At 69.9% G+C, this 55,553-nt stretch carries 56 protein-coding genes, 1 tRNA gene and 1 pseudogene (1 of these 58 only partly in view); 24 read left to right on the plus strand and 34 right to left on the minus strand.

What is annotated here, in order from left to right; genetic code table 11:
- Nucleotides 1–42 precede the first annotated feature (42 nt).
- From AC1Q49_RS02570 to AC1Q49_RS02580, 3 genes are all read right to left on the minus strand, one after another.
- Nucleotides 43–115, minus strand: a tRNA-Arg gene (locus AC1Q49_RS02570).
- Between the two features lie 39 nt (nt 116–154).
- Entirely contained in the window at nt 155–835 is a 681-nt protein-coding gene (locus AC1Q49_RS02575; protein ID WP_223848835.1) for an asparagine synthase, read from the minus strand.
- 71 nt (nt 836–906) lie between these two features.
- The gene (locus AC1Q49_RS02580; RefSeq protein ID WP_060959037.1) at nt 907–1,287 is read right to left on the minus strand and encodes a DUF5684 domain-containing protein; all 381 of its coding nucleotides are present in this window, start codon (nt 1,285–1,287) and stop codon (nt 907–909) included.
- Between the two features lie 122 nt (nt 1,288–1,409).
- Between AC1Q49_RS02580 and AC1Q49_RS02585 the strand changes: the two genes are divergently transcribed.
- From AC1Q49_RS02585 to AC1Q49_RS02595, 3 genes are read left to right on the plus strand one after another with little or no spacing between them, the layout of a single operon-like run.
- Nucleotides 1,410–2,021, plus strand: coding sequence for a DUF4956 domain-containing protein (locus AC1Q49_RS02585; protein ID WP_492490844.1), 612 nt, complete (start codon nt 1,410–1,412; stop codon nt 2,019–2,021).
- Nucleotides 2,018–2,842, plus strand: coding sequence for a polyphosphate polymerase domain-containing protein (locus AC1Q49_RS02590; RefSeq protein WP_492490845.1), 825 nt, complete (start codon nt 2,018–2,020; stop codon nt 2,840–2,842). Before AC1Q49_RS02585 ends, AC1Q49_RS02590 begins: the two co-directional genes overlap by 4 nt.
- A 38-nt stretch (nt 2,843–2,880) precedes the next feature.
- Nucleotides 2,881–4,713, plus strand: coding sequence for a carbohydrate-binding domain-containing protein (locus tag AC1Q49_RS02595; RefSeq protein ID WP_492490846.1), 1,833 nt, complete (start codon nt 2,881–2,883; stop codon nt 4,711–4,713).
- 319 nt (nt 4,714–5,032) lie between these two features.
- Here the strand turns inward: AC1Q49_RS02595 and AC1Q49_RS02600 are convergent.
- From AC1Q49_RS02600 to AC1Q49_RS02610, 3 genes and pseudogenes are all read right to left on the minus strand, one after another.
- Nucleotides 5,033–5,959: pseudogene (locus AC1Q49_RS02600) on the minus strand (aldose 1-epimerase family protein); the annotation flags it as partial.
- A 16-nt stretch (nt 5,960–5,975) separates the two neighbouring features.
- The gene (locus AC1Q49_RS02605) at nt 5,976–6,809 is read right to left on the minus strand and encodes a sulfurtransferase (RefSeq protein WP_191007862.1); all 834 of its coding nucleotides are present in this window, start codon (nt 6,807–6,809) and stop codon (nt 5,976–5,978) included.
- Between the two features lie 83 nt (nt 6,810–6,892).
- The gene (locus AC1Q49_RS02610) at nt 6,893–9,535 is read right to left on the minus strand and encodes a family 43 glycosylhydrolase (protein ID WP_492490847.1); all 2,643 of its coding nucleotides are present in this window, start codon (nt 9,533–9,535) and stop codon (nt 6,893–6,895) included.
- Between the two features lie 422 nt (nt 9,536–9,957).
- Here AC1Q49_RS02610 and AC1Q49_RS02615 point away from each other — a divergent pair, with 422 nt between their 5' ends.
- Together AC1Q49_RS02615 and AC1Q49_RS02620 are read left to right on the plus strand one after the other, a co-directional pair.
- Nucleotides 9,958–11,577, plus strand: a complete 1,620-nt coding sequence (locus tag AC1Q49_RS02615) for an MFS transporter (protein WP_492490848.1) — start codon at nt 9,958–9,960, stop codon at nt 11,575–11,577.
- A 10-nt stretch (nt 11,578–11,587) separates the two neighbouring features.
- Nucleotides 11,588–12,433, plus strand: a complete 846-nt coding sequence (locus AC1Q49_RS02620; protein ID WP_492490849.1) for an NAD-dependent epimerase/dehydratase family protein — start codon at nt 11,588–11,590, stop codon at nt 12,431–12,433.
- A 10-nt stretch (nt 12,434–12,443) separates the two neighbouring features.
- Here the strand turns inward: AC1Q49_RS02620 and AC1Q49_RS02625 are convergent, their stop codons facing one another.
- Nucleotides 12,444–13,040, minus strand: a complete 597-nt coding sequence (locus AC1Q49_RS02625) for a PadR family transcriptional regulator (RefSeq protein WP_492490850.1) — start codon at nt 13,038–13,040, stop codon at nt 12,444–12,446.
- A 79-nt stretch (nt 13,041–13,119) separates the two neighbouring features.
- Nucleotides 13,120–14,202 (minus strand): FUSC family protein, encoded by a 1,083-nt coding sequence (locus AC1Q49_RS02630; protein WP_492490851.1) that lies wholly within the window; start codon nt 14,200–14,202, stop codon nt 13,120–13,122.
- Nucleotides 14,203–14,284: 82 nt separating this feature from the next.
- Here AC1Q49_RS02630 and AC1Q49_RS02635 point away from each other — a divergent pair, with 82 nt between their 5' ends.
- Nucleotides 14,285–14,986: a GTP pyrophosphokinase gene (locus AC1Q49_RS02635; protein ID WP_060959027.1), complete on the plus strand. Its 702-nt coding sequence runs from the start codon at nt 14,285–14,287 to the stop codon at nt 14,984–14,986.
- 93 nt (nt 14,987–15,079) lie between these two features.
- On the opposite strand, the gene AC1Q49_RS02640 is transcribed toward AC1Q49_RS02635, so the two are convergent.
- Genes AC1Q49_RS02640 through AC1Q49_RS02650 form a run of 3 tightly spaced genes read right to left on the minus strand, consistent with a single transcriptional unit; the run spans nt 15,080 to nt 18,211 of the window.
- Nucleotides 15,080–16,057 (minus strand): Gfo/Idh/MocA family protein, encoded by a 978-nt coding sequence (locus tag AC1Q49_RS02640; protein WP_492490852.1) that lies wholly within the window; start codon nt 16,055–16,057, stop codon nt 15,080–15,082.
- 7 nt (nt 16,058–16,064) lie between these two features.
- Complete coding sequence (locus tag AC1Q49_RS02645; protein ID WP_492490853.1) at nt 16,065–17,231, minus strand: cystathionine gamma-synthase; 1,167 nt, start codon at nt 17,229–17,231, stop codon at nt 16,065–16,067.
- Nucleotides 17,228–18,211, minus strand: a complete 984-nt coding sequence (locus tag AC1Q49_RS02650; protein ID WP_060959024.1) for a PLP-dependent cysteine synthase family protein — start codon at nt 18,209–18,211, stop codon at nt 17,228–17,230. Before AC1Q49_RS02650 ends, AC1Q49_RS02645 begins: the two co-directional genes overlap by 4 nt.
- Before the next feature lie 204 nt (nt 18,212–18,415).
- On the opposite strand from AC1Q49_RS02650, the gene AC1Q49_RS02655 reads away from it, so the two are divergent.
- Together AC1Q49_RS02655 and AC1Q49_RS02660 are read left to right on the plus strand one after the other, a co-directional pair.
- The gene (locus AC1Q49_RS02655; RefSeq protein ID WP_492490854.1) at nt 18,416–19,717 is read left to right on the plus strand and encodes an O-acetylhomoserine aminocarboxypropyltransferase/cysteine synthase family protein; all 1,302 of its coding nucleotides are present in this window, start codon (nt 18,416–18,418) and stop codon (nt 19,715–19,717) included.
- A gap of 80 nt (nt 19,718–19,797) precedes the next feature.
- Nucleotides 19,798–20,415, plus strand: a complete 618-nt coding sequence (locus AC1Q49_RS02660) for a flavin reductase family protein (protein WP_060959022.1) — start codon at nt 19,798–19,800, stop codon at nt 20,413–20,415.
- A gap of 28 nt (nt 20,416–20,443) precedes the next feature.
- Here AC1Q49_RS02660 and AC1Q49_RS02665 read toward each other — a convergent pair whose 3' ends face one another.
- The 6 genes from AC1Q49_RS02665 to AC1Q49_RS02690 all read right to left on the minus strand — a co-directional run bounded on the left by AC1Q49_RS02665 (nt 20,444) and on the right by AC1Q49_RS02690 (nt 26,794).
- The gene (locus tag AC1Q49_RS02665; RefSeq protein WP_492490855.1) at nt 20,444–21,439 is read right to left on the minus strand and encodes a class I mannose-6-phosphate isomerase; all 996 of its coding nucleotides are present in this window, start codon (nt 21,437–21,439) and stop codon (nt 20,444–20,446) included.
- Between the two features lie 11 nt (nt 21,440–21,450).
- Complete coding sequence (locus AC1Q49_RS02670; protein ID WP_492490856.1) at nt 21,451–22,656, minus strand: ADP-dependent glucokinase/phosphofructokinase; 1,206 nt, start codon at nt 22,654–22,656, stop codon at nt 21,451–21,453.
- Nucleotides 22,657–22,684: 28 nt separating this feature from the next.
- Complete coding sequence (locus AC1Q49_RS02675) at nt 22,685–23,551, minus strand: ketose-bisphosphate aldolase (protein ID WP_060959019.1); 867 nt, start codon at nt 23,549–23,551, stop codon at nt 22,685–22,687.
- A 55-nt stretch (nt 23,552–23,606) separates the two neighbouring features.
- Nucleotides 23,607–24,446, minus strand: coding sequence for a carbohydrate ABC transporter permease (locus AC1Q49_RS02680; RefSeq protein WP_223848829.1), 840 nt, complete (start codon nt 24,444–24,446; stop codon nt 23,607–23,609).
- Nucleotides 24,447–24,453: 7 nt separating this feature from the next.
- Complete coding sequence (locus tag AC1Q49_RS02685) at nt 24,454–25,359, minus strand: carbohydrate ABC transporter permease (RefSeq protein WP_223848828.1); 906 nt, start codon at nt 25,357–25,359, stop codon at nt 24,454–24,456.
- Between the two features lie 133 nt (nt 25,360–25,492).
- Nucleotides 25,493–26,794 (minus strand): ABC transporter substrate-binding protein, encoded by a 1,302-nt coding sequence (locus AC1Q49_RS02690; protein WP_101305539.1) that lies wholly within the window; start codon nt 26,792–26,794, stop codon nt 25,493–25,495.
- A 179-nt stretch (nt 26,795–26,973) separates the two neighbouring features.
- Between AC1Q49_RS02690 and AC1Q49_RS02695 the strand changes: the two genes are divergently transcribed.
- Nucleotides 26,974–27,777, plus strand: coding sequence for a DeoR/GlpR family DNA-binding transcription regulator (locus tag AC1Q49_RS02695; protein WP_061782002.1), 804 nt, complete (start codon nt 26,974–26,976; stop codon nt 27,775–27,777).
- A gap of 24 nt (nt 27,778–27,801) precedes the next feature.
- Nucleotides 27,802–28,164: a DUF7882 family protein gene (locus AC1Q49_RS02700; RefSeq protein WP_060959014.1), complete on the plus strand. Its 363-nt coding sequence runs from the start codon at nt 27,802–27,804 to the stop codon at nt 28,162–28,164.
- A 6-nt stretch (nt 28,165–28,170) separates the two neighbouring features.
- Here AC1Q49_RS02700 and AC1Q49_RS02705 read toward each other — a convergent pair whose 3' ends face one another.
- From AC1Q49_RS02705 to AC1Q49_RS02720, 4 genes are all read right to left on the minus strand, one after another.
- Nucleotides 28,171–28,467, minus strand: a complete 297-nt coding sequence (locus AC1Q49_RS02705; protein ID WP_223849505.1) for a hypothetical protein — start codon at nt 28,465–28,467, stop codon at nt 28,171–28,173.
- 92 nt (nt 28,468–28,559) lie between these two features.
- Nucleotides 28,560–28,886 (minus strand): DUF7882 family protein, encoded by a 327-nt coding sequence (locus AC1Q49_RS02710; RefSeq protein ID WP_060959013.1) that lies wholly within the window; start codon nt 28,884–28,886, stop codon nt 28,560–28,562.
- A 40-nt stretch (nt 28,887–28,926) separates the two neighbouring features.
- Nucleotides 28,927–29,202 (minus strand): hypothetical protein, encoded by a 276-nt coding sequence (locus tag AC1Q49_RS02715; protein ID WP_060959012.1) that lies wholly within the window; start codon nt 29,200–29,202, stop codon nt 28,927–28,929.
- 138 nt (nt 29,203–29,340) lie between these two features.
- Nucleotides 29,341–30,447 (minus strand): fatty acid desaturase family protein, encoded by a 1,107-nt coding sequence (locus AC1Q49_RS02720; protein WP_060959011.1) that lies wholly within the window; start codon nt 30,445–30,447, stop codon nt 29,341–29,343.
- A gap of 161 nt (nt 30,448–30,608) precedes the next feature.
- Here AC1Q49_RS02720 and AC1Q49_RS02725 point away from each other — a divergent pair, with 161 nt between their 5' ends.
- The 4 genes from AC1Q49_RS02725 to AC1Q49_RS02740 all read left to right on the plus strand — a co-directional run bounded on the left by AC1Q49_RS02725 (nt 30,609) and on the right by AC1Q49_RS02740 (nt 33,399).
- Nucleotides 30,609–31,526, plus strand: coding sequence for an ROK family protein (locus AC1Q49_RS02725; protein WP_492490857.1), 918 nt, complete (start codon nt 30,609–30,611; stop codon nt 31,524–31,526).
- A 61-nt stretch (nt 31,527–31,587) separates the two neighbouring features.
- Nucleotides 31,588–32,370, plus strand: coding sequence for an alpha/beta fold hydrolase (locus tag AC1Q49_RS02730; protein WP_061782004.1), 783 nt, complete (start codon nt 31,588–31,590; stop codon nt 32,368–32,370).
- 85 nt (nt 32,371–32,455) lie between these two features.
- A complete protein-coding gene (locus AC1Q49_RS02735; protein WP_060959008.1) occupies nt 32,456–32,863 on the plus strand; it encodes a DUF4383 domain-containing protein in 408 nt (135 codons plus the stop codon).
- Entirely contained in the window at nt 32,860–33,399 is a 540-nt protein-coding gene (locus AC1Q49_RS02740; RefSeq protein ID WP_061782005.1) for a hypothetical protein, read from the plus strand. The genes AC1Q49_RS02735 and AC1Q49_RS02740 overlap by 4 nt, the downstream gene beginning before the upstream one ends.
- 21 nt (nt 33,400–33,420) lie before the next feature.
- Here the strand turns inward: AC1Q49_RS02740 and AC1Q49_RS02745 are convergent, their stop codons facing one another.
- Together AC1Q49_RS02745 and AC1Q49_RS02750 are read right to left on the minus strand one after the other, a co-directional pair.
- Nucleotides 33,421–34,548, minus strand: coding sequence for a Gfo/Idh/MocA family protein (locus tag AC1Q49_RS02745; RefSeq protein WP_492490858.1), 1,128 nt, complete (start codon nt 34,546–34,548; stop codon nt 33,421–33,423).
- Nucleotides 34,545–35,369: a sugar phosphate isomerase/epimerase family protein gene (locus tag AC1Q49_RS02750; RefSeq protein WP_492490859.1), complete on the minus strand. Its 825-nt coding sequence runs from the start codon at nt 35,367–35,369 to the stop codon at nt 34,545–34,547. Before AC1Q49_RS02750 ends, AC1Q49_RS02745 begins: the two co-directional genes overlap by 4 nt.
- Nucleotides 35,370–35,504: 135 nt before the next feature.
- On the opposite strand from AC1Q49_RS02750, the gene AC1Q49_RS02755 reads away from it, so the two are divergent.
- Both AC1Q49_RS02755 and AC1Q49_RS02760 read left to right on the plus strand, forming a co-directional pair.
- Nucleotides 35,505–36,110: a TetR/AcrR family transcriptional regulator gene (locus AC1Q49_RS02755; RefSeq protein ID WP_492490860.1), complete on the plus strand. Its 606-nt coding sequence runs from the start codon at nt 35,505–35,507 to the stop codon at nt 36,108–36,110.
- A 23-nt stretch (nt 36,111–36,133) separates the two neighbouring features.
- Entirely contained in the window at nt 36,134–36,994 is an 861-nt protein-coding gene (locus tag AC1Q49_RS02760) for a PhzF family phenazine biosynthesis protein (protein WP_492490861.1), read from the plus strand.
- Nucleotides 36,995–37,053: 59 nt separating this feature from the next.
- Here the strand turns inward: AC1Q49_RS02760 and AC1Q49_RS02765 are convergent, their stop codons facing one another.
- Nucleotides 37,054–37,533, minus strand: coding sequence for a GNAT family N-acetyltransferase (locus tag AC1Q49_RS02765; RefSeq protein WP_101307153.1), 480 nt, complete (start codon nt 37,531–37,533; stop codon nt 37,054–37,056).
- 253 nt (nt 37,534–37,786) lie between these two features.
- On the opposite strand from AC1Q49_RS02765, the gene arr reads away from it, so the two are divergent.
- Nucleotides 37,787–38,209, plus strand: a complete 423-nt coding sequence (gene arr / locus AC1Q49_RS02770) for an NAD(+)--rifampin ADP-ribosyltransferase (RefSeq protein ID WP_101305531.1) — start codon at nt 37,787–37,789, stop codon at nt 38,207–38,209.
- Nucleotides 38,210–38,537: 328 nt separating this feature from the next.
- On the opposite strand, the gene AC1Q49_RS02775 is transcribed toward arr, so the two are convergent.
- Nucleotides 38,538–39,476 (minus strand): hypothetical protein, encoded by a 939-nt coding sequence (locus AC1Q49_RS02775; protein WP_492490862.1) that lies wholly within the window; start codon nt 39,474–39,476, stop codon nt 38,538–38,540.
- Between the two features lie 67 nt (nt 39,477–39,543).
- Nucleotides 39,544–40,293 carry an ABC transporter permease gene (locus AC1Q49_RS02780; RefSeq protein WP_492490863.1) on the minus strand — a complete coding sequence of 250 codons (750 nt, stop codon included), beginning with the start codon at nt 40,291–40,293 and terminating at the stop codon, nt 39,544–39,546.
- 79 nt (nt 40,294–40,372) lie between these two features.
- Between AC1Q49_RS02780 and AC1Q49_RS02785 the strand changes: the two genes are divergently transcribed.
- Nucleotides 40,373–41,620 (plus strand): COG4705 family protein, encoded by a 1,248-nt coding sequence (locus tag AC1Q49_RS02785; protein WP_492490864.1) that lies wholly within the window; start codon nt 40,373–40,375, stop codon nt 41,618–41,620.
- Nucleotides 41,621–41,941: 321 nt separating this feature from the next.
- Nucleotides 41,942–42,697, plus strand: coding sequence for an alpha/beta hydrolase fold domain-containing protein (locus AC1Q49_RS02790; RefSeq protein ID WP_492490865.1), 756 nt, complete (start codon nt 41,942–41,944; stop codon nt 42,695–42,697).
- A 6-nt stretch (nt 42,698–42,703) separates the two neighbouring features.
- Here AC1Q49_RS02790 and AC1Q49_RS02795 read toward each other — a convergent pair whose 3' ends face one another.
- Both AC1Q49_RS02795 and AC1Q49_RS02800 read right to left on the minus strand, forming a co-directional pair.
- Complete coding sequence (locus AC1Q49_RS02795; RefSeq protein ID WP_492490866.1) at nt 42,704–42,856, minus strand: hypothetical protein; 153 nt, start codon at nt 42,854–42,856, stop codon at nt 42,704–42,706.
- Between the two features lie 137 nt (nt 42,857–42,993).
- A complete protein-coding gene (locus tag AC1Q49_RS02800; RefSeq protein ID WP_492490867.1) occupies nt 42,994–43,320 on the minus strand; it encodes a hypothetical protein in 327 nt (108 codons plus the stop codon).
- Nucleotides 43,321–43,453: 133 nt separating this feature from the next.
- Between AC1Q49_RS02800 and AC1Q49_RS02805 the strand changes: the two genes are divergently transcribed.
- The 3 genes from AC1Q49_RS02805 to AC1Q49_RS02815 are packed head-to-tail and all read left to right on the plus strand — an operon-like array spanning nt 43,454 to nt 45,805.
- The gene (locus AC1Q49_RS02805; RefSeq protein WP_492490868.1) at nt 43,454–44,143 is read left to right on the plus strand and encodes a phosphatase PAP2 family protein; all 690 of its coding nucleotides are present in this window, start codon (nt 43,454–43,456) and stop codon (nt 44,141–44,143) included.
- Nucleotide 44,144: 1 nt separating this feature from the next.
- Entirely contained in the window at nt 44,145–44,810 is a 666-nt protein-coding gene (locus AC1Q49_RS02810; RefSeq protein WP_492490869.1) for a response regulator transcription factor, read from the plus strand.
- A 17-nt stretch (nt 44,811–44,827) separates the two neighbouring features.
- A complete protein-coding gene (locus tag AC1Q49_RS02815) occupies nt 44,828–45,805 on the plus strand; it encodes a sensor histidine kinase (protein ID WP_492490870.1) in 978 nt (325 codons plus the stop codon).
- A 9-nt stretch (nt 45,806–45,814) separates the two neighbouring features.
- Here AC1Q49_RS02815 and AC1Q49_RS02820 read toward each other — a convergent pair whose 3' ends face one another.
- From AC1Q49_RS02820 to AC1Q49_RS02845, 6 genes are all read right to left on the minus strand, one after another.
- On the minus strand, nt 45,815–47,353 hold the full coding sequence (locus AC1Q49_RS02820; RefSeq protein WP_492490871.1) for a hypothetical protein: 1,539 nt from the start codon (nt 47,351–47,353) through the stop codon (nt 45,815–45,817).
- An 11-nt stretch (nt 47,354–47,364) separates the two neighbouring features.
- Nucleotides 47,365–47,988 carry a VTT domain-containing protein gene (locus tag AC1Q49_RS02825; protein WP_492490872.1) on the minus strand — a complete coding sequence of 208 codons (624 nt, stop codon included), beginning with the start codon at nt 47,986–47,988 and terminating at the stop codon, nt 47,365–47,367.
- A 1,084-nt stretch (nt 47,989–49,072) separates the two neighbouring features.
- Nucleotides 49,073–50,455: a family 43 glycosylhydrolase gene (locus tag AC1Q49_RS02830; protein WP_492490873.1), complete on the minus strand. Its 1,383-nt coding sequence runs from the start codon at nt 50,453–50,455 to the stop codon at nt 49,073–49,075.
- A 42-nt stretch (nt 50,456–50,497) separates the two neighbouring features.
- Nucleotides 50,498–51,352 carry a carbohydrate ABC transporter permease gene (locus AC1Q49_RS02835; protein WP_492490874.1) on the minus strand — a complete coding sequence of 285 codons (855 nt, stop codon included), beginning with the start codon at nt 51,350–51,352 and terminating at the stop codon, nt 50,498–50,500.
- Nucleotides 51,349–52,287, minus strand: coding sequence for a carbohydrate ABC transporter permease (locus AC1Q49_RS02840; RefSeq protein WP_492490875.1), 939 nt, complete (start codon nt 52,285–52,287; stop codon nt 51,349–51,351). The genes AC1Q49_RS02835 and AC1Q49_RS02840 overlap by 4 nt, the downstream gene beginning before the upstream one ends.
- Nucleotides 52,288–52,350: 63 nt before the next feature.
- On the minus strand, nt 52,351–53,592 hold the full coding sequence (locus tag AC1Q49_RS02845; RefSeq protein WP_492490876.1) for an ABC transporter substrate-binding protein: 1,242 nt from the start codon (nt 53,590–53,592) through the stop codon (nt 52,351–52,353).
- A gap of 129 nt (nt 53,593–53,721) precedes the next feature.
- On the opposite strand from AC1Q49_RS02845, the gene AC1Q49_RS02850 reads away from it, so the two are divergent.
- Both AC1Q49_RS02850 and AC1Q49_RS02855 read left to right on the plus strand, forming a co-directional pair.
- Nucleotides 53,722–54,723: a LacI family DNA-binding transcriptional regulator gene (locus AC1Q49_RS02850; protein ID WP_492490877.1), complete on the plus strand. Its 1,002-nt coding sequence runs from the start codon at nt 53,722–53,724 to the stop codon at nt 54,721–54,723.
- A 47-nt stretch (nt 54,724–54,770) separates the two neighbouring features.
- Nucleotides 54,771–55,553, plus strand: partial view of a carbohydrate kinase family protein gene (locus AC1Q49_RS02855; protein WP_492490878.1) — the 5' portion only. Its footprint extends 147 nt past the window's final position; the window shows 783 of its 930 coding nt (coding positions 1–783); its start codon is at nt 54,771–54,773; its stop codon lies beyond the right edge, outside the window.

Consider the following 55,553-nt stretch of genomic DNA (forward strand, 5'->3'; position numbering starts at 1 on the left):
CGGCATGCCGCGGGCCCTCTTCGTTACTGTCTCAACACAGTGTGCGCCCGAAGGGACTCGAACCCCTAACCTTCTGATCCGTAGTCAGATGCTCTATCCATTGAGCTACGGGCGCAGTTTCGGCACCTCGTCGAGGGCCGAGGACCAGCTTAGCCTACGCGCCGGGATGTGACGAATCGAGGCCGACGTCGAGCTCGTCCAGGCCGGGCGTCCCCGCGCCCGAGCGCTCCGCGATCTCCGCCGGCTCCACGCCCGCGGCGCGCTGCTTCTGCTGCGCGGCGACGCTGCGGCGGTGGGCGCGCAGTTTCGGCAGGTCGACGAGCCGCAGCGCCTGCATGCGGGCGTTGCGCATGCGGTCGTAGTCGGGGTCGAGGTCGGGGCGGGCGGCCTCGATGCGCAGCGTCCGGTCGATGTTGCTCGCGACCTCCGCCCATGCGGCATCCCGCGCGTCGATCACGAGCTTGCGCAGCTCCTCCTCGTCGTCGGCGCGCACCCGCAGCTCGTGCGCGACGTGCAGCGACTGCTTCTGCCGCCGGCGCAGGTTGCGCACGTCGCGACTGCGATAGTCGTGCGTGCCGTCGGAGTCGGTGTGGCGCCCGCGCGCCGCGCGGCGCTCGCGCTCCGTGCGTGCCGCGTCGTCCTCGGCCTCCGCGGCGAGGGCCTCCAGCGCCGCCTTCGCCTCCGGGAGGTAACGGTCGAGGTCGAAGTCCTCACCGTCGGCGAGGATGTGCACGAGGATGGTGTTCTTCAGGCTCAGACGCGTCGCGGCGGACGCGATGTACAGCCCCTCCGCGACGACGTCACGGGTGCGTACGCGCTTGCTGCTGGCTGCCACGGCACCCCCTCACCCTCGATCCTACGGAACCGGCTCCGCGGGGGTCGAGGCGGGCGCCGTGGGTTCCCGCCTCACGCCGGACGGGAGTAGCGGTCGCCGCTGAAACCGATGACGAAGTAGCCGATCGGCGCGATCACCCACAGCAGCACGAACGAGAAGAAGCCGCCGTGCCCGAAGCCGCGTCCGATGCGCAGCGCGACGATGATCGAGAACACGATGTTGACGAGCGGGACGATCGCGAGCAGTCCCCACCACGCGGAGAAGCCCGCGATCTTGACCTGGATGAACCAGTTCACGATGGGGATCAGGGCGAGGATGCCGGGATACCCGGCCTTGCTGAACACCTTCCACATCGCCACCGCGAGCAGCACGTAGTAGGTGAGGAAGAGCGCGAGCCCCGTCCCCTGCCCGAAGAAGGACTGCCACTGGTCGAGGGTGCCTGCGCTGGTCATCACGGCGCCATGCTAGGGCATCGCCCGCCGACGCATTCGTAAGCGCGACCGACGCGCCGCATAGAAAGCGCATAGCGAGCCCGTCTGTCATGGGAATCCGGACACACACGTCAGGAGTTCCCATGGCCCCCTTCGCCGCCGTCGCCCTCGATCTCGTCGCGATCGCCCTGCTCGCGTTCGCCGTCTACTACCCGCGCCATCGGCGCCGCGACCTCGCGGTCGCCTTCGTGGGGGTGAACGTCGGGGTGCTCGCCGTCTCGATGGTCCTCACCGACACGGCCGTGGGGGCGGGGCTCGGGCTCGGCCTGTTCGGCGTGCTCTCGATCATCCGCCTGCGCTCGCGCGAGATCGAGCAGAGCGAGATGTCGTACTACCTCGCGGCGCTCGCGATCGGCCTCATCGCCGGTCTGAGCTCGTCGGTGACGTGGCTGAGCGTCGGCCTGATCGCGCTCGTGGTGGGCGTCATCGCGGTCGTCGACAGCCCCGCGCTGCTGCGCCGCTCGCGCGAGCAGCAGCTCGTGCTCGACCGCGCCTACATCGACGAGGCCGAGCTGCACCGGGCCGTCGCCCAGCTGCTGGGCACCCCCGCGCACCGCATCACCACCCGCAGCATCGACCTCGTCGCCGACACCACCGTCGTGGACGTGCGGTACTCGGCTCCGCGACCGGGCAGCGCACCGTCGCGGCATCCCGAGACGCTGGAGACCATCGGCACGCCGGGGCTGGGACGATGAGCCCGCTCACCGCCCTGCAGCCGCTGCAGCACCTCGACACCGTCGATCTGACCGCGCTGAACGCGGAGGCCGCGCTGCAGACCCGCGTGGACAGGAAGTACCTCCTCCCCCTCCGCGCACTCCCGGAGGTGCTCGCCGCGCTCCCCGCGGGCGCCCAGGTGCTGGAGGTGGCGGGCGAGCGGTCGCTGCGCTACGCCTCCCAGTACTTCGACACCCCGGCGCTGGACAGCTACTACGGCGCCGTCCACGGCCGCCGCCGCCGTTTCAAGGTGCGCTCGCGCACCTACCTCGACTCGGGCGGATCGTTCCTCGAGGTGAAGACCCGGGGAGCGCGCGCCGCCACCGTGAAGGATCGTGTCCCCGTCGCGGTCCACGCCGCCGACGACGTCCTCGACGACGACGCCGTCTCGTACGCGACCGACCTGCTCGCCGACGCGGGCATCCCCGACGCCGAACGGCTGGCGACGGCGCTCGTGCCGGTGCTCGTCACCCGCTACCGACGCACGACGATCCTCCTGCCCGGCACCGACCGCCACGACCCGTCGCGGGCGACCATCGACACCGACCTCGCCTGGCTGACGCGGCTCGACGGCGACGGACGGATGCTGCGGCTGCCGGCATCCGTGGTCGTCGAGACCAAGTCGGGCCAGCGCGCGGGGGCCCTGGACCGCGCGCTGTGGCGCCACGGACACCGCCCCGCGACGGTGTCGAAGTACGGCACCGGCATGGCCGCGCTGTACCGCGACCTGCCCGCCCATCGCTGGAACCGCGTTCTCACGCGGCACTTCTCCGCGGCGACGGTCACCACCGTCGCCGCGTGAGCCCCGCTCCTCCACTCCCCCGTCGAAAGGACGACATCATGAACGACACACCCACCGCCCGCACGCCCCGCACCCCTCGCGGCCGGCTCTGGCTGCTCGCCGCCCCCGCACTGGCGGTCAGCCTCGTGCTGGCAGGATGCGCCGCCACGGCGACGTCCTCGCCGACGCCCAGCGCCACCGCGTCCGCCTCCACCGTGGAGACGGCGTCCACGCTCTCCAGCGCGATCACCGGCGCCACCGATGCCACCCAGACGGCCGCCGACGTGCTCGCCGGCAACCAGGAGACCCACGACAAGGCCGACGACGACGCGTACGACGCGGCGACGGCGACCACGATCACCCTGTCCGGATCATCCGCGACCGTCTCCGGGGAGGGCGCCGCCGTCAGCGGGGCGACCGTGCAGATCACCGCTCCCGGGACGTACGTGCTCTCCGGCTCGTACAGCGGCCAGATCGTCGTCGACTCGACCGTCGACGGACAGGTGCGTCTCGTGCTCGACGGGGCCCAGATCGCCACGACGGCGGGCGCCGCGATCGACGTGCAGGCGGCCGACGAGGCGGTCGTGATCCTCGCGGACGGCACGACGAACAGCCTCTCCGACGCGTCGAGCTACGCCGACGGGGCCCACAACGCGGCCCTGTACAGCGCCGCCGACCTCACGATCACGGGCACCGGCTCACTGACGGTGACCGGCAACGGCAACGACGGCATCGCCTCGACGGACGGCCTGGTGATCCAGTCGGGCACCGTCGCGGTGACGGCCGTCGACGACGGCATCCGCGGCAAGGACTACGTCGTCGTCCGCGGCGGCGCCATCACGGTGTCCGCCGGCGGCGACGGCCTGAAGAGCGACAACACGGAGGATGCCGCACGCGGCTACGTCTACCTCGCCGACGGCACCACGACGATCACGAGCGGCGACGACGGCATCGACGCCGCCACCGACGTCGTCACCACCGGCGGCACCCTGTCGATCACGGCGGGCGGCGGCTCCGGCGGCGACGCCGACGGCGGCGCGAAGGGCATCTCCGCGGGCGTCATCGCCGTGCTCGAGGGCGGGACGGTGCAGGTGGATGCCGCCGACGACGCGGTCAACACGAACGCGTACGCGCACCTGGGCGGCGCGGCCGTCACCCTCTCCTCGGGCGACGACGGCGTGCACGCCGACCTGCAGCTCGTCGTCTCGGCGGGAACGACCACGGTCGCCCGGGCCTACGAGGGATTCGAGGCGGCGCAGATCACGGTCTCGGGCGGCGACACGTCCGTGACCTCGAGCGACGACGGCCTCAACGTCTCCGAGCCGGATGCCGGCGGAGGGGCGCAGACCCTCGTGATCACCGACGGGACGCTCCTGGTGGACGCGCAGGGCGACGGCCTGGACGTCAACTCCGGCACGCTGACGATGTCGGGCGGCACGGTCGTGGTGAACGGCCCGACCGCGAACGACAACGGCGCGCTCGACGTCGACAACGGCATGACGATCTCGGGCGGCGTCTTCCTCGCCGCCGGCTCGTCGGGCATGGCGATGGCACCGTCCGCCGACTCGGCGCAGGCCTCCGTGCAGTTCACGACGAGCGGGACCATCGCGGCCGGCACGGTCCTGTCGGTGGTGGACTCGTCGGGAACGGTGCTCGCGACCTTCACGACCACGAAGCAGACGCAGAGCCTCGTCTACTCCGACGCCGCCCTCGTCAACGGCCAGACCTACACCCTCACCTCCGGCGGCACCGCGGGCACCGCGCTGCTGGGCGGGCTCACCAGCGGCGGCAGCTCCGGCGGCACGACGGTGGGCTCGGCGATGGCCGGCGAGCAGACGTCCTCGGAGATGGGCCCCGGCGGCGGCATGGGCGGCGGCGGCCAGCGTCCGTGACCTGACCGATAGCACGTGTCGGAGGGCCGGACAAGCCCCTCGTGGCGGCCCCGCCGGGGCGCCTACCGTGGAACGGACACTGTACGAGCTGGACGAGGGGAGTCACATCATGGGATTCATCGACGACGCGAAGAGCGCCGCGGAGACGGCCGGCCGCAAGCTCAAGGAAGGCTTCGAGGACACCGTCGACCGCGTCGAGGACAAGATCGACGAGGTCAAGGCGGATGCCGAGGTCAAGAAGGCCGAGGCCGAGCGCGACTCGGTGCACAAGCGCAACGAAGTGAAGGAAGAGCTCCGCGGAGACGCGTGAGACCCGCCGCACGACGAGTCCGGCGTCGTAGTCGTAGCGCTCGGCGTTGAAGGCATCCGGCGCGCACGTCATGGGCTCGACCGCGAGTCCGGCCCGGTGCCCCGCCGGCGCGCTGCCGTCGGCGAGCGGCGGGAGATCGGCGGTGTGGATCTGCACCCACGGGCACGCGGCATCCCAGACCATCTCGACCCCGGTGCCCGACGGGTCGGTCAGGCGCACGACCGCGGCGCCGTCGGTGCGCTGCAGACCGGTGAAGGCGTGGTCGATCTCCACGTCGCCGAGCGTGCGCTCCGCACGCCAGTCGAACCGCGGCGACCCCGTGACGTCGGCCAGCCCGATCGGCGCGAGCTGCGCGTCGGTGACCTCCAGCACCTGGCCGGCGGGCAGGTCGAGCGTCCACTCGTCGAGCCGTGCGGGGCCCGCGACGAGGTAGGGGTGCGGGCCGGTGCCGAACGGCGCGGCATCCGCGCTCCGGTTCGTCGCGGCGACGGTCTGCGTGAGGCCGTCGGCGGAGAGGCGGTAGGTGGTCTCGACGTGCAACCGCCACGGGTAGCCGGCCTGCGGCACGATCTCGGTGGCGAGCGTCACCTCGTCCTCGCTCTGCGCCACGACGTCGAAGTCGAGCCACACCGCGAGGCCGTGCAGGGCGTTGGGGCGGCCGGGATCGCTCAGCGCGAGCCGGTGCGTGTGCCCCGCGAAGGTGTACACCCCGTCGACCACGCGGTTGGGCCACGGAGCGAGGGTGGCGCCGCGGTAGGCCGGACGCACCTCGTCGGCGGCGAAGGGGACGACGAGGTCACGCCCGTCCAGGGTGAGGGCGCGCAGCGACGCGCCGACACTGGCGATGTGCGCTTCGTACGATCCGGAACGGAGGGTGACGTCGGTGCCCGAGGCGGGGACGGACGTCGCAGACAGGTGTACAGGTGACAGTGGCATCGTCAACATCGTAGTGTCAGGGCCGGTCGCCGATCGCGACCGGCCGGCCGGGGGTATTCGACCACTGGCTCCACGACCCGGGATACAGCGCCGCGTCGTGGCCGGCGACCCGCAGCGCCAGCACGGCGTGCGCCGCGGTCACCCCCGAGCCGCAGTAGACCCCCACCGGCAGGCCGTCGAGATCGGCGTATGCCGCGCGCAGCGCCTCGGCCGGACGGAAGCGTCCGTCGGGGTCGAGGTTCGCGGTCGTCGGCGCGTTGCGCGCCCCCGGGATGTGCCCGGCGGCGGGATCGAGGGGCTCGATGTCGCCGCGATACCGTTCGGGGGCGCGCGCGTCGAGCAGCACGCCGTCGCGGGCGAGGGCGGCCGCGTCGTCGATGTCGAGCCGTCGGCGTCGCCCCGGTCGCACGGTCGCGGTGCCGGCCGGGCGCGTCACGACGCCGGTCTGGAGGGCGCCGCCGGACCGCGTCCAGGCGCCGAGGCCGCCGTCGAGCACACGCGCGGCGATCCCGGCGTCGGTCAGCATCCACCAGGCGCGCGCCGCGGCGAAGGAGTTCCAGTCGTCGTAGACGACGACCTCGTCGCCGTCATCGATGCCCCACCGTCGCACGGCGCGCTGGAACGCGGCCGCGGACGGGAGCGGATGGCGCCCCTCCCCCGGATCGCCGTGGGCGGCGAGCTCGTCGTCGAGGCTGACGTACACGGCTCCCGGGAGGTGGCCGGCCGCGTAGGCGGCGCTGCCGTCGGGAGCATCGAGCCGATAGCGGATGTCGAGGAGCACGGGCGGCGTCGGCGAGGACAGCTCGACGGCGAGGGCGCTCGCGTCGACGAGGGGCGTCGGGGATGTCATGGCTCCGACGTTACGCCCGACACGCACACGGGCGGATGCCGGAGGCCCGGCATCCGCCCGCGATCGAGCGATCCGACCGTCGATCAGTTCAGGCGACGCCTCCGCAGCACGACCGCACCACCAGCGGCCATGAGCAGCAGCCCCACGAGCACGCCCGCGACGAGACCGTCGGGGGTGCCGCCCGTCGCGGGCAGGGTGGACCCGCCCGCCGTCGTCGCCGTCGGTGTCGGCGTGCCCGACCCGGTGCCGGGGTCGGTCCCCGCCGCGGCGAGCACGGTGATGGCGGCCGAGGCCACGACCTCGCCGTCGACCCGCACCTGGATGGTGTGGGATCCCGGCTCGAGGTCGGACGGAACGGTGACCTGTGCCGAGAAGGCGCCGTCGACGACATCCGCCTGCGCCAGCGCGCGATAGGTGCTGGCGATGCCGACCTCGACGCGGTCCACCGCGAAGTCGCTGCCGGTCACGGTGAGCGCCTCACCGGCGCGCACCTCGGTCGCGCTCAGCGCGATCGAGGGGTCCGTCTGCCCGGGCTCGTCGGACACGGGGGCGAACTCCCAGCTGTCGACCTCGAACAGGCCGTCCTCGACCTCGGCGCCCTCGGGCTGCGCGAACACGAAGAACACGTCGTGCGTGCCCTCGGCGCCGGTGACGGCGGCCGACACGGTCGTCCACTCGCCGGCGGCGCCCGTCACGGGGATCTCCGCGACGACCGGTCCGTCGACGTTGTCGAGGCGCACCTGGATCGACGCACCCTCCACGAGCGGCTTCACCCGCGCGGAGACCGACTTCGCACCGTCGCCGAAGGCGACCTGCGACAGCGCCGCGAAGTCACCGTCGTCGAGGCTCGACAGCGCCATGTTGCCGCTGCCGTTGTGCTCGGGGAACTCCACCGATGCCTCCGTCGTCGGCACCGTCTTCACACCGAGCTGCCACGCGAGCGTCTCGGCCTCGAACGCGCGGTACGGGTCGAAGTCCTCGATCTGCGCGACACCCTGACGCGTGCCGACGATCGGCTTGATCGTCCCGTCGGCGTTGAAGTCGAGCTTGTCGATGTGCACCGAACGGTAGCCCTGCGTCTGGCCGGGGGTGCCGAGCGCCTGCGCCCACGCCGCCCCGCGCGTCTGCGCGTGGTAGGTGAAGTAGGTCTCGCCCTTGTAGGTGAACATGTCGGAGTGGTTGTTGCCGCCGTTGCCCGCCCCGAAGAACGCGCTCTGGTTCTGGAAGGCCACGCCCGCGTACTTCGCGGACGGCAGGTCCATCGGGTCGTCGGTCATCATGTAGGCGATGCCGCCGCGTGACGGGTACTGGCCCGCAACCTCGTTGACCTGGAAGTTCGACGAGTACGAGTAGTAGTACTTGCCGTCGCGCTTGAACATCGACGAGGCCTCGAACATGCCGGGGCCGTCGATCTCGACGGGGTCGCCGTCGAGGGTGACCATGTCATCCTTCAGCTTCACGACGCGGGTCGACTTGGGGTTCTGCGGCCCCTGGACGTTGCTGCCCGATCCGATCTGCGAGTTGCCGCCGAAGTACAGGTAGGCCTGGCCGTCGTCGTCGATGAAGATCTCCGGGTCGAACAGCCACATGCCGGCGGGGAAGCCGCCGCTGTTGATGTAGTCGCGCGAGACCGTGTCGGGGATGATCTTCTTGCCGAGCGGGTCGGTCCACGGGCCGAGCGGCGAGCCGCCCACGACCACCGCGGTGCCCGTGCCGTTGTCGCAGAAGTACAGGTAGACCTTGCCGTCCTTCTCGATCGCCGCGGGCGCCCAGGAGTTGCGCGACCAGGGAGCGGCCGATCCGGCCCCGGCGATGGGGACGGCGCCGTGGTCGACCCAGTTGACCATGTCGGTCGTCGACATGACGTTCAGCGTCGTGATGGCGCCGTAGCCGTTGGACTGGGTGGGCAGACCATTGGCGTCCTTGCTGTTCGCCTCGTACTGCTGGGTGTCATTGGTCGAGTAGATGTAGAGGCGACCGTTGTAGACGAGGTGGTGCGGGTCGGCGCCGAACTTCTGCCCGACGATCGGGTTGTGGTCACCGACGGGCTTGGTCTGCACCTTCTCCAGCGAGGTGAACGCCGGCCCCGCGGGGGCGTCGGCCGTCTTCACCAACGACACGTCGTCGAGGAGGAAGTCCTGCAGGGCGGCAGAGCCCCAGGGCGTCTCGACGAACAGCCAGGCCATGTCGGCGTGCTTCGCCTCGGCGACGAAGTCGGCCGTGTACGTGCCCCATTCGCCCTTCGTGAAGGTCTGTCCCCGGTCGTCGCAGCCGTTGAAGTTCGACGGGCAGAACGTGAAGTTGAACCGCTGCGTGGCGGGGCCGTCGGTGTACTTGATCTTGCCCGTGAGGCGATAGGAGGCCCCCGGCTGCAGCTTTCCCGTCACGCTGGCGAAGGGACCGGACTGCGTCGCCGTGCGACCCGTGACCTTCAGCGCGTGCGCGCCGCTGGCGGCGTCGTCGCTCAGTGCGAGCGTGCCGCCCTGGACGGTGGTCCAGCCGGTGAAGCCCTCGACGAAGCGACCGTCCGGCAGAAGGTTGCCCGGCACGGCGGGACTCTCGGTGGCCGCGGCGAAGACGTTGACGGCGGGCACCGGCGTCGCCGCCGCGGCGGCGGGGGCCGTCGCGAGGGCGGAGAGCACGAGGGCTCCGATACCGGCGAGCGCGCCGGCCCGCCGCATCATCGGCCGATGCTCGGCGGCGGGCGGTTTCGTGGGTTGACTCACGTCGATGACTCCTTTGATCTGTGACTGCGGTGCGCCCATCGCAGGAGCCTGGCGTTCAGCGCGACCACGCGGTGCGAGGTGTACACTTTCGCCGTTCCGGACCGAGGCGGCATCGCCGCCCCTGCACAGTCAGGAACACTCCGACGACTCCTCGGACGGCGGGTGCACGTGAACGTGCGCGGTCGAACGTGCCGGCATGCACGATCGACCGGACCCCGTCCGGGGAGTCGTCCGGTCCGTGCGGAGACGGGTGCGCTCGGGTGAGCGACACTGCCCCCGACATCCCGTTTCAGATGGAACATTCGTGATGTTACCGCTACCACTGGCGCTCGGCAACGTTTTCGACGACCGTTTCGATGGTTATCGATAACAGACGGCGGTCGCGACTGGACGCACGCCGACCCCGGGTGCATACTTTCAGTATGACTGAAGGTGTGCGGGAACCGGCCCCCTCCCGGCGGGAATGGATGGGGCTTGCGGTGCTCGCGGCCGGCCTCGGGATGATCGTGCTCGACGGCACCATCGTGGGTGTGGCCCTGCCCGACATCATCCGGGATCTGCACCTCGACCTCACCGACGCGCAATGGGTGTCGAGCCTGTACGCCGTGCTGCTGGCCGCACTCCTGCTGTCGACCGGCAAGCTCGCCGACCGCTTCGGACGCAAGCTCCTGTTCCTCGTCGGCATCGTCGTCTTCGTGGGCGGCAGCGTGTGGGCCGCGGCATCCGCCACCGGGGGCGCCCTCATCGCGGCCCGAGCGGTGCAGGCCGTGGGTGCCGCGTTCATCATGCCCGCGACCCTGTCGACGGTGAACGCCGTCTTCCGCGGTCGGTACCGCGCCGCCGCCTTCGGGGTCTGGGGCGCCGTGATCTCCGGCGCCGCCGCGATCGGCCCGCTCGTCGGCGGCGCCCTCACGCAGTACGCCTCCTGGCAGTGGGTGTTCCTGGTGAACCTGCCGCTCGGGGCCCTCATCCTCGCACTCGCCGTGTGGGCGGTGCCCGAGACGCGCGGCTTCAGCTTCCGCCGCGGCGCCGACGTCGACGGGGCCCTCCTGTCGGCGATCGGTTTCGGCGCGCTCGTGTTCGCCGTGATCGAGGGACCCGACCTCGGGTGGTGGACGCCGAAAGCCGACCTCACCCTCGGCTCGTGGACCTGGCCGGCGTCCGCGCCGATCTCGGTCGTGCCGATCTGCCTGGCGGTCGCGGCCGTCGCGCTGACCCTCTTCGTGTTCTGGGAGCGGCACCGCGAGCGGGTGCAGCGCGACGCCCTGCTCGATCTGCACCTGTTCTCCCTGCGCACCTTCTCCTGGGGCAACGTGACCGCGGCCATGGTCGCGGTCGGCGAGTTCGCGATCATCTTCGTGCTGCCGCTGTACCTCACGGCCGCACTCGGCCTGTCGATCATGCAGACCGGTCTCGTGCTGGCCGCCATGGCGTTCGGCGCCTTCGCCTCGGGCGCGGCGGCCCGCCACCTCGCGGCGCGCTTCGGCTCCCCCGGCACGGTGCTGATCGGCCTCGGGCTGGAGGTGGTCGGCGTCCTCGCCCTCGCCGCCCTCGCGAGCGCCACCACCCCGGGCTGGCTCATCGCTCTGCCGCTGGTCGTCTACGGCCTCGGACTCGGCCTCGCCTCGGCGCAGCTGACCGGCACCGTGCTGCGCGACGTCCCCGTGGAGATCAGCGGCCAGGGCTCGGCCACCCAGTCGACCGTGCGTCAGATCGGCACGGCGCTGGGCACGGCGTTCGCCGGCGCCGCCCTGTCGATCTCGCTCGCCGTGACCCTGCCCGGCGCGCTGTCGGATGCCGGGATCACCGGCACCGCGGCCACCGAGCTCGCCGATGCGACGCGCACCTCGGCCGGCACGCTCATCTCGCAGCTGCGCGCGCAGGGCGCCTCCAGCATGCTGGGCGCGCAGACGGATGCCGCCGTGCAGGCGCTCTCGACGGGATTCGCCGACGCGACGCGCTTGTCGCTGCTGGTGGCGTCGGCCTTCCTGCTGCTGGGCCTGGTCGGCGCCGCCCGCCTGCGCACCTTCGCCCGCCGCTAGGCTCGGGCCCATGCGTATCGCCGTGACCGGAGCATCCGGAAAGCTGGGAACCGTCGTCGTCAACGAGCTCCGGGAGGCGGGCCACGACGTCGTCGGGCTCGACGTCGTCGGCACGCGCGGCGCCGGCTTCGTGCAGGTCGACCTCACCGACTACGGCCAGACCGTCGACGCCCTCCAGGGCGTGAACGACCAGCACGACGGCCTCGACGCGGTCGTGCACCTGGCGGCGATCCCGGCGCCCGGCATCCGGTCGGACGTCGCCACCTTCCACAACAACATCGCCGTCACGTTCAACGTGCTGTGGGCGGCGATCCGCCTCGGCATCACCCGGATCGTGACGGCGTCGAGCGAGACGGTGCAGGGCCTTCCGTTCGACGTGCCGCCGCCCTACATCCCCGTCGACGAGGCCTACGCCGCCCGCCCCGAGTCGGTCTACTCGCTGGTCAAGCACCTCGAGGAGACCCTGGAGAAGGAGCTCGTGCGCTGGCACCCCGAGGTGTCGATCACGGCGCTGCGCTTCTCGAACGTCATGGTCCCCGCCGACTACGCCGAGTTCCCGTCGTTCGACGCGGATGCCGCCCGACGCAAGTGGAACCTGTGGAGCTACATCGACGCCCGCGACGGCGCCGCCGTCATCGCGCGCGCCCTCGAGGTCGCCCCCGCCGGGTTCGACCACTTCCTCATCGCCGCCGGCGACACCGTCATGAGCCGCCCCAACGCGGAGCTCGTCGCGGAGGTCTTCCCCGACGTCGAGGTGCGCGGCGACCTCGGCGTCAACGCGTCGCTGTTCTCGACGGCGAAGGCGCAGCGCCTGCTCGGCTGGACACCGCGCCACTCCTGGCGCGACGAGCGCTGAGGGCCGCAGATCACGAGGCGGTGACGGCGGTCTTCGCCGGCCGTCCGCGCTTGGGCCGGTCGGACGAGAGCTCCTGTGCGAGCGGCACGAAGGACGGGCCCGAGAGCCGTTCCTCGACGTGGGCGAGCCAGCGCACCTCGCTCTCGGCCGCGAAGAGCGTCGCCGACAGGGGCAACGCCGCGACCACGGATGCCGGGTCGCCGACCTCCACGGCGACATAGCGCGCCGTCAGCTCGTCGAGCCGCCCCTGCGACGCCGCGCGCTGCGCGCGCACCAGCGGGAGCACGTCGACACCGGGCAGGGTCGCGGCCAGCGCGAGTTTCAGCGTCAGCTCGTCTCGGGCGCCCTCCACCCGCTCCACGGGGGTGTCGAACCAGTCGCGGACGGCAGCGGAACCGGCATCCGTGATGCGCCAGTAGACGTGCCCCTCGGCATCGACCTCGTCCTTGGAGACGAGTCCGTCGCGTTCGAGTCGTTCCAGCGTGTTGTAGATCTGGCCGACGTTCAGCGAGGCCGCCCCGGTGCGACGCGTGAACTCGGCGCGCAACTGGTACCCGTAGCAGGGGCCCTGATCGAGGATCGCCAACAGGCTCTGCCGTACCGACATCCGCTCCCCCGCTCCCCCGACCGCCCGATGTGCTTTCTCAGTATATGCATACGCGGAAACCACATGGCCGGCGCGGGCGTCACTCCGGCGACCGCCCCCGCACCGCGAGCGCCGCGAACGTGCCGACGGCCGCGCCGACCAGCGTGTCGACGATCCGCTGGAGAGCGAGCGGGAGCGTCTCGACCGTGCCCGTCGCCGCGCCGATGAGCAGCAGCACGAGCGGGGTGATGAACACCAGCGCGAGCGCGTAGTGGCGCACCACGACCATCTCGATGGCGACCTGCAGCACGCCCAGCAGCAGGCCGAGCGCCCACACGGGCAGCGGCAGGAAGGCGAGGGCGAGGTAGAGCGCGCCGCCGACGACCGTGCCCACGGTGCGGTGGATGCCGCGCGTCGTGGCATCCCGCCGTCCCACCGGCAGTCCGACCACGGCGAGGCCGGCGCACACGATCCAGTACGAGCGCGCCGGGTCGACGACCGCGGCGGCCGCCACTCCCACGACGCCCACGACGACGGCGCGCAGCGTGAGCATGCGGGCGACGGCCGACCAGCGCGACGGGAACAGGACGCCCAGCGGTCGCGGGCGTTCCCGTCGATAGCGCGGCAGGAGCAGCGGCGCCGCCACCACGAGGCACGCGAAGGCCCCCGATGCGGCGACGATCGCGAGGTAGGTCCACGGATCGACGACCCGCGCACCGCCGCGGACGGCGGTCACCTGGGCCGACAGCCCGAACACCAGCACGAAGAACACCGGTCCGGGAGGGCCCAGCGAGACCGCGCCCGCCAGCGCCGCGGTGACCACCGTGGTGACGAGCACTCCGCCGAGCACCGCGAGCACGCCGCCGCCGGCCGCGAGCGTGCCGGCCGCCGCGCACACCCACAGGGCGAGCGCGAGCAGCGGCGCCACCCGGGCGCGCTCCCGCGGTCGCAGCCACCCGCCGTAGATGACCGCGAACGCGCCGGTCGCCGACAGCAGGGCGAGCTCGGCGTGACCGGATGCCGCGAGCACCACGATCGGCACGGCCATCGCGAGCCCCGCCTGCACGGCCAACGGCCAGCGGCGCCCGCGCGCGGGGCCGAACGTCGCCAGGCTCCGCCCGACGTGCGCGGCCTCCGTGCGCACACGATCGCCGAAGCGGACGGGCGGGGTGGGCGACGGCATCCCTCCATTGTCCCCCGCCGGTGCGGCCGGGTCCTCCGAAGCCCACAGCATCCGCCGAGGAGCGCTCGCTACGGTCGGAAGCATGGAAGCGAGTGCGCCGGGCCTGTCCGTGTCGACCGACGAGGGGATCGCGACGTTCTCCGCCGCGCAGCTGCGGATGATGCGGGACGAGTTCCAGCGCTTCCTGCTGGAGTACCAGTTCGGGCTCCGCGAGGTCGAGACCAAGCTCGGGATCCTCCGCGACGAGTTCCTGCTCATGCACGATTACAACCCGATCGAGCACGTCTCCAGCCGCGTCAAGAGCGCCGACAGCCTGGTCGACAAGATCACCCGTAAGGGCGTCGAGCCCAGCTTCGACGCGATCCGCGCCGCGATCACCGACATCGCCGGCATCCGGGTGACGACGAGCTTCACGAAGGACGCCTATCGCCTCTTCGACCTGCTCACCCAGCAGGACGACATCACGGTGCGCGAGGTCAAGGACTACATCGCCCAGCCCAAGACGAACGGGTACAAGAGCCTGCACGTCATCGTGGAGGTGCCGGTCTTCCTCTCGTCGGGCCGCGTCGACGTCGCCGTGGAGGTGCAGTTCCGCACGATCGCGATGGACTTCTGGGCGAGCCTGGAGCACAAGATCTACTACAAGTACGCCGGGGCGGTGCCCGACGGGCTGCTCGTGGAGCTGAAGGAGGCCGCCGAGTCGGCATCCCTCCTCGACGCCCGCATGGAACGGCTCCACGGCCAGCTGCACGGATCGCCGTCCGGGGCGATCCACGCCGTCTGAGCGCCGCATCGGATGCGGAGACGAGCAACGGATGCGGATGGCGAGCGCCCCCGCATCCGCGTCTGTTGCTGATCTCCGATTCTGCGAACGGGCTCAGTCCAGTGCGGCGCGCCAGTCCTCGAGCAGGCGCGCCGTCGTGCGGGTCTGCGACCACGGCATCTCGGGCACCTCGGTGCGCCCCTCGCGAAGCGCCCGCACGGTCGCGTCCGCCTCGGCGGCCATCGGGCTGACGGTGGCGGTGCGGATCGGCTCGACCGTCCCGTCGGAGCGGCGCAGCACCGCCTCGGCGGTCGAGACGACGCGGCTGCCCCACACGTTCGCGATCTCCAGCTCGCCGGCGGTGCCGCGGATCACGGCCCGCCGCGGCAGGTCGGCGGTGATCGCGGTGGCGATGCGCGCCTCGAACGCGCCGAACCCGATCGTCGCGCGCGCCTGCTCGTCGACGGCGCCGACCACGCCGTCGGCCGCGACGATCACCGGTTCGGCGTCGATCCCCGCCCACGCGGCGAGGCCCACGACGAGGGATGCCGGGTAGCACCCGACATCGAGGATCGCCCCGCCCGCCGTCGCGGGATCGAACAGGCGCCCGTCGTGCGCGTCGGCGGCGAAGCCGAGGGTCGAGTCCACCGAGACGAGCTCGCCCAGCGTCCCCGCGGAGACGAGCGCACGCAGCCGCTCGGGGAATGGGCCGAAGCGGTACTTGAACGCCTCCACCACCGGCAGCCCCACCCGGGCCGCGTGCGCGAGCACGGCGTCGGTCTCGGCGGCCGTCACCCCCAGGGGCTTCTCGCACAGCACGGCCTTGCCCGCATCGAGCGCGGCGTGCGCGAGCTCGGCGTGGGTGGTGTGCACGGTGCCGATGTAGACGGCATCCACGTCGCCCCGTGCCAGCACCTCGTCGTACGTGCCCGCGACGGGCGCGCCGAACCGGTCGGCGAACTCCCGCGCCCGGATGCCGTCGCGCGCGCCGACCGCGTGGAGCACGCCGTGCTCCGCGTGCGGCAGCGCCGCCAGGAAGTCGCCCGTGATGGCACCGGCGCCCAGGACCGCCCAGCGTGCTCTCTCGCTCATGCCTCCATCATGCCCGCAGGGCGCGGTCGAGGTCCTCCAGCAGGTCGGCCTCGTCCTCGATGCCCACCGACAGCCGCACGACCTCCACCGGCACCGCGGCCTCGGTGCCGCGCACCGACGCGTGCGTCATGGCGTCGGGGTAGTTCACGAGCGACTCGACGCCGCCCAGCGACTCCGCGAGCTGGAAGAGCCGCGTCGACTCCGCGAAGCGGCGCGCCGCCTCGCCCGACTCGAGGGCCACCGAGACGATGCCCCCGAAGCCGCTCATCTGCCGCGCCGCGATCGCGTGGCCGGGGTGGTGGGCCAGCCCGGGGTAGTACACGCGGGCGACCCGGTCGCTCTCCGAGAGGAAGGCGGCGACCGCCGCCGCGTTGCGGCTGTGGCGCTCCATCCGCACCGCGAGCGTCTTGATGCCCCGGGTGGTGAGCCAGGCGTCGAGCGGACCGGAGACGGCCCCGACGGCGAACTGCAGGAAGCCGATCTCGGCCGCGAGGGCGTCGTCGCGGTGGGTCTCGGCGAGCACGAGCGCGCCGCCGACGACATCCGAGTGGCCGCCGAGGTACTTGGTCGTCGAGTGCACGACCACATCGGCACCGAGCTCCAACGGCTGCTGCAGCGCGGGGGTCGCGAAGGTGTTGTCGACGACGACGACCGCGCCGGCGTCGTGACCGATCCGCGCGAGCGTCGCGATGTCGGTGATCCGCAGCAGCGGGTTCGACGGCGTCTCGACCCACAGCAGGCGCGGGGCCCGCTCGGCCACGGCCGCACGGACGGCGTCCTCGTCGCTCATGTCGACCAGGCGCAGCCGCACACCCCACGGGCCCAGCACCCGCGCGAGCAGCCGGTAGGTGCCGCCGTAGACGTCGTTGCCGAGCAGCACCTCGTCGCCCGGGACCAGCACGGCCCGCAGCAGCGCATCCTCGGCGGCGAGTCCCGACGCGAACGAGAACGCGTGGGCGCCGCCCTCGATCGCGGCGAGCTGGGTCTGCAGGGCGGTGCGCGTCGGGTTGCCGCTGCGCCCGTACTCGTAGCCCTGGCGGAGACCGCCGATCCCGTCCTGGGCGAACGTCGTGGAGAAGTGCACGGGCGGGATGACCGCCCCGGTGCTCTCGTCGGGGTCCTGCCCGGCGTGGACGGCGAGGCTGGCGAAACGGCGTGCGGCGTCGGTGGTCATGCGGATGCTCCTTCGGTGAGGGTGTCGAGAGGGATGCCGCGGGCCGCGAGCCACGCGTCGTCGTAGAGCTTGGTGAGGTAGCCCCGGCCGTGGTCGGGCAGCACGACCACCACGACGGCGTCGGCGGGAAGCCCCCGCGCGGTGCGCAGGGCCGCGACGACCGCCATGCCCGACGAGCCGCCGACGAGCAGGCCCTCCTCGCGGGCGAGCCGGCGGGTCATGGCGAAGCTCTCGGCATCCGAGACCCGCTCGTAGCGGTCGACGACGGACGCGTCGAAGGTGTCGGGGTAGAAGTCCTCGCCCACACCCTCGACGGCGTAGCCGTGGATCGGTCCGCCGGAGTAGATCGAGCCCTCGGGGTCGGCGCCGACGACGACGATCTCGCCCGCCGTCGCCTCCTTGAGGAAGCGGCCGGTGCCGCTGATCGTGCCTCCGGTGCCGATTCCGGCGACGAGGTGGGTGACGCGCCCATCGGTGTCGCGCCAGATCTCCGGGCCCGTCGTCTCGTAGTGGGCGCGCGGACCGTTCGGGTTGGCGAACTGGTTGGGCTTGAACGCGCCGGGGATCTCGCGGGCGAGCCGGTCGGAGACGCTGTAGTACGAGTCGGGATGCTCCGGCGGGACGTTCGTGGGCACCTCCACGACCTCCGCCCCGTAGGCCCGCAGCACCGCGGTCTTCTCCCCCGTGAACTTGTCGGGGACGACGAAGATCATCCGGTACCCGCGCTGGAGCGCGACGAGGGCGAGACCGACGCCGGTGTTGCCGCTGGTGGGCTCGACGATCGTGCCGCCGGGGCGGAGCAGCCCGTCGCGCTCGGCCGCGTCGACGATGTTGCGGGCGATGCGGTCCTTGGCGGAGCCGCCCGGGTTGAGGTACTCGACCTTCGCGAGCACCGTCGCCTGCACCTCGGCGGCGACGGCGTTCAGACGGACGAGCGGGGTGTTGCCGACGACGTCGGCGATGTGCGAGGCGAAACGCATGAGGGGTGTCCTGAGGGTGGTGCCGCGTGCGCAGAGCGCGCGAGAGGGCGGCGGGCTGTCGGGGTCGTCGAAGGGAGCGCGGAGCGCTCAGCGACAACAACGACAGGTCAGGGCCACGTCAGGATGCTAACCCACGGCGAGGGGATGCCGCGAAGTGTTACGCCCGATCCGTCACATTCGTCGCGCCCGCCCTACTCTGTGCTGGTGAGCACGCACGACGACACCGACGACTACGGCTTCGACACCCGCCAGGTGCACGCCGGCGAGGTCGACGAGCGCAACCACGGTGCGCGCATCACCCCGATCTATCTGACGGCGGCCTACCGCTTCGACTCGTTCGCGCAGGCGGAGGACCGCTTCACGGGTGCGGAGGCGGGCCAGCTGTACTCGCGCAACCTCAACCCGACCCACGAGGTCGCCGAGCGGCGCATCGCATCGCTGGAGGGCGGCACCGGGGCGATCGTGGTGGGCTCCGGTCAAGCGGCGATCACCGCGCTGCTGCTGGGGCTCGCGGGCGCCGGTGAGCGGCTGGTGTCGACCGCGAGCATCTACAGCGGCACCCGCATCCTCTTCGACCGCACCTTCGCGCGGCTGGGAGTGACGACCGACTACGTGCGCGACCCGGCCGACGAGGCCGAGTGGGAGCGTCTGATCACGCCGCAGACGAAGGCGATCTTCGTCGAGACGATCCCCAACCCCAAGAACGACCTCGTCGACGTCGCCGCCGTCGCCCGCATCGCCCGGCGCCACACGATCCCGCTCATCGTCGACAACACCGTCGCGACGCCATACCTCATCCGCCCGCTCGAGCACGGCGCCGATGTCGTCGTGCACTCCTCGACGAAGTTCCTCACCGGGCACGGCGCCGCACTGTCGGGGGTCATCGTCGACGGCGGACGGTTCGACTGGGCGGGCTCGTCGCGCGCCTACCCGGGCCTCACCGCGCCGGTCGCCCCCGGCCGCCCGTCGCTCGTCGACAGCCACGGCGAGCGCGCACTGGAGGCGTACCTGCGCTTCGGCATCGTCAACGACCTCGGTGCCGCGCTGTCGCCCGTCAACTCCTTCCTGCTGCAGCAGGGCATCGAGACGCTGTCGCTGCGGATGGCGAAGCATCTCGAGAACGCCGCGGTCGTCGCGCGCTGGCTCGACACCCACCCCGCGGTGGAGAGCGTCGACTTCGCGGGCCTGGCGTCGAGTCCGTACCATCGCATCGCCCAGGAGCGCTTCGGCGGTCACGCCGGCTCCGTGTTCGCCTTCACGGTGCGCGGCGGGCGGCCCGCGGCCGAACGGTTCTTCGACCGCCTCCGCCTCATCAGCCGGATGACGAACATCGGCGACGTCCGCTCGATGGCGCTGCACCCGGCCACGACGACGCACGTCTCGTTCTCGCCCGAGGAGCGGGCGCGTCTGGGCATCGGCGACGGTCTCATCCGGCTCTCGATCGGCATCGAGACGGCATCCGATCTCCTCGCGGATCTCGACCGCGCGCTCTCCGCCGCCACCTGAACACCCGGCCGCGACGCGCGACATGTCGCCGTGTTGCGCGCAGCGGAGCCCACCCCCGTCGGGGCGCTTACCGTGGATGTATGACCTCGTCGCCCCCCGCACCGATCGACGCACCGTTCGCGGCTCCCGAGCCCACCGACGCCCGCGACGGCCGAGGCGCCGATCTCGCCGCCGCGGGTTTCGCCTCGTCGCTGTCGGCGGACGAGTTCAAGGCGCTCTTCCGGGGCCACCCGGGCGGAGTCGCCGTGATCACCGCCGACGCCGGTGACGGGCCGGTCGCCCTCACCGCGACCAGCGTGTCGAGCGTGAGCGCCGAGCCGCCGCTGCTGATCTTCTCGGTGTCGTCGCAGTCGTCGTCGGCGGCCGTCCTCGCCGCCGCCGAGACGGTCGTGGTCCACCTCCTCGACGCGAACGACCTCGACCTCGCGCGTCTGGGCGCGACGAGCGGCGTCGACCGCTTCGACGGCTCGCGCCCCTGGTCGCGCCTGGTCACCGGCGAGCCGGTGTACCACGACGTCCGCGCGTGGGTGCGCTGCGCCGTCATCGAGCGGATGGATGCCGGAGGCTCCACCGTCTTCGCCGCCCACGCCCTGCAGTCGCAGCTCGAGCGCGATGTCGCCGTCGGCGACCACGGCGACGCGCTGGTGTACCATAACCGCACGTGGCACCGCCTCGGCGACCACTCCCGCCTCTCCTGACGCCCGGAGGCATCGGCGGCCCCCTCGACTAGGGAGCGGGCGGCCGGGCGACGAGGATCTCGCCGCGTCCGCTCGCCGTGACGGCGCCCTCGGCCGCGGCGATCAGCCAGGTCGTGCCCGCCGGCGCCTCCTGGCCGCCGAGCCGCAGCTCTCCCGCGCTGACGACGGCGACGGCGAAGCCCGCGGCCAGCGCCCGCTCGCCGTCGAGCGCGTGGCGCTCCAGCCGGAAGAAGGGATCGGCCGCGGCGGGGAACACCGACCCGTCGGTCTCGGCGGGTGCCGGGTGGACGAGACGGGCCATCTCGGCGGAGCTGCGGGCGCGGTGGGTGACGGCGGTCAGCGCCCGGTCGAACCCGATGCCGACGTGGCCGTCGACGGCGCCGTCCAGCGCGAACCCGCGCCACTCCAGCAGGATCGACAGGTCCTCGGGCTGCTGCAGTTCGAGCAGGAGGACGCCCGCGCCGATCGCGTGCAGCTCACCGGGCGGCACCCACACCACATCGCCCGGACGCACCGCGATGCGGTGCAGCAGCCCGAGCAGCGCGTCGGTGTCCTGGCGCGCGACGAGCGCGGCCAGCCGCGCCGGCTCGACGTCTTCGCGCAGTCCCAGGTGCACGGTCCCCTGGGAGAGGATGTACCAGGCCTCGGCCTTGCCGTGGGCACGGCCCAGGTGCGCCGCGGCGAAGGCGTCGTCGGGATGGGCGTGCACGGGCAGGCGCTGGCCCGCGTCGAGGAGCTTCACGAGCAGCCGCGTGTCGCTCCCCCATCGGTCCGCGTGCGCGGCGCCCAGCCAGTGCACCGGGTCGGCCGCCACCGCATCGCACAGCAGCACGCCGTCCGGGAGCACGGTCAGCCCCGTGCGGGTCTCGCCCGCGACGGTCGTCGTCGAGGCGATCCAGTCCTCCGGCTCGCGTTCCTCCGCCTCGCCTCCGGCCGGCCGCGGCGCCCCGCGGAAGAGCGCGATGCGTTCACCGCCGCGATAGAAGCGTGCCGCGGGACGGTTCGCGGGCAGACGGATCGGCATCGCGGTCGCCCTCAGTGCGCGGTCGCGGCGTCGACGGCCGCGCGGGTCACGGACAGGAAGCCGCCGACGAAGCTGTCGCCCAGCCCGATGGTGGTGGGGGTCGGGGTGTCGGCGACGACGGCCGCCACGCCCGCGGCATCCGGGCGGTGGGCGCCGACGGCCGCGACGACGCCGACGCCGTCCGGATGCCGCGGCAGGCGCGACGTGACCTCGAGGTCGGCCGCGTCGAAGACGTCGCCGAGCCGGTACCGCGTGGCCGAGACCCGCACGGCCGCCTCGAGGGCGGCGCGATGGCGCGGCGCGTCGGGTCCGACGGCGATCGACCAGAAACGGGTGTGGACCACGAGCGCCGGCACCGGGATGAGGCGATGCGCCTCATCGAGGGCGGCCGCCACGTCCGCCCCGTCGCGCAGGTCGACCTCGCGGCCGACGTACTCCTGCAGCTCGTCCTCGTTCATGCCGTACACGTCGATGCGCGGGAGGAGGCGGTCTCGGGCGATCGCGGCGAAGTCGCGACGGTAGAACCCGGCATCCTCGTAATAGACGAGCGCTCCCCACGGAAGCTGCCGCATCGCGGCCCAGAGGTCGTCGAGGCGCGACGCCAGGAGCGCCGCGTCCTGCATCGTGTTGAAGCCCGATACGAGGAAGGCGTCCGCGGTGCGCAGGCGATCGCCCAGCTGCGCGGAGATCGCCATCTCCCGGTTCGGACGGTCGTTGGCCACGATGACGCGGTTCGCGGAGGGCGCCACGACCTCGCCGTCGGCGAGCGCGACGGTCGCGCCCTCCGGATACTGCACGATCAGGTGCGGGTCGAGCGTGTCGGTCGTCGCCGAGCACACCCAGTCGATGATCGGCGGCATGAGACGACGCACGTTGTCGTCGATGCTCACCAGGTGCTGGGTGCTGGGGATGCCGAGGTTCGCCAGCGCGATCCCCGCCCGCACCCCCGTGCCGCCGAGCCTCACGGACGTCTCGAACCGCGCCGCGAAGCGCTCGAGGATGTCGGAGGAGGCGGCGAACCGCTCTCCCCCGACGCCGCGCTCGAAGAGGGCGAGGATCGCGACGATGAGCGCGCGCTCGTCGTCGATGGGGGCCGTGGTCGTCAGCTCGGCCCGCCGCACACCGTGCCGGTGCGCGAGGGCGCTGATGACCGCGGCATCCCACCGGATCTCGTAGTCGACGGTGCCGCCGAGGCCGAGGACGAGTCGCGCGCTCATGGTGTCGATGATCTCCCGCCGGGGGTGGTCAGTACAGATCCGCCTTGCCGGTCGCACCGAACAGGTCGATCTTCTCCGCCGCCGTCACCTTCAGCGCGGCGATCGGCTCGGGCTGGATCGCGTTCGGCTCGCGCAGACGCTCGTCGGTGCCGAGGATCTCGCGCATGCGGTTGTGGTAGCTGACCTTGATGTCGCTGGAGATGTTGATCTTGTTGATGCCCAGCGACACGGCGCGGGCGAGCTCGGCGTCGGGGTTTCCCGAGCCGCCGTGCAGCACCAGCGGGATCTTGACGGCGGCCTTGATCTGCTCGAGCAGGTCGTGGCGCAGCTCGGGCTTCTTCTCGGCGGGGTACAGGCCGTGCGAGGTGCCGATCGCGATCGCGAGGCTGTCCACGCCGGTCTCCTCGACGAAGCGCACCGCGTCGTCGACGTTGGTGTAGATGATCTCGGCCGCGCCGGACTCGCCGTAGCTGTCGTTCGCCCCGATCGTGCCGAGCTCGCCCTCCACCTGGATGCCGACGGCGTGCGCGGCCTCGACGACCTTGCGGGTGAGCGCCACGTTCTCCTCGAAGGGCAGGAGCGAGGCGTCGATCATGACGGAGGTGAAGCCGGCCTGGATGGCGGTGATCATCTGCTCGTACGTCCCGCCGTGGTCCCAGTGGATCGCGACCGGCACGCTCGAGCGGTGCGCGCGCTCGCGGATCGCGACGATGAGGTCGGTCGTCACGTGGGAGACCTCGTCGGGGTGGATCGCGATGATGACGGGCGCGTTCTTCTCCTCGCTGACGTCCATGACGCCGAGGAACATCGCCCAGTCGCTGATGTTGAAGGCCGGGATGGCGAAGTTGTTCTGATTGGCGATGTCGAGGATGGACTTGCCGGTGTACAGCACCACGGTGGATTCTCCTGTCGGTGGGGGTGGTTGTGGACGCCTGTGCGGGCGGGTCCGGTCAGCTCTTGACCGAGCCGGCCGTCAGCCCGCTGATGAAGTAGCGCTGGAAGAAGAGGAAGAGGATCAGCACGGGGATCGAGCCGAGCACGCTCATCGCCATGATCTGGTTCCACTCGTACGAGTGCTGGCCCATGAGCAGCTGGATGCCGATGGGGACGGTGCGCATGTCGATCGTGCGGGTCAGCGTCAGGGCGAACAGGTACTCGTTCCACGCGATCATGAACGTGTAGATGCCGACCGAGACGATGCCGGGCACCGAGATCGGCACCAGGACGCGCCACAGCGCGGTCATCGATCCGGCCCCGTCCACGCGCACGGCTTCGTCGAGCTCGCGCGGCAGGGTGTTGAAGTACCCCGTCATCATGATGATCGCGTAGGGCAGCGTGAACACCATGTAGGTGAGGATCAGGCCCGGGTAGGTGTTGTAGAGGCCGAGGCCGACCACGAGACCGAAGTACGGGATGAGCAGCGTGATCGGCGGCACCGCCTGCACGCTCACGATGATGACGTTGAGGATGCGCTTGCCGCGGAACTCGAAGCGGCTGAACGCGTACGCGGCCTGGATCGCGACCAGCAGCGTCAGCACCGTCACCGCGCCGGCGACGACGTAGCTGTTGATGAAGAAGCGGACCGTCTCCGGATTGGTGAAGATCGCGACGTACGCGTCGAACGAGAACGTGTCGGTGATCAGCCGCGGCGGCAGCTCGAAGATCTCGGTGTTCGACTTGAACGAGTTCGACAGCATCCACAGCACGGGTCCCGCGGCGAAGACCGCACCCAGCAGCAGGCCGAGGTAGATGCCGGCGCGCGCGGTGCGCCGACGGGTCTGCACGGACATGGCCATCTCAATCCCTCGCCTTCTGATGCCGCACGTAGAACACGGCGAGGACCATCGACATGAGCAGGACGAGCACGGCGGAGGTCGCCGCGAGCGAGAAGTCGTACTTCGCGAAGGCCAGCTTGTAGGTGTAGGTGCTCAGCACCTCGGTGACGTCGATCGGGCCGCCGCCGGTGGTCATCCAGATGAGGGCGAACTGCTGGGAGGTCCAGATCAGATCGAGCAGCAGCAGGCTGATGATGATGGGGCGCAGCTGCGGGAGCGTGACGTTCCAGAAGCGCTGCACGCTGCTCGCGCCGTCGACCGTTGCGGCTTCGTAGAGGTCGCTCGGGATGCCCTGGAGCCCGGCGAGCAGGCTCACCATGAAGAACGGGTAGCCCGCCCAGATGTTGATGAAGGTCACGGTGCCGAGCGCCAGCTGCGGCGACGCGAGCCACTCGATGTTGGCGTTCAGGAGGAAGTTGACGACGCCGTTGGGCGCGAGGAGCATCCGCCAGAGCACCGCGATGACGGCGACCGTGAACAGCCACGGCAGGACGTAGAGGCCGCGGAAGATCGCACGCGGCACGCCGCCGATGAGCGGGCTGTTGAGCATGAGGGCGAAGCCGAGTCCGAGGACCAGGTGCGCGGCGACGCTCACGACCGTGAAGACGACCGTGTTCGACGTCGCCTTCCAGAAGGTGCCGTCGCCCAGGACGGTCAGGTAGTTCTCGAGGCCGACGAACTCGCCGTTCTTACTGAGGATGACGTTGCTCTGCAGCGAGTAGCCGATGACCATGACGATCGGGATGATCATGAGCACCAGCAGCAGCGCGAGGGTGGGTGCGAGGAACGCGTACGACTCGGTCGTGCGCCGCAGCTGGCGGCGGCGCCGGGAGTGCGCGACGCCGGTCACCAGGACTTCGGTGTCCATCGAGACGGGTGTTTTGAGGGTCATGAGACCGCACGGCTCCTAGTTCTGACCGGTTGAGGGGGCTGAGGCGTGGCGAGCGGTGAACGGGTGCCGCACCGCATCGGCGATGCGGCACCCGGCAGAGGGGGAAGCGCTAGAACGCCGCTTCCCAGGACGTCTGCGCGTTCTTGAGCGCATCGTCCATGGACTGCTGCCCGTCCAGCGCCGTTTGCAGCTGCTGTCCGAGCTGGCGCATGAGGTCCTCGGCCGTGGGCAGGCCCGTGAACTCGTTGGCCGGATAGCCCGCCTTGTAGATGTCGAAGGCCTGCTTGAAGAGCTCGTCGCTGCCCGAGAAGTCCGGCGTGGACTGCGTGTTGCCGGGGAAGGCCTTCGCCAGGGTCGACAGCTTCGAGTTCGTGTCCTTGCTCATCAGGAACGACACGAGCTTGAAGGCGGCATCCTTGTGCGCCGAGTTCTCGGCCACGCCGATGCCCCAGGAGGCGTACGGGATGCCCCGCTCGCCGGTGTAGCCGTCGGCGGCCGGGATGGCGGAGATCGAGAACTTGAGGTCGGGGTTCGACTCGCGGATCAGGTTGATGTGCGCGAGCGAGTCGATCATCATGCCGACGCGACCGTTCGTGAACTCCTCGACCTTGTCCTGCTCCTTCATCGTGAACGAGCCGGACGCGATGACGCCGTCCTTCCAGAGGCCGTCGATGTAGTCCATCGCCGAGGTGACGTCCTTGTTCGTCAGGTCGGGCTTGCCGTCCTTCAGCATCGAGCCGCCCGACGCCCAGACCCACGACATCACGTCGTTCTGCACGCCGTTGGGGGCTTCGAGGGAGAGCGGGAGCACCCAGCCCGAGACGTCGCCGCCGAGAGCGGTGATCTTCTTCGCGGCGTCGGCGAACTCGGTGCGCGTCGACGGGGGCGCGGTGACGCCGGCCTTGGCGAGCAGGTCGTCGTTCGTGAACATCGGGTAGACGAAGTTGACGACCGGGATCATGTAGGTGCTGCCGTCGACCTTGATCTGGCTCGCGAGCTGGCTGTCGTCGTAGCCGCTGTCCTTCATCAGGTCGGTGAGGTTCGCGATGACGCCCTTGGAGGCGAAATCGTTGACCCACGCGCCGTCGAGGCCGACGACGTCGGGCATGGTGCCCGAGGCGGCGCCGGCGAACAGCTGCTCCTTGGTCGAGGCGTAGGGGCCGCTGACCAGGTTCACCTTGATGCCGGGGTTCTCGGACTCGAACTGATCCATCAGCGCGCGGAACTGCCCATCGGGAAGCTCCGGCTCCCACCACTGGGCGAACTCGATCGTGACGTCGCCGCCGGCGTCCGAACTGCCGGACGGCGATGCGCTGCTCGAGCAGCCCGACATCGCCAACAGCGTCGTCGCCGCGGCGACCGCGCCGACGACTGTGAGGGCCCTGCTGTGACCCCGCCCCACTCTGGACATCGCTTCTCCTCTTTGAGTATGTGCGCGATCCGCACCGCTGCGGATTCATGCGTCTTTCAGCACCATTATGCCGTCTTTTGCCGCTTCGTCAAGAGCTCCTTCGCAAACAATGCTGACTTCTGCCGCCTTTTGCTGATTTGAGAGGTGAAAACGGCGTGCCCTGTGCTAGTGATGGAGGCATGGACAAAGCAGCCCCCCGCGGCCGACGTCTCCCCGCCGGGCGCAAGGCCGACCTGGCGGCCTACGTCGCCGAACACGGACAGGTCACCGTCGCCGAGTTGTCGGAGCACTTCGACGTCTCGATCGACACGGTGCGCCGCGACCTGGATCAGCTGCACCGCGAGGGCGCGCTCATCCGCACCCACGGCGGCGCCGTGAGCGCCACCGACGGCGCGCTGCGCGACCGGGGGCTGGATGTGCGCCTGCGCGTACAGGTGGAGGAGAAGGAGCGCATCGCCCGACTGGCGGCGGAGATGGTCGACGACGGCGCGGTCATCATGCTCAACGCCGGCACGACGACGCTCGCGGTCGCCCGCGCCCTGCGCAGTCACCGGGATCTGACGATCGCGACCAACAACCTGCGGATCCCCGCCGAGATCGCCCCCTCCGCCTTCCGCGACCTCTACGTCTTCGGCGGCGCGGTGCGCACCATCACCCAGGCGACCACCGGGCCGGTCACGTTCACGATGGCGGCCGGAGGACGCGAGCTCGACATCCGCTGCGACCTCGCGCTGGTCGCGGTGGGCGCCGTCGACGAGTCCGGGTACTCCACGAGCAACCTGGGCGACGCCACCATGATGGCGGAGATGATCGACCGCGCCGACCGCACCGCGGTGCTGGCCGACTCCTCCAAGCTCGGGCGGCGCCTGTTCGCGCAGGTCGCGCCGCTCGACGGCGCCGACTACCTGATCACCGACGCCCCGCCCGCGCCGGCCCTCGCCGCGGCGCTGGGTCAGGCCGGTGTCAGCGTGATGACACCCTGACGCGACGCGACCTACAATCGCAGCGTGGGCACCATCTATTACGGAGGGTCGGCGACGCCGATCCACATCGAGGACCGGGTGCTGGCGCACCTCAAGGTCGTCGTCGCGACGAAACTGCGCCGCGGCGAGAGTTTCACGGTCTCCTGGCAGCACCCCGAGGGCGAGCCCGGCGGTCGCAGCACGATCTGGCTGCATCCGTCCATCGCGCTGCGCTTCGTGTTCGACGACCCCGAGCCGACCGAGCTGAACCGGGCGTGGATCGAGGAGCTGGCGCAGTCGGCCAGCTCGTCCGGCGGCATCCTCCTGACCGAGGAGCAGATCGAAGCCCCCGCCGACGAGGAGGCGCAGGACAACGCGCCGCAGACGGTCGCGGTCGCCGACGCCTGAGGGTCCTCACGTGGCCCGCACGGGCGGGAAATGCGCGATCGGGATCGGCCGACTCGCGGTCGACGACTCCTCCGCCCGCAGGAGGGCGTGGCCGCAGCTCAGACACTCGTCCAGGCGGCGATGGCGCGAGCGGCGCCGCGGACCCCGCATCCACACCGCGTCGTAGCCGTCGTCGCCTCGCTCGATGTACGCCACCACGAACTCCGCGTCGTTGGCGCCCACACGCGTGTCGCACAGTCGCCACGCATCGTCGTCGATGGGGATGAGTTCGAGGGGGCCGTCGATTCGCGCAGGATGCGTCATCACCGTCACCGCCTTCATCCCCCAGTCTGCGCGTCGCGCAGACGACGGACGAGGGGATTGACAGGCCCCTGCCGACGTGAGAGGTGCGGCGCTCAGCCGGTCATGACCTCGCCGCTGTAGGGGCCTTCGGGCTCGGGCACGATCTGGAGCCCGGCGGTGGAGTTCGCGGCGTGGGTCAGCGCCTCGAGCCACGCACGGTTGAGCGCCGGCTGGCGGCTGCCGTGGTACGTGTACACGAGCGACGCGTGCGGGTGCAGCCAGATCGCGGTGCGTCCGTCGCCGAGGCTCGTGTCGTTGCGCCAGCTGAAGGTGAACGTCTCGCCGCGCCGCAGCTTCTGACTGATGACGACCTGCAGGTGCGCGAGCACCCGGTCGTCGAACTCCGCTTTGACACTGCCGTCGTAACTGAACCGTCCCACGGCTCTACCGTACTGCGAGCTTCCGACGCCGGCGCGCCGCTCAGGCCAGTGCCGCGGTGCGGCGGGAGATCTCCGCGCACGCGCGATCGGCCCCGACGACGTCGGACGCCAGCGAGGTGGTGGCGTCGAGCACCGCCACGGGGATGCCGCTGCCCAGCAGCATCCGGCAGACACTGAGCGATCCGTCATCGATGCTGGGGAACTCCACGATGTCTGTCGACCCGGTCTGCACCAGCCGCTGGGCGTACGTCAGCACCGCGTCCGCGACGTCATCGGTGGTGAGGATGCGGTGACCCTCGATCAGAATGTCTTTCACGGCTCGGCCTCGCCAGGGAATCGTCAGAACAACGTCGGGTGGGAGTCCACAGTCAACCGAACCGGGCGGGCGACGACGAGGGGGTTGACAGCCTCCGGCGACCCTGACAGGCCCCGGCGCCGGCGGCGCCCCGCGCGCTCACGCGCGGCGGTAGTCCGCCACCATCGGGCAGTCGAACGGGTCGCGGGCCGCGAGGCCGACGCGGTTGAGGTAGTCGATGACGATGGCGTACGAGCGCCAGACGCTCGTCTCCGTGTACGGGATGCCGGCGCCCTTGCAGTAGTCGCGGACCACGGCACGCGCCTTCGAGAGGTGCGGTCGGGCCATGCTGGGGAAGAGGTGGTGCTCGACCTGGTGGTTCAGACCGCCGAACATCCAGGTCGCCCACCAGCCGCCCGTGATGTTGCGCGACGTGCGCACCTGCTTCGTGAAGAAGTCGAGGCGGGCGCTCGCGTCGACGATCGGCATCCCCTTGTGGTTGGGGGCGAACGAGGCGCCCATGTACACGCCGAACACCGCGAGCTGCACGCCGAGGAAGGCGAACGCCATGCCGAGGGGCAGGAGCAGGAAGACCGGGACGATGACGACGGCGAGACGCGTCGTGATCAGCGCCAGCTCCAGTCCGCGCTTCTTGACCGGCTGGCGCGACAGGAGGTGGCGGATGCCGTGGGCGTGGAGGTTGAGGCCCTCGAGCGTCAGCAGCGGGAAGAAGAACCAGCCCTGGCGACGCGTGATGAACCGGCGGATGCCGCGCGCCTGCACGGCGTCCTCGACGAGGAACGAGATCGTGTCGACCTCGATGTCCGGGTCCTTGCCGACGCGGTTGGGGTTCGCGTGGTGGCGGGAGTGCTTGGAGTCCCACCACGAGTAGCTGATGCCGACGACGCCGGCGGCGAGGATGCGGGCGAGGCGGTCGTTGGCCGGGCCGGAGGAGAGGATCTGGCGGTGCGCCGCTTCGTGGGCGAGGAACGCGACCTGGGTGAGCACGATGCCCAGCGCCGCCGCGATCAGCAGCTGGAACCAGCTCTGCCCCAGGAGCACGAAGCCCGCGACGCACCCGCCGAGGCACAGCGCGAGCGCTGCGCCGACGAGCGCGTAGAACACGGGCGCGCGGCGCAGCAGGCCGAGTTCCTTCACGACCTGCGACACCTGGGTGTACGACCGAGCGACCGACGGGAACGTCTCCGACGTCGCGTAGGTCTGTCGAATCGGTCCGAGAGTGGATGCGGGGGCGATGGTGGCCATGTCCGGCTCCGTTGATCGGCGGTCCATCGCACCACGCGATGCCCGTTGGGCGAAGCCAAAGGCGGATGCCGATCGCTGGTCCCGACACTACGCTTACGTCTATACGGCTCCGGGCATACTCTCCGGCCCGCTCCCCTGCTCCCAGCCCTCAAGGATGCGGCATGACACTCGCACTGGCGATCGATCTCGGCGGCACGAAGATCGAAGCGGCCCTGGTCGACGACGACGGCGCGATCGTCGAGGGCTCCCGGCGACGGACGCCGACGGGGGCCGGCGCCGCCTCGGATGTCACCGTGCTCTCACGCGGCCTCGCCGAGGTGATCGACGGATGCCGCGCGCACCCGCGCTGGAGCGAGGTCGCCGCCGCGGGGATCGGCGCCGCCGGGCCGATCGATCTGGCCGCCGGCACCATCGCGCCGATCAATCTCCCCGCGGCCCACGGCTTCGGCATCGTCGAGGCGGTGCGCGCGGCGAGCGGGCTCGACGGCGTCACACTGCGCCTGGACGGCACCTGCATCGCACTCGCCGAGGCGTGGCGGGGCGCCGCCCGGGGCGTCCGTAACGCGATCGTCTTCGTCGTCTCGACCGGCGTCGGCGGCGGCATCCTGTCGGACGGACGACTCGTCGCCGGAGGGTCGGGCAACGCCGGGCACCTCGGGCAGATGCTCGTCGCCGACATCGACGGCGACCCGGCGGCATCCACCCTCGAGCAGCGCGCCTCGGGACCGCACACCGTCGCGTGGGCGCAGGAGCGGGGTTGGACGGGCTCGACCGGCGAGGAGCTCGCGTCCGCGTATCGGGACGGCGACCGCATCGCCCGGGCGGCCGTCGCCCGCTCCGCGCACGCGGTCGGGATCGGCCTGGCGAGCGCCGCGACGCTGCTCGACCTGGAGCTGGCGGTCGTCGGCGGGGGCTTCTCGTTCGTCGCCGACGACTACCCGCACCAGATCGAGGAGGTCGTGCGCGCCTCGGCGATCAACGGGTACGCCGCGCGACTGCCCGTCGTGCGCGCGGGCCTGGGCGGCGACGCCCCGCTCATCGGCGCGGCGGCGCTCGTGCACCGCGCCGACCTGCTCTGACGTCGGCGGCGCGTGGCCCGCTCGTGTTGACGATGTCGGCACCCGGTGCTTGCATCTGCTCATGCGTCACATCACATCGGCCGACGGCACCGCCATCGCCCTGCACGAGACCGGAACCGGTCCCGCCGTCGTCATCGTCAACGGCGCCCTGTCGACGGCGCGGGATGCCGCGCCCCTCGCCGAGGCGCTGGCGCGCGCCGGCTTCCGCGCGGTGACGTACGACCGCCGCGCCCGCGGCGACAGCGGCGACACCCGGCCCTCCGCCCCGCTCCGGGAGACCGAGGACCTCGCCGCGGTGGTCGCGGCCGCCGGCGGCGCGGCCGCGGTCCTCGGTCATTCGTCCGGCGCCGTGCTGGCGCTGTACACGGCCTCGCTCCCCTCGGGCGGCGGGATCCGTCGGCTGTTCCTCTCGGAGCCGCCGTTCCACTTCGGCGTCCACGAGCCGGCCGTCGACCTCGCCGACCGCATCCAGGCCCTGGTCGACGCCGGCGACGAGGAGGAGGCCGTCGTGCTGTTCCAGCGGGAGGCGGTCGGCCTGCCCGAGGCGATGATCGCGCAGTTCCGCGCGACCCCGATGTTCGCGCAGATCGTTCCGCTCGCGCAGTCCACGGTCTACGACGCCGCGCTCACCCGTGAGCTGTCGACCCCGGACGAGGGGATGCTGTCGGTCGCCGTCCCGGTCACGATCCTCTGCGGGCAGCAGACGTTCCCGATGCTGTCGGCCGCGGCGCAGCGCCTGTCCGCGGCCATGCCGGCCGCGGAGCTTCTCATCGTGCCCGAGTCGGTCGGTCACCGCCTCGACCCCGCCGCCGCGACGACGATCGTCGCCGAACGCTGGGCCTGACGGCGCACCCGGGCAATCCGTTTCCCCGCGAGCCCCGAACAACCTCCGTCACGACACCCGTCGCGACCTGAACAGGAGGTCAGTCATGAGCTCGTCACCGAACCGCCTCGTCGCCGTCGTCTTCGGCGCCGTCTACCTCGTCGTCGGAGCCCTCGGCTTCGCCGTCACCGGCGGCGTGGGGTTCCTCGCCACCGACGGCGGGCTGCTGCTCGGCATCTTCGCCGTCAACCCGCTGCACAACATCGCCCACCTTCTGATCGGTGCCGCGCTCGTGATCGCCGGCCTCAGCGGCGTGCGTGCCGCCAAGACCGTCAACGCCACGATCGGCGCGGCCTACCTGCTGCTCGGCGTGGTCGGCTTCTTCCTGGTCGGCACGTCCGCGAACATCCTGGCGCTCAACGTGCCCGACCACTTCCTGCACCTCGGCAGCGCGATCGTGCTGCTGGGCGTGGGCCTCGGCGCGGAGCGCGGCGCACGGTCGGTCACGGCATGAGCGCACCCTCCCACGCCGCGGCCGCCCCGGGAGCCGCTCTGCGCGCCTGGATCGTCCCGCTCGCGTGGGGGGCGGGACTCATCTCGATCGGCATGGGGGCGGCGGCCGTCACCGCCGCCTCCTCGTCCGTCTGGGGTCGGGGGATCGGTATCGTCCTCGCGACCGCCGGCGCGGCCTGGCTCGCCTGGGGCGCCGCGGCGCTGGCCGCCGGACGTCTGCCGATCCCCCGAACCGCGGCGGCGTCGACGCTCGTCACTGTCATCGGCGTCGCCGCGCTCCTCGCCGCGACCGGAGGCCGCGCGAGCGTGCTGGCCGCCGCCGTCGCGATCGTGCTCCTACTTCTGGTGGCCGTCATGACCATCGCCGCCGCGCGCCGCGGCCCGTCCGCGCCCGGTGCCATCCGCACGGTGCCGCTGCTGCTCGCCGCGGCGATCGTGGCGGTGGTGACCACCCCGGCGCTGGGCGCCGTGCAGGACGCGGCGCTGCTGCGCACCGACGGCACCGTCATCGTGGTCGACCCGCACGCCGGCCACTGACGGCGGGGCGGCGCGGGACGGTCAGGAGAGCGTGCGCGCGAAGGGGTCGAATCCGTCCGGCAGCAGCGGGACGTCGGCCACGGTGCTGTCGATCGTGAGCGTCTGCCCGGTGCCGGCGGACTCCTGCGCCGAGAGCATGACGTCCAGCACGTGGTAGCCGAGCTCTCCGGTCGCGACGTGAGGACGGCCGTCCGCGATGGCGCGGGCCATGTCGAGCACGCCCAGTCCGCGGCCGACCACGGTGCCCTGCTCCTCGACCTCGATCCACTCCTGCTCGAAGCGCATGCCGTCGCGGATGACCCCGAGCGGCTTGACGTAGGCCGTCCGCCCGGTGAAAGCGTTCGGGTCGGGCAGGACGATGGTGCCCTCCGAGCCGTGGATCTCGATGACGCCGTGGCGCTCCAGCGCCGAGTCGAAGCTCAGCAGGTGGGTGCCGTGCTGGCCGCCGGCGAACGAGGTCAGCACCTGGACCGTGGAGGGCACCTCGACGGGGAAGCTCTCCCCCGCCCGCGGGCCGGTGTGGATCTGGCGCGTCGTCTGCCAGCGCGAACCGCGGGCGGTGACGCCGGCGACGGGGCCGAGCAGGCTCACGAGGGCCGAGAAGTAGTACGGGCCCATGTCCAGGAGCGGGCCGGCCCCCTGGGCGAACAGGAACGCGGGCTCGGGATGCCAGAGGTCGGGACCCTGCGTCTGGAACGACGTCTGCACGAACAGCGGCGTGCCGATGACGCCGTCGCGGATGGCGCGCTTGGCGGTCTGGAAGCCGGGCCCGAGGATCGTGTCGGGCGCCGAGCCGACGCGCACGCCGGCGGCATCCGCCTGCGCGAGCAGCGCGCGCGTGCTCTCACGGTCCAGGCCCAGCGGCTTCTCGGTCCAGACGTGCTTGCCGGCGGCGACCGCCGCCTGGGACACCGCGACGTGCACCGCCGGGATCGTGAGGTTGACCACGAGGTCGACGTCGGGATTGGCCAGCACGTCCGCGCCCGTTCCCCAGCTGGGCACGCCGTGCTCCTCGGCCTTCGCCCGGGCGCGCTCGGGCAGCAGGTCGCCCACCGCCACGACCTCGACGTCGGGGAACGAGGTCAGGTTCTCCAGGTAGGTCTGGCTGATGACTCCGGTGCCGATGACACCGACGCGCAGGGCGCTCACTTGACGTACCCCCCGTCGCGGAGGAAGGCGTAGCTGGCGGCGATGTCCTCGAACACGTCTCCCGGGGCCTTGTCGTACTCGATCACGGCGTAGCGGATCGCGGTGCCGGCGGTCAGCGCCTCCGCGAGCGGGACGTCGGCGGTGCCGGCGTGACGCTGGTCGAGGGTGTCCGAGCCGAACGAGCCGGCGCCCGGAGCCCACGGGTTGGATGCCGGGACGACGCCGTCCTTGACGTGCACCGCGACGAGGCGATCGCCCAGCGCGGAGACGAGAGCCGGCACGTCCTGGCCGCCGGTCAGCGCCCAGAAGAGGTCGAGCTCGAGCTGCACGCGCTCGTCGGTCAGCGCGACGAAGCGCTCGTAGGCGGTGGCGCCGTCGAAGGACGCGACGAACTCCTGCGCGTGGTTGTGGTAGCCGACGCTCAGGCCGAACTCAGCGGCCTTCTCGGCGGCGCGGTTGAGGCGGTCGGCGATGTCGGCGACGCCGTCGGCCGTCAGCCACCGCTCGGGGGCGACGAACGGGTCGATGACCGTGGTCATGCCGATCTCGGCGGCGGCGGCGAACACCACCTCGGGGGCGGGGGTCGGGATCTCGCCGTCCGGGGTCCAGAGCGTGTCGGACAGCAGCGGCGCGTGCCCGGTGGGCGATGCGAGGCCGCTGGCATCCAGCGCGGCGCGGATCTGCGTCGGACGGGAGACGAAGTCGAACGCCTCCACGTTGCGCAGGCCGATCGCGGCGAGCTTGTCGAGCGAGCCCCCCATGTCGGCGGTGAACTCCTTGGCCAGCGTGTAGAGCTGGACGGAAGCGACGGGCAGTGTCATGACGTGCGTCCTTCGAACCTCGTTGTCTCGTGTGTACGGCGTCGCCGGCTCGTCGTCCGTTCGGCGCTGAGGCGACGGTATCACAAAACCTCCACCTGGAGGTTTTGTTTCCCGCCATCGGCTAGGTTGGATGCCGTGAGCACGGACGACGAGGCGGTGATCGGTCGGCGCGGACTGCAGCCGAAGGGCGTCGCCCGCCGCCAGGAGATCCTCGACCGCGCCATCGAGGTCTTCCGCGAGCGCGGCGCCGACGGCACGTCGCTGCGGCGCATCGCAGAGGCGATCGGCGTCTCGCACGCCGCCCTGCTGCACTACTTCGACTCGCGCGAGCAGCTGCTCGTCGCCGTCTACGCGCACGCCGAGGCTCGCCGCAACGCGACGGCGAGCCCGTCCGGCCCGCCGGGCGTGGACACCATGATCGACGCCGCGATCGCCAACGTCGACGTGCCGGGGCTCGTCCAGCTCTACTCGACCCTGCTCGCCGCCTCGCTGGAGGCCGGCAACGACGTCGGGCGCGAGTTCTTCTCCGCACGCTTCGACCGGGTGCGCGCGGAGCTGACCGCCTCTTTCCGCACGCAGCAGGCGGCCGGCGACATCCGCGACGACGTGCCCGCCGAAGACCTCGCCGCCCTGCTGATCGCGGCATCCGACGGTCTGCAGATCCAGTGGCTGCTCGAGCCGTCCCTCGGACTCAGCGACACCCTGCGCACCTTCGCGCGCCTGCTCCAGTCGCGCCGCTGAGGCCGGCGCCCTAGCCTGGGACGATGACCGTTCCCGACGTCCTGCGCTACGCCGCCTTCACCTCCGACCCCGAGGGCGGCAACCCGGCCGGCGTGGTGCTCGACGCACGCGGGCTCGACGCGGCGACCATGCAGCGGATCGCGGCCGAGGTCGACTTCGCCGAGACCGCCTTCGTGATCGGTACCCGCGAAGGCGGCGCCCGCCGCATCCGCTACTTCTCCCCCATCGCCGAGGTGCCGTTCTGCGGGCACGCGACGGTGGCCACCGCGGTCGCCGTCGCCGAACGCGGCGACCTCGCGGGAGACGCCATCGTGTTCGCCACCCCCGTGGGCGACATCCGCATCGAGCTCGAACGGGACGCCGACGGCATCCGCGCCGCGTTCACGAGCGTGCCACCGTCGGTGCGTCCGCTGCCGATCGAGGACCGCGACGCGATCCTCGATCTGCTCGCTCTGGCGTCGTCCGACCTCGATCCGGCGCTCCCGCCGCGCCTCAGCGACGCCGGGAACCCCCACCCCGTGATCGCGCTCGCCGAGCGCTCCACGTTCGATGGGTTCACCTTCGACCCGGGCCAGGTGCGCACCCTCATGGACGCACGTGGCTGGCCGGCCACGATCACGGTCGCGCACCGCCTCACCGCCGATCGCTTCGCAGCCCGCAACCTCTTCCCGGTGGGACGCATCACCGAGGATCCCGCGACCGGGTCGGCGGCCGCCGCATTGGGCGCATACCTTCGGGATCTGCGGGCGGTCGAGGTTCCGGGCCGGATCACCATCGAACAGGGCGCACACGTCGGACGCCCCGGTCTGCTCGCGGTCGACATCCCTGCGACGGGCGGGATTCGTGTGAGCGGTGCCGCCGTACCGCTGACGGCGATGCGGTAGCAGTCGACGTCGTTCCCTCACGGCGTGACCGACGCGGAGGCTGGTCGGCACGCCGGACGTCAGGACTGCTCGGCGAGCACTTTCTGCAGGAAGACCTGCGCGGTGCCGTCGCCCTGGTCGATTCGTTCACTCTCGCGATAGCCGAGACGCTCGTACAGCGCGATATTCTGCGTGCTCAGCGAGCCGGTGAACAGCTCCGCCCGCCGGCATCCGCTCTCGATCCCCCGCTGCTCGACCGCCTCGAGGAGACGCGAGCCGATGCCCTCCCCCTGCTGGTCGGGCGCGATCGCGATGCGACCCACCAGAAGCACCTCACCATCCGCGACGGCGCGCACGACCCCGACCAGGCGCGACGCGGCGAGTGCGACGCAGCCGAGGTTCTCGCGCAGTTCGAACGCGACCTCATCCAGGGTCTGCGTCAGCGGCGCCATGTCGGGGTCGCCGTAGATGAGCGCCTCCGTGACGAACGCCGCGCGCTGAACCGTCAGCACCTCCCCGGCATCGGAGGGACGGATGGGGCGAATGATGATCTCGGACATGGCGTCCATCCGTATCGCTCACCGTCCACCGGGTCAACCCCCTCGGTGCGTCGCGGGCAGGCTTCTTACGTTCGCCCCACCGCATCCTGACGTCCCGCGCCGTCGGAACGGGAGGTGCGACCTCGACCGATGCCGCCTCCGGAGAGGACGCCCGTGATGCAGCCGTCCTCCTTCTTCTGGAAGAGATCATCGTCTGCGGCCGCCTCGTCGGCATCTCGTTCCGCGCGCGCCGCCGGCGACCTACGCTGAGATCGTGAGCGCAGTCGACGAGACGGGTCCCTTCTTCCACGGCACGGTCGCCGAACTGCACCCGGGCGACCTCCTGAGCCCGGGGTTCCGATCGAACTATCGACCCGACGTCGTGATGAACCACATCTACTTCACCGCGCTGCTGTCCGGCGCCGCTCTCGCGGCCGAACTCGCCGCTGACCTCGTCGGCGACGGCCGCGCTCCTCGCGTCTACCTCGTCGAGCCGACAGGCGCTTTCGACGACGACCCGAATGTGACCGACAAGAAGTTCCCCGGCAATCCCACGCGCTCCTACCGCAGCACGGCGGCGCTGCGCGTGGTCGAGGAGGTGGAGGACTGGCCGCGACTGACGCCCGAGGAACGGCAGCGGTGGCGCGATCGCATCACATCGCGACCGCCCAGGGAACGAGGCGAGATCCTCAACTGACGGGGAGCAGCTCCGCCGGAGCGAGAGGAAAGTGGCGGAGACGGAGGGATTTGAAATCGCGCGGATGCCAATCGAACCCGACCGAAACCGCATGAATCCGCGGGTTCTGACGCCGCGGAGGTGCTCCTCGATCAGGTCCCTTCAGCTCAATTCGTGGCAGAAACATGGCACGTGTGATCGTCCGTCCGCTCGAGCTTCGAGCTTCGAGCTTCGAGCTTCGAGCTTCGAGCTTCGAGCTTCGAGCTTCGAGCTTCGAACTTCGAGCTTCGAGCTTCGAGCCCGGACAGTACCGCGCGTGTCGTGTAGCCAGCTTTTCGCCGATGAGACCCTACAACTGCCAGTCAACGGGCGACCGATCTTTACTGGCAAGGAACTGGTTTGCGCGCGAGAAATGCCGGGCACCCGAGAAACTTGGGTACCGTGACGCTTCCTCCCGCCACGGATGAGTGGACCTCAATACCAAGTGTCGCGCAGGCAACCGGGCCGCATCACCGAGCCGGTTTGCGTCGTCACCCCAGAGCATGAAAACGATTGGCTTAGGTTGCTGTGCTAGAACCTGCAGGACACCAGCTGTGAACGCCTCCCACAAACGCTGATCTGATCCAGGAGTACCCTCTCGAACAGTAGGGCTGGAATTAAGAAGTAGCACACCTCTCTTCGCCCACGACTCGAGCGACGCGCCGTTGACTGGGGTGGTGAACCTTACGGCTGGGTCGTTCTGGAGTTCAGCAAAGATTCTCGATGCCGAGTGGGGCCGTGGATGACCGTCCCTCAGGTCGACCGCGGCGAAGTCGCCCGCGGCCGTGCCGAGCGCGAATGTGCCCACCACCGCAGCCCAGTAGAACAGCTCTCGCCGGGTCGTGGTGATCGCGTGCACGGACAGCGTTCCCTCCACGCGCCACCAGGTCCAGAAAACGAGCCCCAGGATGACCGCGTACGCCAGGGCGGAGATCGCATACGGCAACCCGAGCACGACGTCGGCTGCCATCGTGCCGAACACTCCGACCGCGGCCACCGTGAGCCAGTACACCACGGGCACATAGCGGCGTTGGGTGAGCTGCACGCAGAGCATGACGGCGAAGATGACGAACCCGAGGAAAACGGCGACGACCGGCGGCATGATCCGGATCGAGAAGTCCGAGACGGCCTCGCCGAGCGCGGTCGACGCGGCCTTCGTCGCCCAAAACGACCAATCCGGTTCGGGAACGCGGGTCAGACCCTCGGGTTGCGGCGCGCGTGCTCGTCTCGGTTCGGGATGCCTGCTCACCGGTCGAGCGTCACGGTGCCGCTCTGATCTGCCGCTAAGGAACCGCGGATCGGCACGCGGCGCGGCGTCACCGCGCTGGCACCGGTTTGGTGCGGACGGGTCCCATCCACGCGATGATGAGGCACGCGGTGATCGCGCCGGCGGCCATGATCCCGGCGAGCACGACGATCTGGAACCTCCCGGCCTCCAGCGGCGAGATGCCACCGAAGATCGCCCCGACGAAGGCGCCCGGCAGCACGACCAGGCCGGTCGTTTTCGTCTGATCGATGCTCGGGACGAGCGCATCGGTTACGGCCCGACGGGCAAGGTCCAAGGTCGCGCGGCGAGGTGTGGCGCCGATCGCGAGCCATCCCTCGACCTCGTCCCAGTGGTCCGACACCGCCCTCGTGAACAGGCGTCCGGTGAGCGTCGCGACGCTCATCGAGTTGCCGATGATGATCGCCCCGATCGCGAGCAGGTACCGGCCGGTGAGCTCGAGGGCACCCGAGGCGAAGACGACCGTTAGCGTCACAAGGATGCCGGATGCCATGGCGGCCGCCATCATGCCCAGCGTGCGCCACGTTGCGCCGATCCGACGGGTCGCGACCGTGCACGCCACCGCAAACATCACGACGAGCGCGACCGCGATCCAGCCGGTGTGCGTGATCACTCCGCCGAGGATCACACTGATCACAGCCAACTGGATGGCGCCGCGACCGATGGCGATCGCCGGATCCGCGAGCCCCGGGATACGGAAGGTCGCGAGGACCGCGGTCGTGATCGTCGCCAGCAGGAGCACGCCGAGCGCCGAAGGCACCAGATCGGCGGGGATGTCCACAGCGGGAGCCTACCCAGCGACGGGCGGGCACGGCGTCACCTTAGAACGGCCTTAGTTTCACATCCGTAGCGTCCGTCGCGTGACCGAAACAGTGACCCCGCCCGCCGCCTCGGCCCGCCGGCGCGAGATGCTCAGCAAAGTCCCGGAGATCACCCTCTGGTTCTGGATCATCAAGATCCTCTGCACCACCGTCGGCGAGAGCTTCGCCGACTGGATCAACATGACCCTCGGCGTCGGGCTCGAGATGACCTCGGTCATCTTCACCGTCGTCCTGGCGGCGGTCCTGATCTGGCAGCTATCGCTGCGACGGTACGTGCCGTTCGTCTACTGGCTGACGGTCGTCGTCGTGAGCGTCACGGGCACGCTGTACACCGACATCCTCACCGACGACCTCGGAGTGCCGCTCGCCCTCAGCACGACCGTTTTCGCGGTGCTGCTGGCGGTCGTGTTCGGAATCTGGTGGCGCAGCCAGCGCACCCTCTCGATCCACAGCATCACAACCACACCGCGCGAACTGTTCTACTGGCTCGCGATCCTCGTGACCTTCGCGTTGGGCACGGCCTCCGGCGACTGGATCCTCGAGCTCACCGGCTGGAGCCCGGGCGTCTCGGTGCTGCTGCCGGCGGGGCTCATCGTGGCCGTGATCATCGGATGGCGCTTCGGCGCAAGTCCGGTGCTCTCGTTCTGGCTGGCATACATCCTGACGCGGCCGCTCGGCGCGAACCTCGGCGACTGGCTCGGATTCCCGATCGATCAAGGCGGCCTCGGACTCGGCGTCGGCTGGACGAGCATCATCTTCCTCACCGCGATCCTCGCCACGGTCATCTACCTGTCGGTGACCCGGGCCGACGTCATCGACACCACGCCGCCCGAGACCCGCGCCGCCGACCCGCGCCGCGAGCGCCTGATGCTGGGCTACTTCGCCGTCGTCGCGCTCGCCACGGCGGGAATCCTCACGTGGGCAGCTGCGCAGCCGCACGACATCGCGGCCGCCAGCGAGGAGGGGCCTGCGGCGACGGCGACCCTTGCACCCGGTCAGTCGGCGACGACGAACTTCCCGGCATCCGACGTCGCGAACTTCCGAACCATCGCGCAGGAGACACGGGACCTCGTGACCAGCGGAGACCAAACCGGCGCCGTCGCCCGGGTAATGGATCTCGAGTCCGCCTGGGACGATGCGCAGCCGACACTGCAGCCGCTCGACGACACCGGCTGGACCGTCGTCGACGGGCAGATCGACGCCGTACTCACCGCGGTGCGCGCGACGAACCCCGACACCGCGGCCGAGACGGACGCGCTGAAGACCCTGATCGCGACGTTGCAGTAGCAGTACCGTACGAGGATGCCGCTCGATCCCGTCTTCTCCGAGAGGCTGCGCGTCCACCGGCGCTACCTCTTCAGCCAGGCGCTGCAGCTCGCACGCGCACGGGTCGAAAGTCTGGGACTCCCCCCACGGACCGGTCGCCGCTCCCCCACGGCGGCCGGTCCCAGCAGCCGCCCCAAGGGACCGGTCCCCACTGCCCGCGAGCGTCACCGCCGCGCTGCCCGCGCTTGGGACAAGACGGAACTCGACACCGTCGGAACACCCGGTCCTGACATCGAGACGCGTGAGTTCACGATCGCAACGCCCGGTTGCCCGAATGTCCGGATGCGCGCCTACCTCCCACCCGGCCCTGGTGGCCGCCCGGCCGTACTCGCCTTCTTCGGAGGAGCGTTCCGCATCGGCGGCATCGACTACCCGACGACGGACGCCGCGAACCGCCGCCGCGCCGCGGAGGCGGATGTCATCGTGCTCGCCGTGGACTATGCCTTGGCCCCCGAGCATCGCTTTCCGACGCAGGTCGCACAAGGTCACGCCGCGCTCGAGTGGCTGTTCGCGCATGCCCTGGAGTTGGGCATCGACGCGAATCGCGTGGCGATCGCGGGGACATCGGCCGGCGCCGCGATCGCCGCGAGCGTCGCGCTGATGAACCGCGACCGCGGCGATCTTTCACTGCGCCTTCAGTTGCTCGAGGTGCCCGTCGTCGACCTGACGGGTCGGCACATCGATCTTCGCGCGACGTGGGCCCTCGGCGTCCCGGCGATCCTCGCGCTCCGCGAGCTGCGCTCCATCGCGCGTACCTACCTGCGCTCACGAAACGACTCGACGCACCCGTGGGCGTCGCCGTTGCGGGCGGCCAGTCACGCGGGCCTTCCGCCCGCGATGATCCTCACGGCGCAGTACGACCCACTCCGCGGACAGGGTGCCGCGTACGGCCACCGCCTGCGGCGAGCCGGAGTGGACGCCACGGTCGTGCAATACCAGGGCGTCATCCACGACGTCCCGACCTTCACCGGCGTCCTCCCGGCCGCGCGTGCGTGGCATGCGCAGGTGGTCGACACTCTCCGCGGGTTGCACGACTGAGGCGGCTCAGTAGGCCGCGTCCTCGTCGATCTCGTCGGTGCTCTCGCCCTCGTCGCTGACGAGTACGAGCAGCTCGATCGCCGCAATGACGACGGCCGCCAGCAGCAGAATGCCGCTGCCGATTCCTCGCATCGTCTTCGTGCCGGTCCGTCCAGACATCTGCGACCCTCCGATCTGCTGTTGCGTGTGGCCAATCATGAGCGATCAGGCCTAAGCCCGTGCTAAGGGTTCGGCCGCGCGAACGAGCAGACGAGAAATGGCCGGGGCCCATGCCCCGGCCACCCCGTCCGCGTAGCTCAGTTGCCGCTGCCGGTCGATCCTGCGTCGTCGTTCCTCTCGGCGTCGGTGTCGGCCGCGCCGTTGTCGTCCGCCGTCTCGGCATCGGTGTCAGCGGCACCGTTGTCGTCGTTCGTCTCGGCGTCGGTGTCGGCGGCGCCGTTTTCGTCCGCCGTCTCGACGTCCGTGTCGGTCGTCGAGGTGACGGTCGTGTCGGGCGACGACGGCGTGGCGGCGTTCGCCGGCAACGCCAGAGCGAGCCCGCCGAGCCCGAGAGCGAGTGCAGCGACACCCCCGCCGACGCTCATCGCGAGGGTCTTCTTCCTGATGGCCACGATCTTCTCCATTCCGCGGGACTCTGCGCCCCGCACGCACAACACGATCGTTCACGCCCTATAAGCAACCTCGAAGAATCGGGACCGACCTCCTCCGATCGCGATTCTTAGCGCAATCTCAGAGCCGGGTGACAACGGTGGAGGGATGCCTCAGGACCATCGCCCCCGCTTCTGGCTCCGTCTCCTGGGCGCCATCGCCGCACTCGCGATCGTCACCGTGCTGGGCCTCGTCATCGTCGCGCACCCCGCATGGTCGAGCGAGGAGCTCGAAGTGGTCGCCGCCGTGCACGGTGCATCCAACTCCTTCCTCGACGTCATCGCTCTCGGCATCAACGCGGGTCTCGGCCCGAACGGGGCGCCGTTCATCGTGCTGCTCGGACTCGCCTGGACGCTGCTGCTGACGCGTTCTTGGCGGCGAACGCTGCGCGTCGGGCTCGTGATCGGCATCCCCTGGGTGATCGCCGAGCTTCTCAAAGAGGTCGTCCAGCGCCCGCGCCCCGATGCGACCCAGCTCGCCCCGATGATCGTCGGAGACCCTACGACCTACAGCTACCCAAGCGGACATACGGCCTTCGCCGCCGCACTGTCATGCGCGGTGGTTCTCGTGCTCACTACGGGCCGTGCCCGTACGATCAGCATCGTGGCGGGATCCGTGCTCGTGCTCCTTACCGCGTGGTCGCGGGTGTACCTCGGCGTGCACTACCCGACTGACGTGACCGCGTCGACCGTCCTCGTCCCGTTCCTCGCGATCGCGATCAACCGCCTGGCCCGGCCATGGCTCGAGCCCGTCACCTCGCCGCCGACGTCCGCCGTCGCCGTCGAGATGGAGGGCTGACGTGGTCGACGCACGCCCGCGTCTGCTTCTCGCCGAAGACGACCCGCAGCTCGGCCCCTTGATGGTCCGCGTTCTCGACGAGGTCTACGACGTGCGCCTCGTCGCCGACGGCGGCGACGCCCTCGACGCCGCGCTCGAGGGCATGTTCGACGTGCTGATCATCGACCGCCGCCTGCCGACGGTCGACGGCGTCTCGATGGTGGAGACCCTCCGTCAGAGCGGTGTGAACACGCCGATGCTCATCCTCACCGCCCTCGGTACCGTGCAGGACAAGGTACGGGGATTGGATGCCGGGGCGAACGACTACCTCGTGAAACCGTTCGAGTTCGACGAGCTGTTCGCACGGCTCCGCGCGATCCGGCGGGTCACCGACGGCGAAGGTCCCTTCGTCCGCCTCGGCCCGTGGGAGTTCTACCCAGACTCTCGCACGGTCTACTCGCCCTACGACGGCCGCACGATCCTCACCGAGCGCGAATCCGACCTGCTCAAGCTGTTCGTCACCCATCCGCAGACCACCTTCGGCCGCACCGAGATCCTCCGCGCCGTGTTCGAAGCAACAGACACCCCCGGTACGGTCGACACATACGTGCACTACCTGCGCCGCAAGACCGACCCGGACATCGTCACCACTGTCCGCGGCCGCGGCTACCGATTGGGGCTGCTGTGACAAGACGCCCGCGGCGGATGGACGCGGATGAGCTGCTCGTGCGCCGCACCGCGATCCGGGTCGGGGTGTGGATCACCGTGGCCGTGTCGATCCTCGTCATCGCCGTGCTCATTACGGCGCTCGCGTTCGTGTTCCAGCAGGTGCCCCTCTCCGATCTGTTCGACCGCAACCGCCACGAGGAGATGGTCGACATCGGCGGCCTCGACATCATCGTCGGCGGCATCGTCATCGGACTGCTCGCCGTAGCCCTCGCCGGAACCCTCGGCATCCTCGCCACCCGTCGCGCCGTCGCGCCGCTCGTCGAAGCCCTCGCCCGGCAACGCCGCTTCGTCGCCGACGCGTCCCACGAGCTGCGCACCCCCCTCGCGATCCTCGACACACGCCTGCAGGTGCTCGAACGCGACCTCGCCCCCGACGACCCGCACCGCGGTCTCGTCGAAGAGCTGCGCGGCGACTCTCGCAACGTCATCAACGTCGTCAATGACCTCCTCGACGCGGTCGACGTCACCGAGGCGGGAGCGGTGACGCCGGTCGCCATCGGGCCGGTGATCGCGGGCGCCGTGGCATCCATGCGCATGATCGCCGCGGAACGCCGGATCGACCTCCGTCTCGTGTCTGAGGGAATGGATGCCTCGGCGCTGATCCCCGCCACGAGCCTGCACCGTGCCCTGGTGGCACTGATCGACAACGCGGTCAAGCACACGTCCGCGGGCGAGTCGGTCAGCGTCGACGCGCATTCGGAGCGGGGACACGTGGCGATCTCGGTCACCGACCGCGGTACCGGCATCCGCGGCATCGAACCCGCTCGAGTCTTCGACCGCTTCGCACGCTCATCACTCGCCGTCGACGGTGGCGGCAGCGCCAGCACGGGATTCGGCATCGGGCTCAGCCTCGTGCAGGACACGGTCGGGCGTTTCGGAGGGACCGTCGAGGTGACCAGCACCTCCGAAGCCGGAACCGTCATGACGCTGCGGGTCCCCTCGCCTCGGCGCTGATGGGCGTCTTCACCGTGTAAACAGATACACCGTGCTGCGGTAGCCCGAGGTCGCGCCGGCTCGACGGAAGCCCAGGGCCTCCAGGTCGGCGATGCCCCAGGCGTCCACCGTGCGAGTCGTCGCGTATTCGACCACCCAGACTCGCGTGATGCCGTCGAAGCGGCCGATCCGGGCCGCCTCCGCGACGGTGTAGGCGGTGTCGTGCCAGGACACTCCGTCGGCGGCCGCGGTCCTCACCGTCGGATCGACCAGCGCCGAGAAGGCGGCGGCGTTCGTGTTCATCGCGAGGCGCGTGCGCCGCGACGGACGCACGCCCTCGTCGAACACGATCGCATCGCCGACCGCCGCCTGTTCGCTGATCACTGTGGCGATGTCGTTCCAGTCCGAATGGTTCTTCGCGTACGGGGTCCGCTGCGCGGCCCACACCGGGGCGACCGCGATCACGGAGGCGGTCACGACGAGCACGGCAAGCCACGGCATCCGCTTGCTCCGACCGAGGCCCGCCAGCCGGCGCACGCCGACTGCCATGAGGACCGCGGCGGCGGGCGCGGCGAACGTGCCGTACCGCGCCGAGTAGCCCGCGACGATGGGACTGATCGCGAGAAGGATGCCCATCGGGAGGATCAGCCACGGCACCGCGATGGCCTCGAGGCGTGGCATCCACGCGCCGCCGCGACGTATCCGCCGCACCTCGTCGGTCGCCCACACCGCCAACGCGAGCACGATCAGCCCCCAGGCGAGAAGCGCGAACGGCCACGCTCCGAACCACATCCTCACCAGCACGGCATCGGGGTTGACGACGTCCCGCTGCGCGAGGAACGCGACCTGATGGCGCTCGAGGAGGGCGAACACGATCACCGGTGAGGCGAGGGCGATCGCGGCTACGGAGGCGACGGCCCATCGACGCCACTGCGGGCGCAGCGGCGGTGCGCAGGCGACGACGACGCCCGCGACGACGATCATGAGACCCAGGTAGAAGAAGGCGTAGGTGCCCCCGGCCAGGACTGCCGCATAGGCGACCCACCAGCGGCGGCCAACGGTCCTACGCAGCGTCATCTCGGCGAGAAGGATGCACAGCGCGGTCGCGACCGCTGCGGCGAATGCGGAAGACCGCGCCTCCGCGCCCGCGTATGTGAGCCGTGGCAGCATCGCGGCGGCCATGCCCGCTAGTGTCGCGAAGCGCAGCGAGCCGAACCTTCCGCACAGCCAGGCGATACCCGCGGCGCAACACCCCGCGGCGAGCGCGGACGGGAAGCGCACCGCGAAGGGGCTGGTTCCGGCGAGATCGACCCAGGCGTGCAGCGCGAGGTAATACGCGCCGTGCACGGCGTCGACATGGGCGAGCATCGTCGTCAGGCTGTCGAGCTCGCGAACGGCGGACAGGACGCTCGCCGCCTCATCGCCCCACAGGGACGGGATCCACGATCCGATCGCGCTGATCAGCGTCGCGAGCGCACCGATCGCGATCGTGAGCCGACCCAACGCGCGCGACGCGACGGGGGCAGCGGTCAAGGTCTCCGCGAGCACGACGTTCGCTGTGGCGGTCATGATGCGATCCGTCAGCGAGGAAGGACGACGGGCTCGGCGGCGGCTGTGCGACCAGCTCGTCGACGCGCGAGAGCGCCGACCACGATCGGAGCGATGGTGATCACGACGATCGCAAGCATGATCCACTCGATGTTCTTGGCCACCCACGGGATCGACCCGAGCAGATAGCCCGCTACGCCGAGAACGCCCGCCCAGACGACGCCGCCGAACGCGTTCCAAAGGGAGAACGACCGGTGCGTCATCGTCGACATGCCGGCAGCGGGCGCGACGTACGTGCGCACGATCGGCACGAACCTCGCGAGCATGAGGGCAACTGAGCCCCACCGGGCGAAGAAGCTCTCCGTCTCGTCCAGGTAACGCGCCTTGAACGCTCGAGAGTCCGCGCGGAAGAGCTGTCGACCGTAGCGACGGCCGAGCACGAAGCCCACCTCTCCGCCCGCGATCGCGGCGAGGCCCGCGGTCGCCGCCACCACGCCCCAATGCACGCCGATCGCCGCAGCCAGCACCGCGCCCGCGAACACGAGACTGTCTCCCGGGAGGAAAGGGAAAAGCAGCCCGTTCTCGATGAAGACGATCAGGGCGACGAGAACGAGCGCGAAGACGCCGAACCCGGACAGAAGGTGAATGACATCCATCCCGTCAGGGTCCGCAATTCGGGCTAAGAGATCGCTAAGGCGAAGAACTCCACTCCTGAGGGGAATGGTGCCCCGGGGCTCCTGACACCCGGATGTGACCCGAGTTCCGCGTTAGGTGACGGTTCCAGCAGGTCTGCGCCGCGGCAGGCTGGTCGCCGCATAGGGCCGTCTAGCTGAGGGGAGTGCACCACCCTACGAGGGTGTCCCTGAGCGCATAGCGGCTGACGTGCGGCGGCTAACCACAGTGTTTTCAAGGCCTGATGAAAGCGGCTACCCGTCGAACCACACGCATAACCGCAGCGCAGCGGATCTTAGGGGTCGCGACAGGATGACGCTCCGCAGCCATCGGGGATAAACTGCTCCTGACCAGGCAAAAAGTGGCGGAGACGGAGGGATTTGAACCCGGTCTCCGAGACGGAGCTTGCCTACGTTCACCTCCATCAGCCGCGTGTTTCCGCGGATTTCTTCGTTCCACCGCTGCGTTGATCTGGCCCTGTCGTCGCTCGGCGGGACGCAAACGGGACGCAAGCCGGAGAACGGGAGTGACCTTTCCGCCCTTTGCCCCGCAGCATCCCGGTGACGGTGGGATTTGAACCCAAGCTTACGGACGTCACTGGGGTGCCGATGGACTCGTTTGCCGCGTGATTCCGCGGTTCGCCGCCATGCACGGCGACGTTCACAGCGGTTGACTTGCGCTCGACTTTACCCAAACCGTTCCCACGTTCTGCGGCGGTCCGACGATGGGAAGACGTAGGGATCTGAAATCGCGCCGATGACAACCTAGGAGTGCTGGAGCCTCGTGAATCCGCGGGTTCTGATCTCGCCGGCATCCGGTTCGATCAGGTGAGTTCGGTTCGATTCGTGGCAGAAATGTTGCCGATGTTCCAGGTGATTCTCCCGGGAGCGTGCTGGAAGAAGACGTGGTAGCGGCCCTCGCGGTAGGTGATGCCATTGTGGGTCGTTGATCCAGCCAGCCTCAGCGCTGAAGTGGAATCGGGGCCGCACCGGTCCTCCTGATGGGGTATTGGTCGAGCGCGAGCGTGTCGGACGGACCCGCTCGAGTCCGTCCGACACGCTCGACAGTTCAGCGCAAGCCGCGTGAGAGTTCCAACTCGTCGAACTCGACGGATCCTTCGACCGCACTGAGCACGATCGATCCGCCGGGGGCGTCGGTGGTGCGGGCGTTGAGCGCGACACCGTCGACGTAGAGCGTGGCGATGTCGCCGTCCACGATGACCTCGAACCGGTAGTCACGGTCGGCTTCCCAGGTGATGGGGCGGTCCAGTCCGCGGTTGTCGTAGCGGTACCAGGGGTAGTTCGGTCGGCGGTCGAACTGGAGCCGGTTCTCGCCGAAGATCAACTGGAACTCGTAGCCCTGCCCGGTCGCCGCGTCCTCGAAGAACCGGATGGATGCCGAACGCGTGCCCGCGGTGAACTTAAGCTTCCCGCTCAGGCGGAACAGGTCGGTCGAGGCGTTCGCGACCTCCTGCTCGGCGACACCGTCGGCGCTGCTGGCCTGAACCACGTCGAGCCGCGCGCTGTCACCGAACGCCGCCCGAACTCCGGCCGGCGGGGCAACGCCGAGCGACCCATCCGGGCGTTGGTAGACCTCGTGCACCACAAGCGTGCCGCCCCATTCCCAGTCGCCGCGCGGCTGACCGTCGGTTCGTGTGGGCACCCAACCGAACAGGTAGCGGCGTTCGCCGTCCGTCGCGGAACGTGCGGCATAGTAGGCGCGACCATCGAATGCGTCGTCGACCGGCGCGACCCAGGGACCTTCCAGCGACTGCGACATCCGATACACGGTCTTCGACTTGTCGCTGTACTCGGTCGTCAGCAGGTACCACCAGTCCCCGATCCGGAACAGGTCGGGCATCTCGTGCATGCTGTAGAGCCCCGGGGCCCAGAAGTCCCCGTCGAACCGCCAATCCTGAAGATCATCGGAGCGGAAGGCGACCGTCGACCCCGTGAGGACCTTCTCACCGGCCTTCCGGGCGCCGAGGATCATCAGGTAATTCGAGGCGTCGTCGTCCCACAGCACGAACGGGTCGCGCCAGTCGTTCGGGTCGTAACCGGGCTGTGGCGGGACCAGCTTCCGGTCCGACTTCCGCCAGGTCACGAGATCGTCGCTCTCGGCGATCATGAGGACTTGTGATGCCTTGCCCTGCTCGGGGTAATCCCGGTTGTATCCGGTGTACATCGCGTAGTACGTGCCGCCGGCTTCGAAGACACTGCCGGCGAAGATGAACTGATCCTGATCACCGTCAGCGCCCTTGTGCAGGGACTCTCCGTGATCCTTGTAGGACACGAAGTCGGTTGTGGTGGCCAACGCCCACCCGAAGGGCTCACCGAACGGCCCGGGTTTGCGCGTATCGCGCTGGTGATAGAGGTAGAACTCGCCGTTCGCGAAGAACGGCATGCAGTCGCCGAACCACACCCCTTCGGGCTGGTAATAGATACGGTGCACGGATTTCCTTTCGATTGTGATGGGGAGTCTCGGAGCCGGTTGTCAGCGGCCACCCATGCCGCTGAGAGCGATACCGGAAACCAGGTAGCGCTGCAGAGCGATCACGATGATGGCGCTTGGGATCACGGAGATCGTGGACGCCGCCATTAGCAGGTTCCACTGGTTGCCGGTCTGGCCCAGGAACATGTTGAGTCCCAGCGGGACGGTGGCCATGTTGACGTCGCTCACGATCAGCAGCGGCCACAGGAAGCTGTTCCAATACCCGATGAACGTGAACACCGCGAGCGTTCCGAGCGCGGGCGTCGCCAACGGCAGGATGATACGAGTGAACGACGTCCACCGGCTCGCACCGTCAATGCGGCTCGCTTCCTCGAGCTCGTCGGGCAGGGTGAGGAAGAACTGCCGAAGCAGGAACGTGCCGAATGCGGTGAACGCCCACGGGATGATCAGCGCCTGGTAGGAGTTCACCCACCCGAGGTTGCGCATGATGATGAACATCGGCACGATCAGCACCTCCTGCGGCACCATGAGGGTGCCCAAGTAGATCAGGAAGATCCCATCGCGCCCACGCCACTTGAGTCGGGAGAACGCGTAGGCAGCCATCGCGGAGGTGAACACGACGATGATGGTGCCGATGCCGGAGACGATCAGGCCGTTGAGCATGAACCGCCCGAACGGCAGGTAGTTCCAGGCCTTCTCGAAGTTGCCCCATTCGACCGAGGAACCGATGAGGGTCGGCGGGTTGACGAACACCTCGGCTGAGGGCTTCAGCGCGGTGGATACCATCCAGATGAACGGAATCAGCGTGATCACCGCGGCAATGACGACCAGGATCTGTGAGGCCGCCCGGCCGATCCGGCGGCGCAGGACGTGTCCGGAGACGGGTATGGCGCTCATGAGTAGTGCACCCACTTCTTCTGGCTGCGGAACTGGGTGAACGTGATGACCATGATCAGCACGAACAGCGACCACGCGATCGATGAGGCGTACCCCATCTCGTAGGACTGGAAGCCCTTCTGGTACAGGTAGAACACGAGGGTTGTTGTGGAGGAGCCGGGCCCACCGCCGGTCAGCACGAACGGCTGCGCGAAGACCTGCAGCGACGAGATGATCGTCATGACCGTCGCGAAAAAGATGCTGGGTGTCAGCATCGGGAGGGTGATGCTCCACAGCCGGCGCCACCACCCGGCACCGTCGATCGCGGCGGCCTCATAAAGTGACTGCGGGATCCCTTCGATGCCAGCGACGAAGATGATCATGTTGTAGCCGAAGCCGGCCCACACCGACATGAGGATGACCGCCGGCATCGCCCATTCGGCGCTGCCGAGCCAGTTCGGTCCGCTGGTGCCCGTGAACGTCTGGAAGAACCAGGCGATGAGCCCGTCCTCGGGGGCGTACAGCAGACGCCACACGACCGCGTTGGCCACCATCGGGCTGACCACGGGGAGGAAGAAGACGAAGCGCAGGAATCCCTTCGCCTTGAGCTTGGAGGTGAGCCACACCGCCAGCGTGAGGGAGACGACCAGGTTGAGGATGACGTATCCGACGACGAAGTAGAGGGTGTTGCCCACGACCTGCCAGAAGACGGGGTCTTTCGTGAATAGCCGAACGAAGTTGTCGAGGCCGACGAACACGGCATCGCCGATCATCGGCCACTCGTAGAAGCTCAAGATAAGCGATGCGCCGATGGGGATGATCGTGAACGCGAGGAAGCCGAGCAGGTTCGGCGACAGGAAGCCGAGCACCGAACGGACGTCGGAGTTGCGCCGGCGCCGCCGAACGGGAGGGGTGGTCGGCCCCTTAGAGCGTGTCGGTGAGAGAGTCGTGGTCATGTGAGGTTGCTCCTCTGTGCGCCGGGAGCCCTCGTCGAGGGCCCCCGGCGGCGGTTGAGGTGATTACGGGGCGACCTGCGCCTGGACTTGCTGCAGCACGGACTCAGGCGACTCGCTGCCGTTGAACGCCTGCACGCCGTACTGCTGGAGCAGCGCCGACGTCTCGTTCCACTTCGGCGTGGTGCGGTACGGGTCCACCGTGGCGAGCGCCGTGTCGATGGCTTCCTTCGCTCCCTCGACGCCGGCGACCTCGTACCAGTTCGCCTGAGCGTCGAGGTAGGCCGGGAAGCCGCGACCAGCATCGGCGATGTACTTCTGGGCGTCCGCGCCGATGATCACCGAGATGGCCTTCCAGGCCTCGTCAGGATTCTTGCAGCCCGTCGTCACGCCGAAACCAGTTCCCGACATCGTCGTGATGGAGGTGCCGTCGAACGCCGGAGTGGTGGCGAGGCCGATGGTGAAGGGCACGTTTTCCTTTGCGTTGATCAGCTGCCAGGGACCGTCGACGTACATCGCGGCGTTGCCATTGCGCCACTGGTCGGCGGGCCAGTTCGAAGCGCCGGTGGCGGGGGGCGCGGGCGCGACCTTCTCCTGCGTGGCGAGGTCGGTCACCCAGGTGAATCCCTGAACGACTTTGTCATTGGTCAGGTCGGGCTTGCCGTCCTTGATGTAGGTGCCGCCGATGCTGAGCACGTACGGGAGCCACATGTCCGGTGTGCCGTCCGCAACGAAGCCGTATTTGCCGTCCTTGGTGAGCGCCTTCGCTGCGTCCAGGAACTCCTCCTCTGACCAACCCGGCGTCGGCAGCGCAACCCCGGCGGCCTCGAACATGTCCTTGTTGTAATACAGGATGTATGGGCCAAGGTCGTAAGGGACGGCGAGCTGCTTGCCGTCCTCCTGGAGGCCCTCCACGATCGACGGTGCGTAGTCGTCGATGTCGAAATCGGTGGTCTCGAACGACGGCGTCAGGTCTGTGAACAGCGAGCCCACGTCCGGAACGCGCTGCGCCTGCAGACCTGCGATGCAGGCCAGGTCATTGCTGGCGGCCTGCGCGGTGAGCTTGTTGTAGTAGTCCTTGAACGGCGTGCTCTCGAACTTCACCGTGATGTTCGGGTACTCCTCGTGAACCATGTCCGCGAGGTGATTCCAGACGTCGACCTCCTTCTGCGAATCGGCCGACATGATCCAGCGAAGCTCGACGTTGCCATCACCGGCTGCGTCCTCGCTACCGCCCGCGCAACCGGCGAGCAGCAGTGCGCCGACGGCCGTAGTCGCGCAGAACGCGACGATTCTTCCACTCTTCATTGATGTGCCTCTCCTGTGTCGATGGCCGTGCCAACACGACCGACAACGTTGTCGGGATGATGATTGCACAGATAAGCGGCTATCGCAAAGGAAATCAGATAACGTTGTCACTAACAGTGAGGATGCGGGATGATTGAACACTCAATCGCCGGACGGGCGGCGCGCCCCACCATGAAGGATGTCGCTGCCCTCGCCGGCGTCGGCCTGAAGACCGTCTCACGGGTTGTCAACGGGGAAAAACACGTCAGTGATGAGACGCGGGAGATCGTGGAGCGCGCGATCGCGCAGCTCCGGTTTCAGCGCAACGCTAGCGCCGCGAGCCTGCGCAACGGATCATCGTCCACGATCGCGTTGATCCTCGAGGACATCTCGGAACCAATCCAGGGGACGATCGCGCACGCCGTCGAGAACGTGGCACGGCAGCGGGGATCGCTCCTATTCACCGCGTCATCCTCGGGGGATGCGCATCGCGAGCGCGAACTGAGTGAATCATTCGTGGCCCGGCGCGTCGATGGCCTGATCATCGTCCCCTCCCCCGCAGACCATGGCTACCTTCAGTCCGAACTCGTCGGCGGCTTGCCCATCGTTTTCGCCGACCGACCCCCGCAGGGATTGGTTGCGGACACGGTTCTCAGCGCGAACCGCGAGGGCGCCCGGATGGGCGTCCACCACCTCATCGGCCGCGGCCATCGCCGCATCGCCTTCATCGGCAACGAGGAGAGCGTGCACACCGGCGGTGAACGACTCGCGGGATACAGGGATGCGCTCGCGCAGGCGCGCATCCCGTACGACGAGCACCTTGTGCACCTTGGTGAGCCGGGGTCGTCTCGCTCCGAGACGGCCATCTCATCCGTACTGGCTCTCACAGATCCGGCGACAGCGCTGTTCACAGGCAACAGCCTCAACACCATCGCCACACTCCGCGCGGCAAACTTCCCCAGCAGCGGGCTCGAGCACGTGGCCTTCGACGACCACGAGCTGTTCGACCTGCTGGCACACCCGATGACCGTGGTTGCGCAAGACCCCGCCGTGATCGGCGAGACCGCCGCCCACCGACTATTCGATCGGCTCGACGGACTGAACGAACCTGCAACAGTCACTGAGCTGCCCGCACACCTGGTCATTCGGTAGCCACCTGGCAGCGAATGCACAACCACACCACACATGGGGCCTCCGACATGAGCACACATCATCACCCACCTGCACACCGCTCCGACCACGTGCTCGTTATTGGTGAAAGCCTCATCGACATCGTCCACAAGGGCGAGCACTCCATCGAAGTCGTCGGAGGTTCACCGGCGAACGTTGCACTTGGGCTTGGGCGCCTGGGAAATTCGCCACGCCTGCTGACGGCGCTAGGGAGCGACGACCGCGGCCGCAGGATCGCCACCCAGCTCGAGTCATGCGGCGTCACCATCGATCCCGCATCCTGGTCGCTCTCGCGCACCTCGACTGCTGCCGCGCGCATCGACCCGGCAGGCGGTGCTTCGTACGAGTTCGACATTGAATGGGTGCTGCGGGAGCCGATTCAGCTGCGCGCTGCACGATTCGTTCATCTCGGTTCGATCGGCGCTTTCCTCGCCCCCGGAGCCGACGCCATCACGACTTTCCTGGAAACGATCCACGGGCAGGCGCTGGTCACGTTCGATCCCAACATCCGTCCCGCGCTGGTGGGATCGCACGCGTCCGCACTGGCCCGGGTCGAGCACCTTGCCGCCCGCGCAGACGTTGTCAAGCTCAGCGACGAGGACGCCAGCTGGCTGTGGCCCGGCGCCTCGACGGACAAAGTGCTCGATCACCTGCTCGAGTGCGGAGCCACGATTGCTGCTCTCACCCTCGGCGGCGACGGATCGATCGCGGCAACCACGGAGTATCGAGTTCACGTGCCGGCGCCGAGGGTGAGTGTCGTTGATACGGTGGGCGCTGGTGACACATTCATGGCGGCGTTCATCCACGGCCTG

It is taken from the genome of Microbacterium sp. MPR-TSA4 (genome assembly GCF_058792815.1).

Bases quoted from the DNA above. Each gene is read 5' to 3' on its own strand.
- AC1Q49_RS02580 (WP_060959037.1), bottom strand. From the start codon at position 1,287: ATGACCAGCGCAGGCACCCTCGACCAGTGGCAGTCCTTCTTCGGGCAG.
- AC1Q49_RS02585 (WP_492490844.1), top strand. From the start codon at position 1,410: ATGGCCCCCTTCGCCGCCGTCGCCCTCGATCTCGTCGCGATCGCCCTG.
- AC1Q49_RS02590 (WP_492490845.1), top strand. From the start codon at position 2,018: ATGAGCCCGCTCACCGCCCTGCAGCCGCTGCAGCACCTCGACACCGTC.
- AC1Q49_RS02595 (WP_492490846.1), top strand. From the start codon at position 2,881: ATGAACGACACACCCACCGCCCGCACGCCCCGCACCCCTCGCGGCCGG.
- AC1Q49_RS02605 (WP_191007862.1), bottom strand. From the start codon at position 6,809: ATGACATCCCCGACGCCCCTCGTCGACGCGAGCGCCCTCGCCGTCGAG.
- AC1Q49_RS02615 (WP_492490848.1), top strand. From the start codon at position 9,958: ATGACTGAAGGTGTGCGGGAACCGGCCCCCTCCCGGCGGGAATGGATG.
- AC1Q49_RS02620 (WP_492490849.1), top strand. From the start codon at position 11,588: ATGCGTATCGCCGTGACCGGAGCATCCGGAAAGCTGGGAACCGTCGTC.
- AC1Q49_RS02625 (WP_492490850.1), bottom strand. From the start codon at position 13,040: ATGTCGGTACGGCAGAGCCTGTTGGCGATCCTCGATCAGGGCCCCTGC.
- AC1Q49_RS02630 (WP_492490851.1), bottom strand. From the start codon at position 14,202: ATGCCGTCGCCCACCCCGCCCGTCCGCTTCGGCGATCGTGTGCGCACG.
- AC1Q49_RS02635 (WP_060959027.1), top strand. From the start codon at position 14,285: ATGGAAGCGAGTGCGCCGGGCCTGTCCGTGTCGACCGACGAGGGGATC.
- AC1Q49_RS02640 (WP_492490852.1), bottom strand. From the start codon at position 16,057: ATGAGCGAGAGAGCACGCTGGGCGGTCCTGGGCGCCGGTGCCATCACG.
- AC1Q49_RS02645 (WP_492490853.1), bottom strand. From the start codon at position 17,231: ATGACCACCGACGCCGCACGCCGTTTCGCCAGCCTCGCCGTCCACGCC.
- AC1Q49_RS02650 (WP_060959024.1), bottom strand. From the start codon at position 18,211: ATGCGTTTCGCCTCGCACATCGCCGACGTCGTCGGCAACACCCCGCTC.
- AC1Q49_RS02660 (WP_060959022.1), top strand. From the start codon at position 19,798: ATGACCTCGTCGCCCCCCGCACCGATCGACGCACCGTTCGCGGCTCCC.
- AC1Q49_RS02665 (WP_492490855.1), bottom strand. From the start codon at position 21,439: ATGCCGATCCGTCTGCCCGCGAACCGTCCCGCGGCACGCTTCTATCGC.
- AC1Q49_RS02670 (WP_492490856.1), bottom strand. From the start codon at position 22,656: ATGAGCGCGCGACTCGTCCTCGGCCTCGGCGGCACCGTCGACTACGAG.
- AC1Q49_RS02680 (WP_223848829.1), bottom strand. From the start codon at position 24,446: ATGTCCGTGCAGACCCGTCGGCGCACCGCGCGCGCCGGCATCTACCTC.
- AC1Q49_RS02685 (WP_223848828.1), bottom strand. From the start codon at position 25,359: ATGGACACCGAAGTCCTGGTGACCGGCGTCGCGCACTCCCGGCGCCGC.
- AC1Q49_RS02690 (WP_101305539.1), bottom strand. From the start codon at position 26,794: ATGTCCAGAGTGGGGCGGGGTCACAGCAGGGCCCTCACAGTCGTCGGC.
- AC1Q49_RS02695 (WP_061782002.1), top strand. From the start codon at position 26,974: ATGGACAAAGCAGCCCCCCGCGGCCGACGTCTCCCCGCCGGGCGCAAG.
- AC1Q49_RS02705 (WP_223849505.1), bottom strand. From the start codon at position 28,467: ATGACGCATCCTGCGCGAATCGACGGCCCCCTCGAACTCATCCCCATC.
- AC1Q49_RS02720 (WP_060959011.1), bottom strand. From the start codon at position 30,447: ATGGCCACCATCGCCCCCGCATCCACTCTCGGACCGATTCGACAGACC.
- AC1Q49_RS02725 (WP_492490857.1), top strand. From the start codon at position 30,609: ATGACACTCGCACTGGCGATCGATCTCGGCGGCACGAAGATCGAAGCG.
- AC1Q49_RS02730 (WP_061782004.1), top strand. From the start codon at position 31,588: ATGCGTCACATCACATCGGCCGACGGCACCGCCATCGCCCTGCACGAG.
- AC1Q49_RS02735 (WP_060959008.1), top strand. From the start codon at position 32,456: ATGAGCTCGTCACCGAACCGCCTCGTCGCCGTCGTCTTCGGCGCCGTC.
- AC1Q49_RS02740 (WP_061782005.1), top strand. From the start codon at position 32,860: ATGAGCGCACCCTCCCACGCCGCGGCCGCCCCGGGAGCCGCTCTGCGC.
- AC1Q49_RS02750 (WP_492490859.1), bottom strand. From the start codon at position 35,369: ATGACACTGCCCGTCGCTTCCGTCCAGCTCTACACGCTGGCCAAGGAG.
- AC1Q49_RS02760 (WP_492490861.1), top strand. From the start codon at position 36,134: ATGACCGTTCCCGACGTCCTGCGCTACGCCGCCTTCACCTCCGACCCC.
- AC1Q49_RS02765 (WP_101307153.1), bottom strand. From the start codon at position 37,533: ATGTCCGAGATCATCATTCGCCCCATCCGTCCCTCCGATGCCGGGGAG.
- AC1Q49_RS02790 (WP_492490865.1), top strand. From the start codon at position 41,942: ATGCGCGCCTACCTCCCACCCGGCCCTGGTGGCCGCCCGGCCGTACTC.
- AC1Q49_RS02795 (WP_492490866.1), bottom strand. From the start codon at position 42,856: ATGTCTGGACGGACCGGCACGAAGACGATGCGAGGAATCGGCAGCGGC.
- AC1Q49_RS02800 (WP_492490867.1), bottom strand. From the start codon at position 43,320: ATGGAGAAGATCGTGGCCATCAGGAAGAAGACCCTCGCGATGAGCGTC.
- AC1Q49_RS02805 (WP_492490868.1), top strand. From the start codon at position 43,454: ATGCCTCAGGACCATCGCCCCCGCTTCTGGCTCCGTCTCCTGGGCGCC.
- AC1Q49_RS02815 (WP_492490870.1), top strand. From the start codon at position 44,828: ATGGACGCGGATGAGCTGCTCGTGCGCCGCACCGCGATCCGGGTCGGG.
- AC1Q49_RS02820 (WP_492490871.1), bottom strand. From the start codon at position 47,353: ATGACCGCCACAGCGAACGTCGTGCTCGCGGAGACCTTGACCGCTGCC.
- AC1Q49_RS02825 (WP_492490872.1), bottom strand. From the start codon at position 47,988: ATGGATGTCATTCACCTTCTGTCCGGGTTCGGCGTCTTCGCGCTCGTT.
- AC1Q49_RS02835 (WP_492490874.1), bottom strand. From the start codon at position 51,352: ATGAGCGCCATACCCGTCTCCGGACACGTCCTGCGCCGCCGGATCGGC.
- AC1Q49_RS02840 (WP_492490875.1), bottom strand. From the start codon at position 52,287: ATGACCACGACTCTCTCACCGACACGCTCTAAGGGGCCGACCACCCCT.
- AC1Q49_RS02845 (WP_492490876.1), bottom strand. From the start codon at position 53,592: ATGAAGAGTGGAAGAATCGTCGCGTTCTGCGCGACTACGGCCGTCGGC.
- AC1Q49_RS02850 (WP_492490877.1), top strand. From the start codon at position 53,722: ATGATTGAACACTCAATCGCCGGACGGGCGGCGCGCCCCACCATGAAG.